Annotated in this window: 57 protein-coding genes and 5 tRNA genes; 4 read left to right on the top strand and 58 right to left on the bottom strand. The window is 44.5% G+C overall.

The window, feature by feature from the left end; translation table 11 throughout:
• Positions 1 to 266: 266 nt before the first annotated feature.
• From AAAT87_RS09495 to AAAT87_RS09210, 58 genes are all read right to left on the bottom strand, one after another.
• Entirely contained in the window at positions 267 to 1,148 is an 882-nt protein-coding gene (locus tag AAAT87_RS09495; RefSeq protein WP_349226252.1) for a YMGG-like glycine zipper-containing protein, read from the bottom strand.
• Positions 1,149 to 1,348: 200 nt separating this feature from the next.
• Positions 1,349 to 1,831 (bottom strand): 50S ribosomal protein L17, encoded by a 483-nt coding sequence (gene rplQ, locus AAAT87_RS09490; protein WP_298530784.1) that lies wholly within the window; start codon positions 1,829 to 1,831, stop codon positions 1,349 to 1,351.
• A gap of 33 nt (positions 1,832 to 1,864) precedes the next feature.
• On the bottom strand, positions 1,865 to 2,860 hold the full coding sequence (locus AAAT87_RS09485; protein WP_089543911.1) for a DNA-directed RNA polymerase subunit alpha: 996 nt from the start codon (positions 2,858 to 2,860) through the stop codon (positions 1,865 to 1,867).
• A 12-nt stretch (positions 2,861 to 2,872) separates the two neighbouring features.
• Positions 2,873 to 3,478: a 30S ribosomal protein S4 gene (gene rpsD / locus AAAT87_RS09480; RefSeq protein ID WP_089543912.1), complete on the bottom strand. Its 606-nt coding sequence runs from the start codon at positions 3,476 to 3,478 to the stop codon at positions 2,873 to 2,875.
• 42 nt (positions 3,479 to 3,520) lie between these two features.
• The gene (gene rpsK, locus AAAT87_RS09475; protein ID WP_089543913.1) at positions 3,521 to 3,910 is read right to left on the bottom strand and encodes a 30S ribosomal protein S11; all 390 of its coding nucleotides are present in this window, start codon (positions 3,908 to 3,910) and stop codon (positions 3,521 to 3,523) included.
• A 20-nt stretch (positions 3,911 to 3,930) separates the two neighbouring features.
• Positions 3,931 to 4,311: a 30S ribosomal protein S13 gene (gene rpsM, locus AAAT87_RS09470; protein WP_022252022.1), complete on the bottom strand. Its 381-nt coding sequence runs from the start codon at positions 4,309 to 4,311 to the stop codon at positions 3,931 to 3,933.
• A 98-nt stretch (positions 4,312 to 4,409) separates the two neighbouring features.
• Positions 4,410 to 4,526 carry a 50S ribosomal protein L36 gene (rpmJ, locus tag AAAT87_RS09465; protein WP_006848814.1) on the bottom strand — a complete coding sequence of 39 codons (117 nt, stop codon included), beginning with the start codon at positions 4,524 to 4,526 and terminating at the stop codon, positions 4,410 to 4,412.
• Positions 4,527 to 4,543: 17 nt separating this feature from the next.
• Positions 4,544 to 4,762 carry a translation initiation factor IF-1 gene (gene infA / locus AAAT87_RS09460; RefSeq protein WP_006848815.1) on the bottom strand — a complete coding sequence of 73 codons (219 nt, stop codon included), beginning with the start codon at positions 4,760 to 4,762 and terminating at the stop codon, positions 4,544 to 4,546.
• Positions 4,763 to 4,764: 2 nt separating this feature from the next.
• Positions 4,765 to 5,565: a type I methionyl aminopeptidase gene (gene map / locus AAAT87_RS09455; protein WP_118311594.1), complete on the bottom strand. Its 801-nt coding sequence runs from the start codon at positions 5,563 to 5,565 to the stop codon at positions 4,765 to 4,767.
• A 15-nt stretch (positions 5,566 to 5,580) separates the two neighbouring features.
• A complete protein-coding gene (gene secY / locus AAAT87_RS09450; protein ID WP_295024523.1) occupies positions 5,581 to 6,918 on the bottom strand; it encodes a preprotein translocase subunit SecY in 1,338 nt (445 codons plus the stop codon).
• A 3-nt stretch (positions 6,919 to 6,921) separates the two neighbouring features.
• Positions 6,922 to 7,368: a 50S ribosomal protein L15 gene (gene rplO, locus AAAT87_RS09445; RefSeq protein WP_089543916.1), complete on the bottom strand. Its 447-nt coding sequence runs from the start codon at positions 7,366 to 7,368 to the stop codon at positions 6,922 to 6,924.
• Positions 7,369 to 7,394: 26 nt separating this feature from the next.
• The gene (gene rpmD / locus AAAT87_RS09440; protein WP_089543917.1) at positions 7,395 to 7,571 is read right to left on the bottom strand and encodes a 50S ribosomal protein L30; all 177 of its coding nucleotides are present in this window, start codon (positions 7,569 to 7,571) and stop codon (positions 7,395 to 7,397) included.
• Positions 7,572 to 7,587: 16 nt separating this feature from the next.
• A complete protein-coding gene (rpsE, locus tag AAAT87_RS09435; RefSeq protein WP_295024526.1) occupies positions 7,588 to 8,100 on the bottom strand; it encodes a 30S ribosomal protein S5 in 513 nt (170 codons plus the stop codon).
• A 6-nt stretch (positions 8,101 to 8,106) separates the two neighbouring features.
• Positions 8,107 to 8,451: a 50S ribosomal protein L18 gene (gene rplR, locus AAAT87_RS09430; protein WP_349226251.1), complete on the bottom strand. Its 345-nt coding sequence runs from the start codon at positions 8,449 to 8,451 to the stop codon at positions 8,107 to 8,109.
• An 18-nt stretch (positions 8,452 to 8,469) separates the two neighbouring features.
• Positions 8,470 to 9,042 (bottom strand): 50S ribosomal protein L6, encoded by a 573-nt coding sequence (gene rplF, locus AAAT87_RS09425; RefSeq protein WP_119249381.1) that lies wholly within the window; start codon positions 9,040 to 9,042, stop codon positions 8,470 to 8,472.
• Positions 9,043 to 9,056: 14 nt separating this feature from the next.
• Positions 9,057 to 9,452, bottom strand: coding sequence for a 30S ribosomal protein S8 (rpsH, locus tag AAAT87_RS09420; RefSeq protein WP_006848822.1), 396 nt, complete (start codon positions 9,450 to 9,452; stop codon positions 9,057 to 9,059).
• A 73-nt stretch (positions 9,453 to 9,525) separates the two neighbouring features.
• A complete protein-coding gene (gene rpsN / locus AAAT87_RS09415) occupies positions 9,526 to 9,828 on the bottom strand; it encodes a 30S ribosomal protein S14 (RefSeq protein ID WP_089543921.1) in 303 nt (100 codons plus the stop codon).
• A gap of 5 nt (positions 9,829 to 9,833) precedes the next feature.
• Complete coding sequence (rplE, locus tag AAAT87_RS09410) at positions 9,834 to 10,388, bottom strand: 50S ribosomal protein L5 (protein WP_022122149.1); 555 nt, start codon at positions 10,386 to 10,388, stop codon at positions 9,834 to 9,836.
• Complete coding sequence (gene rplX / locus AAAT87_RS09405; RefSeq protein WP_089543922.1) at positions 10,388 to 10,705, bottom strand: 50S ribosomal protein L24; 318 nt, start codon at positions 10,703 to 10,705, stop codon at positions 10,388 to 10,390. Before rplX ends, rplE begins: the two co-directional genes overlap by 1 nt.
• Before the next feature lie 20 nt (positions 10,706 to 10,725).
• Positions 10,726 to 11,091: a 50S ribosomal protein L14 gene (gene rplN, locus AAAT87_RS09400; RefSeq protein ID WP_089543923.1), complete on the bottom strand. Its 366-nt coding sequence runs from the start codon at positions 11,089 to 11,091 to the stop codon at positions 10,726 to 10,728.
• Between the two features lie 2 nt (positions 11,092 to 11,093).
• Entirely contained in the window at positions 11,094 to 11,360 is a 267-nt protein-coding gene (rpsQ, locus tag AAAT87_RS09395; protein WP_006848827.1) for a 30S ribosomal protein S17, read from the bottom strand.
• Positions 11,361 to 11,362: 2 nt separating this feature from the next.
• Positions 11,363 to 11,557 (bottom strand): 50S ribosomal protein L29, encoded by a 195-nt coding sequence (rpmC, locus tag AAAT87_RS09390; RefSeq protein ID WP_295024532.1) that lies wholly within the window; start codon positions 11,555 to 11,557, stop codon positions 11,363 to 11,365.
• A gap of 2 nt (positions 11,558 to 11,559) precedes the next feature.
• A complete protein-coding gene (gene rplP / locus AAAT87_RS09385) occupies positions 11,560 to 11,988 on the bottom strand; it encodes a 50S ribosomal protein L16 (protein WP_006848829.1) in 429 nt (142 codons plus the stop codon).
• 16 nt (positions 11,989 to 12,004) lie between these two features.
• Positions 12,005 to 12,736: a 30S ribosomal protein S3 gene (rpsC, locus tag AAAT87_RS09380; protein WP_089543924.1), complete on the bottom strand. Its 732-nt coding sequence runs from the start codon at positions 12,734 to 12,736 to the stop codon at positions 12,005 to 12,007.
• A 9-nt stretch (positions 12,737 to 12,745) separates the two neighbouring features.
• Positions 12,746 to 13,150, bottom strand: coding sequence for a 50S ribosomal protein L22 (rplV, locus tag AAAT87_RS09375; protein ID WP_006848831.1), 405 nt, complete (start codon positions 13,148 to 13,150; stop codon positions 12,746 to 12,748).
• Positions 13,151 to 13,186: 36 nt separating this feature from the next.
• Positions 13,187 to 13,453: a 30S ribosomal protein S19 gene (gene rpsS, locus AAAT87_RS09370; protein WP_006848832.1), complete on the bottom strand. Its 267-nt coding sequence runs from the start codon at positions 13,451 to 13,453 to the stop codon at positions 13,187 to 13,189.
• Positions 13,454 to 13,463: 10 nt separating this feature from the next.
• Positions 13,464 to 14,291 (bottom strand): 50S ribosomal protein L2, encoded by an 828-nt coding sequence (gene rplB / locus AAAT87_RS09365; protein ID WP_089543925.1) that lies wholly within the window; start codon positions 14,289 to 14,291, stop codon positions 13,464 to 13,466.
• Between the two features lie 8 nt (positions 14,292 to 14,299).
• Complete coding sequence (gene rplW, locus AAAT87_RS09360; protein WP_006848834.1) at positions 14,300 to 14,593, bottom strand: 50S ribosomal protein L23; 294 nt, start codon at positions 14,591 to 14,593, stop codon at positions 14,300 to 14,302.
• A 17-nt stretch (positions 14,594 to 14,610) separates the two neighbouring features.
• Entirely contained in the window at positions 14,611 to 15,240 is a 630-nt protein-coding gene (rplD, locus tag AAAT87_RS09355) for a 50S ribosomal protein L4 (RefSeq protein ID WP_089543926.1), read from the bottom strand.
• The gene (gene rplC / locus AAAT87_RS09350) at positions 15,240 to 15,854 is read right to left on the bottom strand and encodes a 50S ribosomal protein L3 (RefSeq protein ID WP_089543927.1); all 615 of its coding nucleotides are present in this window, start codon (positions 15,852 to 15,854) and stop codon (positions 15,240 to 15,242) included. The genes rplD and rplC overlap by 1 nt, the downstream gene beginning before the upstream one ends.
• A 20-nt stretch (positions 15,855 to 15,874) precedes the next feature.
• Positions 15,875 to 16,180 (bottom strand): 30S ribosomal protein S10, encoded by a 306-nt coding sequence (gene rpsJ / locus AAAT87_RS09345; protein ID WP_006283658.1) that lies wholly within the window; start codon positions 16,178 to 16,180, stop codon positions 15,875 to 15,877.
• A gap of 114 nt (positions 16,181 to 16,294) precedes the next feature.
• Positions 16,295 to 18,409 carry an elongation factor G gene (gene fusA, locus AAAT87_RS09340; protein ID WP_349226250.1) on the bottom strand — a complete coding sequence of 705 codons (2,115 nt, stop codon included), beginning with the start codon at positions 18,407 to 18,409 and terminating at the stop codon, positions 16,295 to 16,297.
• A gap of 29 nt (positions 18,410 to 18,438) precedes the next feature.
• Entirely contained in the window at positions 18,439 to 18,915 is a 477-nt protein-coding gene (gene rpsG, locus AAAT87_RS09335) for a 30S ribosomal protein S7 (protein WP_022110377.1), read from the bottom strand.
• 186 nt (positions 18,916 to 19,101) lie between these two features.
• A complete protein-coding gene (rpsL, locus tag AAAT87_RS09330) occupies positions 19,102 to 19,482 on the bottom strand; it encodes a 30S ribosomal protein S12 (RefSeq protein WP_006848839.1) in 381 nt (126 codons plus the stop codon).
• Positions 19,483 to 19,723: 241 nt separating this feature from the next.
• Complete coding sequence (locus AAAT87_RS09325) at positions 19,724 to 20,050, bottom strand: DUF3467 domain-containing protein (protein WP_296972722.1); 327 nt, start codon at positions 20,048 to 20,050, stop codon at positions 19,724 to 19,726.
• A 197-nt stretch (positions 20,051 to 20,247) separates the two neighbouring features.
• Positions 20,248 to 20,475, bottom strand: a complete 228-nt coding sequence (locus AAAT87_RS09320) for a hypothetical protein (RefSeq protein ID WP_487250781.1) — start codon at positions 20,473 to 20,475, stop codon at positions 20,248 to 20,250.
• 43 nt (positions 20,476 to 20,518) lie between these two features.
• Positions 20,519 to 20,908 (bottom strand): TonB-dependent receptor domain-containing protein, encoded by a 390-nt coding sequence (locus tag AAAT87_RS09315; protein ID WP_349226249.1) that lies wholly within the window; start codon positions 20,906 to 20,908, stop codon positions 20,519 to 20,521.
• A gap of 11 nt (positions 20,909 to 20,919) precedes the next feature.
• Positions 20,920 to 21,093 (bottom strand): hypothetical protein, encoded by a 174-nt coding sequence (locus AAAT87_RS09310; protein ID WP_349226248.1) that lies wholly within the window; start codon positions 21,091 to 21,093, stop codon positions 20,920 to 20,922.
• 4 nt (positions 21,094 to 21,097) lie between these two features.
• Positions 21,098 to 21,325, bottom strand: coding sequence for a hypothetical protein (locus tag AAAT87_RS09305; protein WP_349226247.1), 228 nt, complete (start codon positions 21,323 to 21,325; stop codon positions 21,098 to 21,100).
• Positions 21,319 to 21,906 carry a FecR domain-containing protein gene (locus AAAT87_RS09300; protein ID WP_349226246.1) on the bottom strand — a complete coding sequence of 196 codons (588 nt, stop codon included), beginning with the start codon at positions 21,904 to 21,906 and terminating at the stop codon, positions 21,319 to 21,321. Before AAAT87_RS09300 ends, AAAT87_RS09305 begins: the two co-directional genes overlap by 7 nt.
• A gap of 240 nt (positions 21,907 to 22,146) precedes the next feature.
• The gene (gene rpoC / locus AAAT87_RS09295) at positions 22,147 to 26,481 is read right to left on the bottom strand and encodes a DNA-directed RNA polymerase subunit beta' (RefSeq protein ID WP_295024918.1); all 4,335 of its coding nucleotides are present in this window, start codon (positions 26,479 to 26,481) and stop codon (positions 22,147 to 22,149) included.
• Between the two features lie 31 nt (positions 26,482 to 26,512).
• Positions 26,513 to 30,325 carry a DNA-directed RNA polymerase subunit beta gene (gene rpoB, locus AAAT87_RS09290; RefSeq protein WP_295024919.1) on the bottom strand — a complete coding sequence of 1,271 codons (3,813 nt, stop codon included), beginning with the start codon at positions 30,323 to 30,325 and terminating at the stop codon, positions 26,513 to 26,515.
• A gap of 112 nt (positions 30,326 to 30,437) precedes the next feature.
• Positions 30,438 to 30,815, bottom strand: a complete 378-nt coding sequence (rplL, locus tag AAAT87_RS09285) for a 50S ribosomal protein L7/L12 (RefSeq protein WP_089543935.1) — start codon at positions 30,813 to 30,815, stop codon at positions 30,438 to 30,440.
• Positions 30,816 to 30,867: 52 nt separating this feature from the next.
• Entirely contained in the window at positions 30,868 to 31,386 is a 519-nt protein-coding gene (rplJ, locus tag AAAT87_RS09280) for a 50S ribosomal protein L10 (RefSeq protein WP_218419393.1), read from the bottom strand.
• Between the two features lie 18 nt (positions 31,387 to 31,404).
• Positions 31,405 to 32,097, bottom strand: a complete 693-nt coding sequence (gene rplA / locus AAAT87_RS09275) for a 50S ribosomal protein L1 (protein WP_089543937.1) — start codon at positions 32,095 to 32,097, stop codon at positions 31,405 to 31,407.
• A gap of 21 nt (positions 32,098 to 32,118) precedes the next feature.
• Positions 32,119 to 32,559, bottom strand: a complete 441-nt coding sequence (rplK, locus tag AAAT87_RS09270) for a 50S ribosomal protein L11 (RefSeq protein ID WP_089543938.1) — start codon at positions 32,557 to 32,559, stop codon at positions 32,119 to 32,121.
• Positions 32,560 to 32,620: 61 nt separating this feature from the next.
• Positions 32,621 to 33,163: a transcription termination/antitermination protein NusG gene (gene nusG / locus AAAT87_RS09265; protein ID WP_349226245.1), complete on the bottom strand. Its 543-nt coding sequence runs from the start codon at positions 33,161 to 33,163 to the stop codon at positions 32,621 to 32,623.
• 12 nt (positions 33,164 to 33,175) lie between these two features.
• Positions 33,176 to 33,364: a preprotein translocase subunit SecE gene (secE, locus tag AAAT87_RS09260; RefSeq protein WP_089543940.1), complete on the bottom strand. Its 189-nt coding sequence runs from the start codon at positions 33,362 to 33,364 to the stop codon at positions 33,176 to 33,178.
• Positions 33,365 to 33,380: 16 nt separating this feature from the next.
• Positions 33,381 to 33,453: transfer RNA gene (locus AAAT87_RS09255), tRNA-Trp, on the bottom strand.
• Positions 33,454 to 33,514: 61 nt separating this feature from the next.
• Complete coding sequence (gene tuf / locus AAAT87_RS09250) at positions 33,515 to 34,711, bottom strand: elongation factor Tu (RefSeq protein ID WP_295024920.1); 1,197 nt, start codon at positions 34,709 to 34,711, stop codon at positions 33,515 to 33,517.
• Positions 34,712 to 34,800: 89 nt separating this feature from the next.
• Positions 34,801 to 34,872 (bottom strand) — tRNA-Thr (locus AAAT87_RS09245).
• Between the two features lie 12 nt (positions 34,873 to 34,884).
• Positions 34,885 to 34,957 (bottom strand) — tRNA-Gly (locus tag AAAT87_RS09240).
• A 13-nt stretch (positions 34,958 to 34,970) separates the two neighbouring features.
• A tRNA-Tyr gene (locus tag AAAT87_RS09235) sits at positions 34,971 to 35,052 on the bottom strand.
• Positions 35,053 to 35,070: 18 nt separating this feature from the next.
• Positions 35,071 to 35,144, bottom strand: a tRNA-Thr gene (locus tag AAAT87_RS09230).
• A gap of 100 nt (positions 35,145 to 35,244) precedes the next feature.
• Entirely contained in the window at positions 35,245 to 35,544 is a 300-nt protein-coding gene (hpf, locus tag AAAT87_RS09225) for a ribosome hibernation-promoting factor, HPF/YfiA family (protein WP_153092368.1), read from the bottom strand.
• A gap of 23 nt (positions 35,545 to 35,567) precedes the next feature.
• Positions 35,568 to 36,452, bottom strand: a complete 885-nt coding sequence (locus tag AAAT87_RS09220; protein WP_194255109.1) for a tyrosine recombinase XerC — start codon at positions 36,450 to 36,452, stop codon at positions 35,568 to 35,570.
• A gap of 148 nt (positions 36,453 to 36,600) precedes the next feature.
• Positions 36,601 to 36,792: a 30S ribosomal protein S21 gene (gene rpsU / locus AAAT87_RS09215; protein ID WP_006848852.1), complete on the bottom strand. Its 192-nt coding sequence runs from the start codon at positions 36,790 to 36,792 to the stop codon at positions 36,601 to 36,603.
• Positions 36,793 to 36,930: 138 nt separating this feature from the next.
• A complete protein-coding gene (locus tag AAAT87_RS09210) occupies positions 36,931 to 38,718 on the bottom strand; it encodes an aminopeptidase P family protein (RefSeq protein WP_349226244.1) in 1,788 nt (595 codons plus the stop codon).
• A 305-nt stretch (positions 38,719 to 39,023) separates the two neighbouring features.
• Between AAAT87_RS09210 and AAAT87_RS09205 the strand changes: the two genes are divergently transcribed.
• The 4 genes from AAAT87_RS09205 to AAAT87_RS09190 all read left to right on the top strand — a co-directional run bounded on the left by AAAT87_RS09205 (position 39,024) and on the right by AAAT87_RS09190 (position 43,116).
• On the top strand, positions 39,024 to 40,016 hold the full coding sequence (locus AAAT87_RS09205; RefSeq protein WP_270531200.1) for a malate dehydrogenase: 993 nt from the start codon (positions 39,024 to 39,026) through the stop codon (positions 40,014 to 40,016).
• A gap of 222 nt (positions 40,017 to 40,238) precedes the next feature.
• Entirely contained in the window at positions 40,239 to 41,093 is an 855-nt protein-coding gene (locus tag AAAT87_RS09200; protein ID WP_296972717.1) for a DUF3737 family protein, read from the top strand.
• Between the two features lie 219 nt (positions 41,094 to 41,312).
• Positions 41,313 to 42,515 (top strand): MalY/PatB family protein, encoded by a 1,203-nt coding sequence (locus AAAT87_RS09195; protein WP_295023656.1) that lies wholly within the window; start codon positions 41,313 to 41,315, stop codon positions 42,513 to 42,515.
• Positions 42,516 to 42,591: 76 nt separating this feature from the next.
• Positions 42,592 to 43,116 carry a nitroreductase family protein gene (locus tag AAAT87_RS09190; RefSeq protein ID WP_089543947.1) on the top strand — a complete coding sequence of 175 codons (525 nt, stop codon included), beginning with the start codon at positions 42,592 to 42,594 and terminating at the stop codon, positions 43,114 to 43,116.
• Positions 43,117 to 43,425: the final 309 nt, after the last annotated feature.

Below are 43,425 nucleotides of genomic sequence, written 5' to 3'. Positions count from 1 at the left end.
CTGGGTAAACCAACAATGTACAATACGCCCTGAAAGGGCAAAAGCTCCTAGCCCAGGGCAACACCCTGGGTAAACCAACAATGTACAATACGCCCTGAAAGGGCAAAAGCTCCTAGCCCAGGGCAACACCCTGGGTAAACCAACAATGTACAATACGCCCTGAAAGGGCAAAAGCTTTATACTCCCCCAAAAAGAAAAAAGCAAGAATCAGCAATCAAGCTGTTTCTTGCTTTTTTTGATTTTATGTTACAACTACTAGGGGATTATTATCTCTTGGTAGGGATATTGAATTCATTGACCTTCGAAATGGATTTGCCCTCATGAATCACACTCACACAGAACCGTGCCATTCCATCCTTTAACTTTCTATCCGCTTTTACCATTGCGGTGTATCGAACACCCGATCCTGGGGAAATCTTCTCGACATGGATACTCGGCGAAATGAAGATATGTTTGTTGCCGGTTGTTTCAACCACGGTTGGAACAACATCGTAAACCGGCTTATGACCTCGGTTGAGTATCTCGAATATCACCTTGCAGGTTTCATTGCGATTCAAACAGTTATCTTCGTTATCATCAACAAAGCGGGCACTCACAATCTCCAAAGTAGGAGAATAGGAGAATCGGGCACCAAGCTCCTCTACGGTAGCGGTAGGCAAAGAAGTAGTAGGCTGCTGGGCACTGTAATCGCCGGTATAGTCCTTGCCCTTGAAATCATAGAGACGGTCATCTCCACCATTGTTGGAATCAAAGATCTCCGGATTATCAGTTACGGGAGTATTGCCGTAATCATAAACCTCATTCTCTCCATCATTAGAAGAGCGGTTGTTTCGAGGATTCGTAGGATAGCGACGTGTGTTTCCAGGATAACCGGAGCGTCGCTCTGCCCTATCCTGCTGGTAGGCTGCTTCACGGTCAGCCTGCGCCTGATCAGCCTGACTTCCGATAACAGCACCTACAACAGCTCCGCCAGCCATTCCGATGATGGTTCCCATGTCAGAGCCTCTGGGTCCACCGGACAATCCACCGATGGCAGAACCCAGAATGGAACCGATGGAACCTCCTGCGTAGGCTCCACTGCCAGTATATGTATCGCAACTGCCCATCACCAGGGAAGAGCAGAGCATCAAAAGTATCACCTTTTTCATAACCCTATCATTTAATTCTGCTGCAAAAGTACAACTATTTATTGAAAACATCAAGAAAGAATCCCTAAATAACGTTAGGGAATCCCCTAAATCCGGAAAGACATCATCAACTATCCTAGGGAAAAGCAGAGCTAGTCAAACAAAAAAAGCGCATCTGTCTAACGACAGAAGCGCTTATATATAGTGAGATCAGTTGTAACTTATTCAGCTGCAGCCTCTTCAGTTGCAGGAGCCTCAGTTGCAGGAGCCTCCTCAGCCTTTGTAGCCTTGCGACTACGACGAGTCTTCTTAGCAGCCTTAGGAGTCTTAGCCATGTTCTCATCAAAGTCAACGAGCTCGATGAAAGCGATCTCAGCTGCGTCACCCTGACGGGTACCCAACTTGATAACTCGAGTGTAACCACCAGGACGGTTAGCTACCTTCTCAGCTACCTCACCGAAGAGAGCCTTCACAGCGTACTTGTTCTGAAGATAACGGAAAACAACACGACGTGATGTAGTTGTATCATTCTTTGAACGTGTGATCAGTGGCTCAACATACTTCTTAAGAGCCTTTGCCTTTGCGAGGGTCGTAGTGATTCTTTTGTGCTCACTCAAGATAAGTGATGCAGCCATGTTAGCCAACATCGCGTTACGATGAGAAGCAGTACGACCTAAATGGTTGAATTTCTTATTGTGTCTCATTTTAATTTTTGTTCTTTTTGGACAAAGGATGCATTACGCATCCTTGTCTAATTTATACTTTGAAATATCAGTTCCAAAAGACAGATTCAGACTCTCGAGCAAATCATCAAGCTCTGAGAGCGATTTCTTACCGAAGTTGCGGAACTTCAAGAGGTCAGTCTTGTTAAACTGAACCAAATCACCCAAGGTATCTACATCAGCTGCCTTCAAGCAGTTGAGCGCACGAACACTGAGGTTCATATCTACGAGACGAGTCTTGAGCAACTGGCGCATGTGAAGAACCTCCTCATCAAACTCCTGGTTGGTATCCTGATCAGGACTCTCCAGGGTAATCTTCTCATCAGAGAAGAGCATAAAGTGATAGATAAGGATCTTCGCAGCCTCTTTCAGCGCATCCTTAGGACTAATGGAACCATCTGTTGTAACTTCGAGTACGAGCTTGTCATAGTCGGTCTTCTGTTCAACACGATATGGCTCAACAGCATACTTTACGTTACGGATAGGGGTGTAGATGGAATCGATTGGGAGAACGTTAACGTCTGTGCAGAATTGACGATTCTCATCAGCAGGAACATATCCACGTCCCTTATTAATTGTCAGATCAATCTGCATCGAAGCTTTGGAGTCTAAATGACAAATCACCAAATCAGGGTTTAACACTTCAAATCCAGTCAGATACTTGCCTATATCACCAGCCTTGAATTCTGTAGAATTCTCAACGGTGATACTAACTTTCTCATTCTCGAATTCTTCTACTACTTGCTTGAATCGAACTTGCTTGAGATTCAAGATAATGTTGGTAACATCTTCCTTTACACCAGGAACTGAAGAGAACTCGTGCTCAACACCCGCGATGCGGATGGTGTTCACAGCGTAACCCTCCAATGATGAAAGGAGAATGCGGCGCAAGGCGTTACCGATGGTAACACCAAAGCCAGGCTCCAACGGACGGAACTCGAACTTTCCGAACTGGTTGTCAGCCTCCAGCATTACTACTTTATCAGGTTTTTGAAATGCTAATATCGCCATTAATTTAATGATTTATTTAGAGTACAACTCAACGATTAACTGCTCCTTAATATTCTCTGGAATGTCAGCACGCTCTGGCTTGTGCAAGAACTTGCCACTCTTAGAATTGTCGTCCCACTCAATCCATGGGTACTTGCTATGATTGAAACCAGCAAGTGCTGCCTCGATTACCTCGAGAGACTTAGACTTCTCACGAACGGCAACAACCATACCTGGCTTAACTGCAAATGAAGGGATATTAACTACCTTGCCATCAACAGTGATGTGCTTGTGACCCACCAACTGACGTGCAGCAGCACGAGTAGGAGCGATACCAAGACGGAATACCACGTTGTCGAGTCGGCACTCGAGATTCTGGAGAAGAACCTCACCAGTAATACCCTCAGCCTTAGCAGCCTTCTCAAACATATTACGGAACTGACGCTCTAATACACCGTAAGTGTACTTAGCCTTCTGCTTCTCTGCCAACATGACACCATACTCAGACATCTTGCGACGACGGTTGTTGCCATGCTGTCCAGGAGGGAAGTTTCTCTTGGACAAAACTTTGTCTGCGCCGAAGATTGGCTCACCAAAACGACGCGCAATTTTAGATTTCGGACCTATATATCTAGCCATAATATTTATAAAATGCTATATTGTTTGTATCAAAGAATGCTATTATACACGACGACGCTTTGGAGGGCGACATCCGTTGTGTGGTAATGGAGTTACGTCAACGATCTCAGTTACCTCGATACCTGCACCATGTACGGCACGGATAGCAGACTCACGACCGTTACCTGGACCCTTTACGTATGCCTTAACCTTGCGAAGACCAAGGTCGAAAGCTACCTTTGCACAATCCTCTGCAGCCATCTGAGCAGCATAAGGAGTGTTCTTCTTAGAACCACGGAAACCCATCTTACCAGCTGAAGACCAAGAGATAACCTGACCCTCGTTGTTAGCAAGAGATACAATGATGTTGTTGAATGAGCTATGTACGTGAAGCTGACCGATTGCGTCAACGCGTACGTTTCTCTTCTTAGATGTTGCTTTTTGCTTTGCCATAATTAATTTCCTCCTTAGAATTACTTAGTAGCCTTCTTCTTATTAGCAACAGTCTTCTTCTTACCCTTGCGAGTACGAGCATTATTCTTTGTGCTCTGACCGCGAACTGGAAGACCATTACGATGTCTAACTCCACGATAGCAACCAATATCCATCAGTCGCTTAATGTTCATCTGGATCTCAGAACGGAGATCACCTTCAACCTTGAACTCAGCGCCGATAATTTCACGGATCTTGGCTGCCTGATCGTCAGACCACTCGCTGACTTTCAGGTCACGGCTTACACCTGCCTTATCCAATATCTTTGCTGAACTACTTCGACCGATACCATAGATATAGGTCAATGCGATTTCGCCACGCTTATTCTGGGGCAAATCTACTCCAACAATTCTTATTGCCATTGTTTAATAAAAAATTAAAAAATTAATACTTTGCGTTAAAAGCGGTGCAAAAGTACAACTTTTTTTTGAAAGAGCCATACTTTTACAGAACTTTAACATTAGCCCTGACGCAATTTCATCTTAGGGTTCTTCTTGTTGATAACGAAGAGACGACCCTTACGACGTACGATCTTGCAATCAGCTGAACGCTTCTTCAATGATGCTCTTGTCTTCATAACCTTATATGTGATAATTATTTGTATCTAAAAACAATTCTACCCTTAGTCAAGTCGTATGGACTCATTTCCACCTTCACCTTATCACCAGGTAAAATCTTGATGTAATGCATTCTCATCTTACCAGAGATGTGGGCAGTAATGTCAACACCATTCTCCAATTCAACGCGGAACATAGCATTTGATAATGCCTCTACAATTGTTCCATCTTGCTCAATAGCGGCCTGTTTTGCCATAATTAAATTTTTTGTCCTTCTAAATGTTCAACTTCTACGAATGAAGATAAAATTTCAGCTTTACCTTTTCGAACAACGATTGTATGCTCAAAATGAGCAGCTGGTTGACGATCTCTAGTAACTATGCTCCACTTGTCGGGGAGCAAGCCAATTTGACGGTCGCCCATTGTTATCATCGGCTCTATAGCCAAGCACATACCTTCCTTTAACAGAATGCCGGAACCACGACTGCCGTAATTACGAACGGGAGGATCCTCGTGCATAGCCCTGCCAATGCCATGACCTGTTAGCTCTCGTACTACCCCATAACCATATTGCTGGCAATGAGTCTGTACGGCGTAACCAATATCACCCAAATGCTTTCCTGCCACAGCCTGTTCGATACCCAGGTACAAAGATTCTTTAGTTACCTTAAGGAGTTGTTGAACATCGGAAGTTATCTCTCCAACAGCGAAAGTATAGCAACTGTCACCGTTGAAACCTTCTAAAAGGGTGCCGCAGTCGATGGAGATAATATCACCATCCTTCAGCACGTCCTTCTCACTAGGAATACCATGTACTACTACATCATTGATGGAAGTACATATACTAGCGGGAAAAGGCTCTCCATAAGGATTAGGAAAATTCTTGAACGTTGGAATCGCACCGTGATCACGGATGAACTCCTCGGCTACCCTATCCAAATGGAGAGTCGTTACACCTGGTTTTATATGTTTACCTAATTCCGCAAGCGTTGCACCAACGAGTTGGTTAGCCTTGCGCATCAGGTTAATTTCATCCTCTGTCTTCAGAAATATCTGCATTTCAAAAGATAAAGATTAATATGCAGCAACACCACCCTGACGAGTATGGCCTGAATTGAGAAGACCATCATAGTGGCGCATAAGCAAATGACTCTCGATCTGCTGCAATGTGTCAATCACAACACCTACCAAAATCAACAGAGAAGTACCTCCGAAGAATTGTGAGAAGGCCTGCTGCACATCAAGAAGTCCTGCAAGAGCTGGCATAATCGCAATAAATGCAATAAATAATGAACCTGGTAAAGTAATACGAGACATTACGGTATCAATGTACTCAGCGGTATCCTTACCTGGCTTAACACCTGGAATGAAACCATTGTTACGCTTCATATCCTCCGCCATCTGAGTTGGGTTCAATGTAATAGCAGTGTAGAAATATGTAAACGCAATCACGAGGATTACATAAATTACATTATAAAGTAAACTGCGGTTATCCATCAGCTGCTGAACAACGCTACTTGCATTTTCAGACTGGTAGCGAACTAATGCCAATGGAATGAACATCAAAGCCTGTGCAAAGATGATAGGCATTACGTTGGCTGCGAAAAGCTTCAATGGGATATACTGACGTGCACCACCATACTGCTTATTACCAACCAAGCGCTTAGCGTACTGAACCGGGATCTTACGTGTACCCTGTACCAGAAGAATTGAGGCACAAACTACAGCGTAGAGAATAAGAATCTCTACAATGAACATGATCAAACCACCACCAGAGATTGCCTGCAAACGAGAGGTCATCTCCTGTACGAATGCCTGAGGCAAACGAGCGATGATACCAATCATAATGATGAGAGAGATACCATTACCTACTCCCTTATCCGTGATACGCTCACCAAGCCAGAGAATAAACATACTTCCTGCTGCAAGGATGATAGTAGCTGGAATCATAAAGACGGTCCAGCTAATACCCGTTGCCAAAGCGTTAGCAGCCTGCATCTTCAAATTCAGAAGGTAACTAGGAGCCTGAAAGACCAGGATGGCTACAGTCAGGACTCTAGTGTACCATTGTATTTTCTTGCGGCCGCTCTCGCCCTCGCGCTGCATCTTCTGGAAGTAAGGTACAGCGACAGCAAGAAGCTGCATAACAATTGAAGCTGAGATATAAGGCATAATTCCCAATGCGAAGATAGACGCATTAGAAAATGCACCACCAGAGAACATGTCCAAAAGCGACATAAGACCGCCTGAGGTCTGCGACTGCAATTTTTCCAACATGCTCGGATTGATACCCGGAAGTACCACAAACGAGCCAAAACGGTAAATAGCCGTAAACAGAAGAGTAATGAGAAGTCTCTGACGGAGGTCCTCAATCTTCCAACAGTTCTTTAGTGTCTCAATAAACTTTTTCATTACTTAGATTATAGTTGCGTTACCACCTACTGCCTTGATTGCTTCTTCGGCAGTCTTTGAGAAAGCATTAGCTTCAACTTCCAATTTTGCTGTAAGTTCACCGTTACCGAGAACCTTAACGAGCTCCTTACCATTGGTAAGACCAGCTGCCTTGAGTTCCTCAATACCGATCTTTGTAAGGTTCTTTGCTTCTGCAAGAGCCTGAAGAGTTGAAAGGTTTACTGCGAAGTACTCCTTATGGTTGATATTCTTGAAACCAGCCTTTGGAACACGACGCTGCAATGGCATCTGACCACCTTCGAAACCAATCTTTCTCTTATAACCAGAACGAGCCTTGGCACCCTTGTGACCACGTGTAGAAGTACCACCGAGACCAGAACCTGGACCACGACCAATACGACGACGTGAATGGGTAGAACCTGCAGCAGGTTTCAAATTATTTAATTTCATAATCGTTCCTAATTTTTTGAGATTAATTAATCAACTACACTTACGAGGTGATGAACCTTACGGATCATACCACGGTTGCTAGGAGTATCCTCTACCTCAACAACCTGAGAAATCTTGCGGAGACCCAGACAAGCGAGTGTACGCTTCTGATCAACTGGAGCACCAATCTTACTCTTAATCTGCTTGACTTTAATTGTTGCCATATTCGATAAATCCTAATTAACCGTTAAATACTTTATCCATACTGATACCACGCTCACCTGCTACAGTGTAAGCATCACGCATCTCTGCGAGAGCAGCGATAGTAGCCTTTACCAGGTTGTGGGCATTAGATGAACCCTTAGACTTTGCAATAACGTCCTTGATACCTACGCTCTCAAGAACAGCACGCATAGCACCACCGGCCTTCAAACCAGTACCGGCAGCAGCAGGCTTGATGAGAACCTTAGCACCACCGAAAGCTGTCTCAACCTCGTGAGGAACTGTACCCTTGAGTATAGGAACTTTAACCAGGTTCTTCTTAGCAGCCTCAGTGCCCTTAGCAATAGCAGCTGTAACCTCACCTGCCTTACCAAGACCGTAACCGATAACACCGTTACCGTCACCTACAACGACGATAGCAGCGAATGTGAAAGTACGACCACCCTTGGTAACCTTAGTGACACGGTTGATTGCAACCAAGCGATCCTTAAGTACTTCTTCGTTATTTACCTTTACTTTATCCATTGCCATAATCGTTTAAAATTTAAGACCACCATTACGAGCACCGTCAGCCAACTGCTTTACGCGACCGTGGTAGAGATAACCATTACGGTCGAAAACTACTTTCTCAACGCCAACAGCCTTTGCCTTCTCAGCAATGAGCTCGCCAACCTTGGTTGCCTGCTCCTGCTTAGGCATCTTCTCCAAACCGAGTGAAGAAGCTGATGCAAGTGTAGTGCCTGTCAAATCATTAATAACCTGAGCGTAAATCTGCTTGTTAGAGCGGAATACACTGAGACGTGGACGCTCAGCTGTTCCATTAACATTCTTGCGAATGCGGAACTTTATCTTAATTCGTCTTTCTACTTTCTTTGTTGTCATAATCGTAAATAATTAAAATTACTTAGCTGAAGCACTCTTACCAGACTTTCTGCGAATAACTTCACCCTTGAAGAGAATACCCTTACCCTTATAAGGCTCAGGCTTGCGGAAAGAACGAATTTTTGCACAAACGAGTCCCAACAACTGCTTGTCGCATGACTCCAATGTCAAGATTGGGTTCTGGTTTCTTTCAGACTTAGTCTCAACCTTAATCTCCTTAGGCAACTGGATGAAAATAGGGTGAGTGTAACCCAAAGCGAACTCAATCAAGTTGCCCTGGTTAGAAACACGATAACCAACACCTACCAATTCCAAAACCTTTGTATAACCAGCGCTAACGCCAACAACCATGTTGTTAACGAGAGAGCGATACAAACCGTGGAAAGCCTGCTTCTGCTTAACATTTACAGGACTATTTTCATCGATTTCAAAGCTAATCTGACCATCTGCGTTGATAAACTTGATAGATGGATCAATCCACTGAGAAAGTTCACCCTTAGGGCCCTTTACTGTACAAACGTGTGAATCGTTGTCATAGTTTACAGTAACACCTGCAGGGATACTAATTGGCAATTTTCCTATTCTAGACATATAAAAGCCTCCAATTAATAAATATAGCAAAGAACCTCGCCACCGATCTTAAGATCAGAAGCCTCTTTGTCTGTCATTACACCTTTGGATGTAGATAAGATAGCAATACCTAATCCGTTAATTACTCTTGGCATGTCCTTGTAACCAGTGTACTTACGCAAACCTGGAGTTGACACGCGCTTCAAACACTTGATAGCGTTTTGCTTTGTAGTTGGGTTGTACTTCAAGGCAACCTTGATTGAGCCCTGAGGACCATCCTCTACAAACTTGTAGTTGAGGATGTAACCTTTCTCGAAGAGGATCTTTGTAATCTCTTTCTTCAAGTTAGACGCAGGAACTTCTACAACACGGTGATGAGCCATGATTGCGTTTCTGAGTCTTGTCAGATAATCTGCTATTGGATCTGTCATAAAATATAAATGTTTAATTAATCGGGACTACCCCGACAATATTAAATAATAAAAAATTCCTTGCCTGTAAAGATTACCAGCTTGCCTTCTTAACACCTGGAATCAAACCTGCAGAAGCCATCTCACGGAACTGGATACGTGAAAGACCGAACTGGCGGATATAACCCTTTGGACGACCAGTGATCTTGCAACGGTTGTGAAGACGGATAGGGTTTGCATTCTTAGGGATAGCCTGAAGCTTACGAGCTGCCTCGTATGCTTCGGCTGGATCATTAGAAGTTGCAATAATCTTTTTCAGAGCTTCGCGCTTCTCAGCGTAACGAGCTACAAGCTTTGCACGCTTAATCTCGCGAGCTTTCATTGATTCTTTTGCCATATCTCTTAATCTTTATTTGCGTTCTTGAATGGAAGACCGAATGCCTTCAGAAGTGCAAAACCTTCCTCGTCTGTCTTGGCAGTTGTAACGAAGGTGATGTTCATACCCTGAATACGGTCAATCTCATCGATGTTGATCTCTGGGAAGATGATCTGCTCTGTGATACCCAATGTGTAGTTACCACGGCCATCGAACTTGCTCTCAATACCCTTGAAGTCGCGGATACGAGGAAGAGAAACACGAACGAGCTTCTCCAAGAACTCGTACATACGCTCACGACGCAATGTTACCATAACACCGATAGGCATCTTCTTACGAAGCTTGAAGTTTGCGATATCCTTCTTAGAATATGTAGCAACAGCCTTCTGACCGGTGATAGCAGTAATCTCGTTGATAGCTACGTCAACAATCTTCTTGTCCTGTGTAGCGTCACCGAGACCCTGGTTGATGACAATCTTCTTCAAAACTGGAATCTCCATTGCTGAAGAATAGTTGAACTGCTTCTGAAGAGCAGGAGCGATTGTCTCCTTATATACTTTCTTTAACTGTGCTGTATCCATTACTTGATTTCCTCCCCTGACTTTTTAGCGATGCGAACAACGTTTTTACCCTCATGCTTGATAGCAACGCGAGTAGCCTTGCCACTCTTAGGATCGATCAAACTCAAATTTGAGATATGAATAGGAGCCTCCTGCTTTACGATGCCTCCCTGAGGATTCTGAGCAGATGGCTTTGTGCTCTTAGATACCATGTGCACACCCTCTACGATGGCACGATTCTCGTCAACGAGGACCTTGAGCACCTTACCTGTCTTGCCCTTATCAGCACCGGCAATAACGATAACGGTATCGTCTTTCTTAATATGTAACTTACTCATTACTTTATACTTTTAATATATTAAAGAACCTCAGGTGCCAAAGAAACGACTTTCATATTAACTGCACGAAGCTCACGAGCAACAGGGCCGAAGATACGGCTACCACGAAGCTCACCTGCATTGTTGAGCAATACACAAGCGTTATCGTCGAAACGGATATATGAACCGTCTGCACGACGAATCTCCTTCTTTGTGCGAACAATCAAAGCCTTTGATACTGCACCCTTCTTCAAATCACTTGATGGGATAACGTTCTTGACAGCAACGACAATCACGTCACCAACGCTAGCGTAACGACGGCCTGTACCACCGAGAACTCGAATGCAAAGAGCCTCGCGAGCACCGCTGTTATCACATACTGTAAGTCTTGATTCTGCCTGTATCATAATTACTTAGCTTTTTCTACAATTTGTACTAATCTCCATCTCTTTGTCTTAGACAGAGGACGAGTCTCCATGATCATAACTGTATCACCTACGTTAGCCTCATTGTTCTCGTCATGTGCATGGTACTTCTTTGTCTTCTGGACAAACTTACCATAAATAGGGTGCATCTCCTTGAACTTAGCTGCAATAACAATGGTTTTATCCATCTTGTTGCTGATAACAACACCCTGTCTTACTTTTCTTAAATTTCTTGTTTCCATCTGGACCATTATTATTTGTTAAGTTCTCTCTGACGAAGTTCAGTTTTCATACGTGCGATATCACGACGAGCAATCTTAATCTCTGATGGATTCTCAAGTGGAGTTACGTTGTGGTTGATCTTCTTCTTGTTCAAAGCGTCAACTGCTGCCTCCAGCTTCTCAACCAATTCCTTGGTCTCGATATTTTTAATTTCTGCAATCTTCATAATTAAGCGTTTTTATCGTAATCACGTCTAACAATAAACTTAGTCTTCACAGGAAGCTTCTGAGCGCAAAGACGGAGTCCCTCCTTTGCAATGTCGAAGCTTACACCCTCTACTTCGAAGAGAATCCGACCTGGTGTAACAGGTGCAACCCATCCTGCTGGATCACCCTTACCTTTACCCATTCGGACATCGGCTGGCTTACGAGTGATTGGCTTATCAGGGAAAATGCGAATCCAGACCTGGCCCTGACGGTTCATGTAGCGGTTCAATGCCACACGAGCTGCCTCAATCTGACGGCTATCGATCCACTTTGACTCAAGAGTCTTGATGCCGAAAGAACCGAATGCCAATTGTGTACCTCTGTGAGCGTTGCCCTTATTGCCACGACCATCTTGAGGTCTTCTATATTTTACTCTTTTTGGCTGTAACATGATAGCTTTCTAAAATTTAACGGTTATTGTTTCTTTTACGATTACCACCACGGTTGTTAGAGCGGCCGTTACCACGGTTGTTGCTCTTGTTGTCCTGTGAGAAGTTTGGAGTAAGATCAGCCTTACCATAAACCTCACCACGGCAAATCCATACCTTGATGCCAAGCAAACCTACCTTGGTAAGTGCCTCGCACTGGCAGTAGTCGATGTCTGCACGGAATGTATGGAGAGGTGTACGACCCTCCTTGTACATTTCCTTACGTGCCATTTCAGCACCGTTCAGACGACCTGTAATCTGAATCTTGATACCCTCAGCACCAGCACGCATAGTGTTAGCAACTGCCATCTTGATAGCGCGACGATAAGCAATCATGTGCTCAATCTGGCTCGCGATGTTCTTACCTACGATGGTAGCATCAAGCTCAGGCTTCTTAACCTCGAAGATGTTGATCTGAATATCTTTCTTATAAAGCTTCTTCAACTCTTCCTTCAACTTATCTACATCCTGACCACCTTTACCAATGACAATACCTGGACGGGCTGTGCAAATAGTAATGGTAACAAGCTTCAATGTACGTTCGATAACGATACGAGAAACACTTGCCTTAGCAAGACGCTCGTTAAGATACTTACGGATTTTCTGATCCTCTACGAGGTTGTCACCGAAGTTCTTACCACCGAACCAATTTGAATCCCAACCACGGATAACACCAAGTCGGTTACTAATCGGATTAACTTTCTGTCCCATTCTACTTAATTATTTTTCGTCATTAGTTTTTGCATCAACAAAGAGAGTAACATGGTTAGAACGCTTACGGATTCTATAACCACGACCCTGTGGTGCAGGTCTCATACGTTTCATTGTAACGCCTTCGTCAACGAAGACCTTACTGATATAAAGCTCACCGTCTTCAGCCTTGCGATTATTCTTTGCCTCCCAGTTAGCGATAGCTGAACGAAGTAATTTCTCAACGTCAGCAGATGCCTGCTTCTTAGAGAAGCGAAGTACTCCGAGTGCACGGTTAACCTCCATACCACGAATCATGTCTACTACATAGCGCATCTTACGTGGAGAAGAAGGAACGCCTACCAACTTAGCGAAGTACAAGTTTTTACGGGCTTCTTTCAATTTTTCAGCCGCAATATGTTTTCTTGCTCCCATTATTTACTTAAATTTTTAAATGGTTTAACCCTTAGCTTACTTTCTGTTACCAGAGTGACCGCCAAAGCGACGTGTTGGAGCGAACTCTCCAAGCTTGTGGCCAACCATATTCTCTGTAACATAAACAGGGATAAATTTATTACCGTTATGAACTGCAACAGTATGTCCTACGAAATCAGGAGATATCATTGAAGCTCTAGCCCATGTCTTAACAACATTCTTCTTGCCACTCTCGTTCATAGCGAGAATCTTCTTCTCGAGAGAAACGTTGATGTATGGACCCTTTTTAAGTGAACGACTCATAATTTACTCTTTATTTTTTGTTAGCTCTTTCGATAATATACTTGTTAGAAAGCTTCTTAGGTGCGCGAGTCTTAAGACCCTTAGCGTACAAGCCCTTACGTGAACGTGGGTGACCACCACTCTGGCGACCTTCACCACCACCCATTGGGTGATCAACAGGGTTCATAACAACACCACGGTTGTGTGGACGACGACCCAACCAGCGAGAGCGACCAGCCTTACCAGACTGCTCAAGTGCGTGGTCTGAGTTACCAACACTACCAACTGTAGCCTTACAAGCACTCAAAATCTGGCGTGTTTCACCAGAAGGGAGCTTAATTACACAATAACTGCCCTCACGAGAAGTCAACTGAGCAAAATTACCAGCCGAACGAACCAACAAAGCACCCTGACCAGGACGCAACTCGATGTTGTGGATCACTGTACCTACAGGGATGTTTGCCAAAGGAAGACAGTTACCAATCTCAGGAGCAGCTTCTGCACCTGACATCAAAGTAGCGCCTACCTGAAGTCCGTTAGGAGCAATAATGTAACGTTTTTCACCATCAGCGTAGTAAAGCAACGCGATACGAGCCGAACGGTTTGGATCGTACTCGATTGTCTTAACAACTGCTGGAACACCATCTTTCTCACGTTTGAAGTCGATTAAACGATACTTCTGCTTGTGACCACCGCCAATGTAGCGAACGGTCATCTTACCGGTGTTGTTTCGACCGCCGGTAGAACGCTTACCGTAAACGAGAGACTTCTCTGGCACGGATGCAGTAATATCCTCGAACGTGCCAATAACCTTGTGTCTTTGACCCGGAGTAACCGGTTTTAATTTACGTACTGCCATTTTTTATTTTAAATATTGCTGTAAAAATCAATTGTATCGCCCTCCTTCAGAGTAACGATTGCCTTCTTGAACGCATTCTTCTGACCCTTAACAAGACCTGCCTTAGTGTAACGAGCAGAGCGCTTGCCAGCGTAGCGAATTGTGTTCACGTCAACTACTGTAACATTATACAGACTCTCAACTTCCTTCTTAATCTCGAGCTTATTAGCCTCAGGACGAACAACGAAGCCATAGCGGTTAGGCTGCTTGTCTGTAATCTTGGTCATCTTCTCAGTAACCAATGGTTTGATAATAAATGCCATATTCTAATATCTCCTTTTTACTTTGTTAAGATCTGGTCGATAGTCTCAAGCGACTTCTCAGTAATCACTACGACATCAGCGTTCAAAACTTTGTACGAATTGACGTTAGATGCGAGGATAACCTCAGCGCGCTGTAAGTTACGTGCAGACAAATATACGTTTTTATTTGATTCTGGCAAAACGAAGAGTACCTTTTTGCCCTCGATTTTAAGATTCTTAAGAACACTTAAGAATTCTTTAGTCTTTGGAGCCTCAAAAGTGAAATCTTCCAACATCACGATTGCGCTCTCCTGTGCCTTATAAGACAATGCAGACTTACGAGCAAGAATCTTTACCTTCTTGTTGAGCTTGAAGCGGTAATCACGTGGCTTAGGACCAAATACGCGAGCACCACCTACGAGTACAGGTGAGTTAATATCACCACGGCGAGCACCGCCGCCGCCCTTCTGACGACCAAGCTTACGAGTAGAACCGCTCATCTCGCTTCTCTCCTTAGACTTAGCTGTACCCTGACGCTGGTTAGCGAGATACTGCTTTACGTCGAGGTAGAGAACGTGATCGTTAGGCTCTATGCCGAAGACTGCATCATTAAGAGCTACCTTGCGGCCGGTCTCCTGACCTTTGATATCTAATACGCTAACTTCCATTATTTCTCAATTAAAACAGTTGAACCTTTGCATCCAGCGAAAGAACCCTTAACGATAAGGAGATTCTGCTCTGGAATTACCTTTAACACCTGAAGGTTCTGAGTTGTTACTCTATCACCTCCCATTTGGCCACCCATGCGCATACCCTTGAATACCTTTGCAGGGTAAGAACATGCACCAATAGATCCCGGCTTGCGAGCGCGGTCATCCTGACCATGAGTAGACTGACCTACACCACCGAATCCGTGACGCTTAACAACGCCCTGGAAGCCTTTACCCTTTGATGTACCAATTACGTCAACGAACTTGCAGCCGTTGAAGATATCAACTGTAATGGTGTCACCGAGGTTGTACTCCTCATCAAACTTGAACTCGGCCAAGTGCTTCTTAGGTGTTGTGCCTGCCTTCTTGAAGATTCCCATCATAGGCTGAGAAGTGCGATTCTCCTTAGCCTCGCCGAAACCTAACTGATAAGCCTTGTAACCATCCTTCTCTACGGTCTTAACCTGGGTTACAACACAAGGACCTACTTCGATAACAGTGCACGGAATATTCTTACCGTCGGCACTGAAAACGGATGTCATTCCGATTTTTCTTCCAATTAATCCTGGCATTTCAATTTAATTTTAAATAATTAGACTTTGATTTCTACTTCTACACCACTTGGCAATTCAAGCTTCATCAAGGCATCAACGGTCTTAGCTGTTGAGCTGTAGATGTCGATGAGACGCTTGAAATCTGAGAGCTGGAACTGCTCGCGAGACTTCTTGTTAACGAAAGTACTGCGGTTTACAGTAAAAATACGCTTGTGTGTTGGCAATGGAATAGGACCGCTAACGATAGCGCCTGTTGCCTTAACAGCCTTCACAATCTTCTCAGCTGACTTGTCAACCAACTGGTGGTCGTAAGACTTCAGCTTAATTCTGATTTTCTGACTCATTTTTAAAATTAAGTTATTATTAATATGAATTATTTTAGTCTAATGGAAGAAGAGGTACGCTGCTTAAGAGTCATTCGCTAAGCAGCGCCTCATCTTACCGTTATTTCTTTTTTATTAAAGGAGTTCTGCGTGACCCTTAACCTCCTCCAACACTGCCTTAGCGATTGCTGAAGAGAGAGGTGCGTGGTGATCATACTCCATAGAGCTTGTTGCACGACCTGAAGTGATAGTACGCAAAGCTGTTACATAACCGAACATCTCGGCCAATGGAACCATAGCCTTTACGATGCGAGCACCGCTACGGCCTTCCTCCATACCCTGAACGAGACCACGGCGCTTGTTCAAGTCACCGATTACATCACCCATATTCTCTTCTGGAGTAACAACCTCTACCTTCATGATAGGCTCCATCAAAACAGGACCTGCCTTAGGGCAAAGCACCTTGAATGCCTGATGTGCTACCAACTCGAATGACAACTGGTCAGAGTCAACTGGGTGGAAGCTACCATCGGTCAAAGTTACCTTCAAACCTGTCATTGGGAAGCCACCGAGTACACCATTTGACAAACAGTCAGCGAAGCCCTTCTGTACTGATGGGATGAATTCCTTAGGAACGTTACCACCCTTAACCTCGTTGATGAACTGCAAGTCGCCCTCCTTGTAATCCTCGTCCTTAGGACCGATGGTTACATCGATACAAGCGAACTTACCACGACCACCAGACTGCTTCTTGTAAGTCTCACGGCTCTGAGCTGTCTTAGTGATAGCCTCCTTGTAGTTAACCTGAGGTTTACCCTGGTTACACTCAACCTTGAACTCACGCTTCAAACGGTCGATGATGATATCCAAGTGGAGCTCACCCATACCAGAGATGATTGTCTGACCGCTCTGCTCATCAGTACGTACTGTAAAGGTTGGATCCTCCTCAGCCAACTTAGCGAGACCGTTATCCAACTTAGCGATGTCAGCCTGGCTCTTAGGCTCAACTGCGATAGAGATTACAGTATCAGGGAATGTCATAGACTCCAATACAATTGGGTGATCCTCATCACAGAGTGTATCACCAGTACGGATATCCTTGAAACCTACACCTGCACCGATATCACCTGCGTCGATTGACTCCATTGGAATTTCCTGCTTAGAGTTCATCTGGAACAGACGGCTGATACGCTCGCGCTTGCCAGAACGTGGGTTGTAAACATAAGAACCAGCAACAACCTTACCAGAGTAAACGCGGAAGAATACCAAGCGGCCCATGAATGGGTCAGTAGCAATCTTAAATGCGAGAGCAGAAGTTGGCTCATCCTCAGATGGCTTACGATCCTCTTCCTCTTCTGTATCAGGGTTAGTACCGATGATATTTGGAGTATCCATTGGTGATGGCAAGAATGCACATACATAGTCGAGCAATGGCTGAACACCCTTGTTCTTGTATGAAGAACCGAGCAACATTGGGCAGCATTCCATAGCGCAGCAACCCTTACGGATAGCAGCAAGGAGTTTCTCCTCTGGAATATCCTGACCATCGAGATAGAGCTCCATAACCTCGTCATCGAAGTTAGCAGCACCCTCAAGAAGCTTATCACGCCACTCTGCAGCCTCGTCAGCCAAATCAGCAGGAATTTCCTCTACGTCATACTCAGCACCCATAGTCTCATCGTGCCAGAGAATAGCCTTCATCTTGATCAGGTCAACTACACCCTTGAAGTTCTCCTCTGCACCAATAGGAATCTGAATAGCAATAGGATTAGCACCCAAGATATCCTTCATCTGCTGAACTGTCTCAAAGAAGTTAGCACCTGAACGGTCCATCTTGTTTACATAACCGATACGAGGTACATTGTACTTGTCAGCCTGGCGCCATACTGTCTCTGACTGTGGCTGTACACCGTCAGCTGCAGAATATGTAGCAACAGCACCATCGAGTACACGGAGTGAACGCTCAACCTCAGCAGTGAAGTCAACGTGTCCCGGAGTATCGATCAAGTTAATCTTATAAGACTTACCGAGATAGTTCCAGTTACAAGTTGTAGCTGCAGAAGTGATAGTAATACCACGCTCCTGCTCCTGGACCATCCAGTCCATTGTAGCAGCACCATCGTGTACCTCACCGATCTTATGAGTCTTACCTGTATAGAACAAGATACGCTCAGATGTTGTTGTCTTTCCGGCATCGATGTGCGCCATGATACCGATGTTACGTGTCAAATGTAAATCGCGATTTGCCATTTTCTTTTAAACCTATTTTATATGTTAAATTAGAATCTGAAGTGAGCAAATGCACGGTTAGCCTCAGCCATACGATGCATATCCTCCTTACGCTTGAAAGCGCCACCCTGATTGTTATAAGCATCCATAATCTCTGCAGCGAGCTTATCTGCCATAGTCTTACCACCACGCTTGCGAGCGAAGATAATAAGATTCTTCATAGAGATACTCTCCTTGCGATCAGGACGAATTTCTGTAGGAACCTGGAAGGTTGCACCACCAATACGGCGGCTCTTAACCTCAACCTGTGGAGTAATATTGTCGAGAGCCTGCTTCCAAATCTCAAGTGCAGACTTCTCCTCGTTAGCCATCTTAGCCTTTACGGTATCGAGTGCATTGTAGAAAATCTCATAAGATGTATTCTTCTTACCATCATACATCAAATGATTTACGAATTTAGAGACCTTCTGGTCATTGAAGACTGGATCTGGGAGGATCACTCTCTTCTTTGGTTTTGCTTTTCTCATTTTTTAATCGAAAAAATTTAAATTCTGCATGGGGCTGTATATCGTTCTTCAACACTCGCACCCGAGTATTTACTCAACCTGTTACTTCTCCAGCAAAACGTTTAATAAAATAATCTTTTTACCTAAACTCTCGACCTTCTCCGACCGTGAGTTTTCGGATTTCTTTTAATTTTGTCCGGATTAGAATTACTTCTTTGCCTTTGGACGCTTAGCACCGTACTTAGAACGACGCTGTGTGCGGTTTGCAACACCTGCGGTATCAAGAGTACCACGAACGATGTGATAACGTACACCTGGGAGGTCCTTAACACGACCACCGCGAACCAACACGATTGAGTGCTCCTGCAAGTTGTGACCCTCTCCTGGGATGTAAGAGTTAACCTCCTTAGAGTTTGTCAAACGAACACGGGCAACCTTACGCATTGCCGAATTAGGCTTCTTTGGAGTTGTTGTGTAAACACGAACACAAACACCACGACGCTGAGGACATGAATCCAAAGCTGGTGACTTGCTCTTGTCTACCAATACTCGTCTGCCTTTTCTTACTAACTGTGAAATAGTAGGCATAATTTTACTTTTTAATTTATTATTTTATTTTTATTATTGTCTTATTTCCGTATAAGCCACCACCTTATGGGGCTTTTCGGGGTGCAAAGTTACGACTTTTTCGGCAAACTACCTAAATATTAAGGAGACTTTTAAAAAACGAGGGTCAGTTTTAACTTTATATAACTATTAAAAACAAATATTATAAAGAAAAAGCGGCTTTTAGCAGGAAATTTAGTCTTAGTATGTATGTGGTTATGCATTAAGCCTCACCTTTTGGTGTGCCAAATGGAGCAATAGTACGCTCTGGCTCGTCTGCCAACTTAATCTTACCGAAAGCCTGCTCGTAGTTATAAACATTGCTCTGCAATGCCTGGAGCAAACGCTTGGCATGCTCAGGTGCCATGATGACACGGCTCTTGATCTGAGGTGCCGGCATTCCTGGAAGTGCACATGCAAAATCCAAGATGAAATCTGAATTAGAATGAGTAATCAGTGCCAAGTTAGAGTATATACCCTCTGCTACTTCTGGGCTGATGCCCATCTGGAACTGATTCTGCTGCTGTTGATTATTCTTATTTTCTTCCATAATTTTATTAAGTTAATAGGATTAAACTTTAAATGATAGTGCAAATTTACACATAATATCTGAAAAAGAAGAATAATTTGCCAATTATTTTGTGTTAAAAGTCCTTTCACACTAAAATGCTTCCAATACAAAGACATATGCTTAGCGTGAAAGGACTTTTGAAATACAATTTCTTTTTTATCTGAAGAACCGGTCTATCAGAAACGGCTCTTTTCTGCATTACCAGCACCAGAACCCTTATACTTTCTATGACCAGAATTGAATTTATAGACCACCCTGACACCAATTTCACGGGCACTATGATAACTATCCTTCGTCAAGGTTGAATGGTCGCCATACATGGTCCATTGGTCTTTCTGACTTCTGAAGATATCATCAGCATAGAAATTAACAGTCAAGGCTTCATCGAAGAATGTCTTAACCATTCGCATAGAGGCAAAATAACCAGAGCGATACCGGCGGAAGGCATTATATATTCCTCAAGAAGGCTATATCCTGATGTTTATAAAGGGTAGCATACCAGATGATGGGATTATCCTCATAAAGATATTCCACACCAAACGAAATCCAGTTGCACATCACATCCAATGATACATCATGAGCAATGGTAGGACGAAGATAAGGATCGCCACCTTCATACATATAGCGATTATCATACTGCACCTCATTGCGCAAGGAACTATAAGAAGGACGCTTTGTCTTGCAGGTATATGCCAGAGATGCAGCCCATGTTTCCTTATTCCATGACAGGGTCAGGTTGGGAAACCAATTGCTATAATTCCTGCTAGGCTCTTCTTCATACTTTCCAAAAGAATAATACTTGGCAGACACATACTCGTATCTCAATCCTGCATCCATTGAAAACGAGCCTAAAGGATATGAAAAGGCAAGAAACCACTCATACCTTCACCTTGCTTCTTGACGGTCCGGATGCGAATCACCGAGCTAACCGTGGCATCATATCTTGCACCAGGCGAAGTAATGATTTCCACATTCTTGATGGCATCAGACTTCAGGCGCTGCAATTCCCTGGAATCTCTCACCTGTTTATTGTTGATATATATAAATAGGTGTACCCTTGCCATAAACGCTGATGACATCGGTACTACTTACATTGATGCGAGGTAATTGTCGGAATACATCAACGGCATCTCCTACTTTTGACAAATCAGAATGCTGTATGTCTATGAGCATTCCTTCACGTCCCATCTTGAAAGAGGGCAACTTCGCCTTCACCGTAACACCATTGATATGCATGGTACTCTCCTTCAACACAACATTTCCGACTTTTCCCACATTATATAATATATATTATATAAGGTGTGATAACCCACGCAACTTACTTTGGCGAGAACCTTCTTCATGCCACAAGGTAGCACGAAATTGCCGCTGGCATTGGTCACACCACCTGTGAGAAAGGAAGAATCCCTGGGATTGAGCAAAGCCACATTGGCAAACTCCACTGGTCGATGACGTTCATCAATCACCCGTCCCATCAATTTGGTAGGTTCCTTTTGGGTACATTCCACGAATATCAAGCTATCCTCTATCGTAGCCTTCATCGGATAAAATCCAAAGACCCGCCCCAAAGCTTCCTGCAAATCGAGATTACGGAAAGAGGTAGTGACGGTGAAATCTTCCAGTTCATTATAGATAAAACTGATTTTATATCGACGGGTAGCCTTGTCTAAATCCTTCAGTTGCTCATTGTCCAAAGAGAGAATTATCTGTTGTGAATGATTCAATTCATCCACTACACTCTGCAGACTGTTCTCGCTGTTCCATTCATAATAGAAACGAAGCTGCTTGGCTTCCTGGTTCTGGAACACAATCTTCACTCCATAATACTCTGCCATTTCTCCGAGCATCGTTTCTCAGGAAACATTGTCGAAAGTCTTAAGCACAATTTCCTTCTTGACATCAGTTGACGTAGCTTTATCACTGACAACAGCAGTATTTGGACAGGATGCTATTTTTACTTGAGACAGTTGATTTGATATCATCAACAGGCAGGCAATATCAAGAAAAGAGCCATAGATGATGACTCACCTATGGCTCTTATACCTTATTATATATATGTTACTCTAACCTTCAGATTAGTCCACGATTGGAGAATCTGCATAGTCGAGTACATTCTTTCTGTTAGCCTGCATGCGCTCGTACTCTTCCTTAGAACCAACAACAAGCTTCTCCCACTGGCGGAGACCAGTACCTGCTGGAATCAAGTGACCGCAGATAACATTCTCCTTCATTCCCTCAAGGTAATCTACCTTACCACGAATAGCAGCCTCGTTCAAGACCTTAGTGGTCTCCTGGAAAGAAGCGGCACTCATGAAGCTCTTGGTACCAAGAGCGGCACGGGTAATACCCTGGAGGATCTGAGTAGATGTTGCAGCAACGGCATCACGAACCTGAACAAGCTTCATATCGCGACGCTTCAATGCTGAGTTCTCATCACGCAACTTACGTGCTGTAATGATCTGACCAGGCTTGAGCTCGGTGCTGTCACCAGCATTGGTAACAACCTTCTTACCCCAGATACGGTCATTCTCCTCAGCGAAGTCGAGCTTATCAACCAACTCCTGCTCCAAGAATGTAGTATCTCCTGGATCGTCGATACGAACCTTACGCATCATCTGACGAACAACCACCTCGAAGTGCTTATCGTTGATAGCCACACCCTGGAGACGGTAAACGTCCTGGATCTGGTTAACGATGTACTCCTGAACAGCGGTAGGACCCATGATAGCGAGGATATCGCCTGGAGTTACACTACCATCAGAAAGAGGAGTACCAGCACGTACGGCGTCATGCTCCTGTACCAGGATCTGCTTAGAGAGTGATACGAGATACTTCTTCTGGTCGCCAGTCTTAGAGGTTACGATGATCTCACGGTTACCACGCTTTACCTTACCCATAGTTACCTCACCATCGATTTCAGATACGACAGCTGGGTTAGATGGGTTACGAGCCTCGAGAAGCTCGGTTACACGTGGAAGACCACCGGTGATATCACCAGCACCACCTACGGCGCGAGGAATCTTAACCAAGACCTCACCAGTCTTAATAGTCTGACCATCCTCTACAACGAGGTGACCACCTACAGGGAAGTTATATGTACCTACAATCTCACCGTTTGCATCAATAACATCACAAGAAGGAACCATCGCCTTATTCTTAGAATCGGTGATGATCTTCTCCTCCAAACCAGTAGTCTCATCGACCTCGGCACGGTAGGTCTGATCCTTCTGAACGTCGTTGAACTTCAAGGTACCAGCGTACTGGCTGACGATAACGGCGTTGAATGGGTCCCAACGAGCAATCACAGTATCCTTCTCAACAATCTCACCCTCCTTGTGATACAAAGAAGAACCATAAGGTACATTCAATGTAGCAAGAACGATGTTTGTATTTGGATCAACGAAACGGATTTCAGCCAAGTGGCTTACTACCTTCTCGCACTTGATATCGTTGCCTTCCTCATCTTCCTCTACGAATGGAACTGTGCTCAACTCATCAAACTCGATGCGAGACTTGTTCTTCGCAGCAATCTTAGCGTTGGCAGCAGCGTTAGACGCGATACCACCGGCGTGGAAGGTACGGAGAGTAAGCTGAGTACCAGGCTCACCGATAGCCTGTGCAGCGATGACACCCACAGCCTCACCGAGCTGAACCATACGAGCTGTAGCCAAGTTACGGCCGTAACACTTCATGCAGACACCCTTCTTGCTCTCACAAGTGAGTACTGAACGGATCTCAACGCTCTCGATTGGAGACTCATCGATGATCTTAGCCTTAGCCTCTGTGATTTCCTCACCAGACTTAACGATCAACTCACCTGTTGTAGGGTGGATGATATCGTGTACAGATACACGACCCAAGATACGCTCATAGAGAGAAGAGATAATCTCATCACCATTCTTCAAAGCGGTGCAAACCAAGCCACGCAAGGTACCGCAATCCTCCTGAGTAATGATGACATCATGAGATACGTCAACAAGACGACGAGTCAAGTAACCAGCATCGGCAGTCTTCATCGCGGTATCAGCAAGACCCTTACGAGCACCGTGAGAAGCGATAAAGTACTCCAACACAGACATACCCTCCTTAAAGTTAGAAAGGATAGGGTTCTCAATAATCTGCGCACCTTCTGCACCAGCCTTCTGAGGCTTAGCCATCAAACCACGCATACCAGACAACTGCTTAATCTGATCCTTAGAACCACGGGCTCCAGAGTCAAGCATCATGTAAACGGCATTGAATCCCTGATCTGCCTCTGTCATCTCCTTCATCAGGATATTACCCAAATCGGTATTTACGTGAGTCCACGCATCGATTACCTGGTTGTAACGCTCCTTGTTGGTGATGAAACCCATATTATAGTTGTTGGTGATTTCCTCAACCTCCTTGCGACCACGCTCAACAATCTCCTCCTTCTCAGGTGGGATGATGATATCACCAAGGTTGAATGACAAACCAGCAACGTATGCCATACGATAACCCAGATTCTTGATACCATCAAGGAAGGCACAAGCCTCTGCCATACCAACAGCCTTGATTACATTAGAAATCAAGCCGCGGAGTGTCTTCTTAGAGATAACGTCGTTGAAGAAGCCTACCTCATCAGGGATGATACCATTCACGATAACACGACCTACAGAGGTCTCAATCATACGCTTCTGGATCTTACCGTCAACCAAGTCGTCAACGATCACCTTTACCAAGGCATGGAGATCACAACGTCCCTCGTTACGAGCAATCAAAGCCTCCTCAGGACCATAGAATGTCAAGCCCTCGCCCTTAGCACCTGGGCGAATCTTTGTAATATAGTAGAGACCAAGCACCATATCCTGAGAAGGAACGGTGATAGGTGCACCATTAGCAGGGTTCAAAATGTTGTGGCTCTGGAGCATCAGGATCTGAGTCTCCAAGATAGCCTCGTTGCTCAATGGAAGGTGAACAGCCATCTGGTCTCCATCGAAGTCGGCATTGAACGCTGTACATGCCAATGGGTGCAACTGGATAGCCTTACCCTCGATCATCTTAGGCTGGAATGCCTGGATACCGAGACGGTGAAGTGTAGGGGCACGGTTCAACATAACCGGATGACCCTTCATCACATTCTCCAGAATATCCCAGATAACTGGCTCACGACGATCAACAATCTTCTTGGCACTCTTGACAGTCTTTACGATACCACGCTCAATCAACTTACGGATGATGAATGGTTTGTAAAGCTCTGCAGCCATCAACTTAGGAAGACCGCACTCACCCATCTTCAACTCAGGACCTACAACGATAACGGAACGAGCAGAGTAGTCAACACGCTTACCCAACAAGTTCTGACGGAAACGTCCCTGCTTACCCTTCAAAGAATCTGAGAGAGACTTCAACGGACGATTGCTCTCGCTCTTTACAGCAGAGCTCTTGCGTGAGTTGTCGAACAAGCTGTCAACAGCCTCCTGCAACATACGCTTCTCGTTACGGAGAATCACCTCAGGAGCCTTAATCTCTACCAATCGTTTCAAACGGTTGTTACGGATGATTACACGACGATAGAGATCATTCAAGTCTGATGTTGCAAAACGACCACCATCCAGTGGTACCAAAGGACGAAGCTCTGGAGGAGTAACAGGAATGATCTTCATGACCATCCACTCAGGCTTGTTGATTCCCTTGCTGGCACGGAACCCCTCTACTACGTTCAAGCGCTTCAATGCCTCAGTCTTGCGCTGCTGGCTAGAGTCATTGTTGGCATGGTCGCGGAGTTCGTATGACAAAGAGTCGAGATCCACATTCTGCAACAACTGATAGATAGCCTCGGCACCCATCTTAGCAACGAACTTATTAGGATCTGTATCTTCCAGACGCTCGTTATCACCATTTGGGTCGTACTGATCAAGAATAGCCATATACTCGTCCTCTGACAAGAGGTCGAGCTTATGAGAACCATTCAACTCAATGCCGTCAGCATCAGTCTTACCCTCAAGAATACCAGGCTGGATCACTACATACTTCTCGTAGTAGATAACAGCATCAAGCTTCTTGGTTGGCATACCGAGAAGGTAACCAATCTTGTTAGGGAGAGAACGGAAGTACCAGATGTGAGCCACTGGTACAACAAGCTCGATGTGACCAGAACGCTCACGACGAACCTTCTTCTCTGTAACCTCTACACCGCATCGGTCGCAGACGATTCCCTTATAACGGATACGCTTGTACTTGCCGCAGGCGCACTCATAGTCCTTGGTAGGACCAAAAATGCGCTCGCAGAAGAGACCATCACGCTCCGGCTTATATGTTCGATAATTAATGGTTTCAGGCTTAGTAACCTCACCATACGAATTTTCCAGGATCTCCTCTGGTGAAGCGAGACCGATGGTAATCTTCGTAAAATTATTCTTTACCTTTGTATCTTTTTTGAAAGCCATGTTTCTATATCTTAATTAGGGGTTCTCAAAATTAATCAAGTTTGATGCTCAAGCCAAGGCCGCGAAGCTCGTGGAGCAATACGTTGAGTGACTCAGGAATACCTGGTGTAGGCATTGGATCACCCTTCACGATTGCCTCGTATGCCTTGCTACGTCCTATAACATCATCTGACTTGATGGTCAGAATCTCCTGCAATACGTGGCTAGCACCGAATGCCTCGATGGCCCAAACCTCCATCTCTCCGAATCGCTGACCACCAAACTGTGCCTTACCACCAAGTGGCTGCTGAGTAATCAGAGAGTAAGGACCGATAGAACGTGCGTGCATCTTATCCTCTACCATGTGACCCAACTTCAAGAAGTAAGTCATACCGACGGTAGCTGGCTGGTCGAACTGCTCACCAGTCTCACCATCATAGAGGTAAGTAGAGCAGAAACGTGGAAGACCTGCCTTGTCTGTCCATACAGAGAGGTCCTCAAGATGAGCACCATCGAAGATAGGAGTAGCAAACTTAACACCCAACTTCTTACCTGCAGCACCCAGGATACACTCGAAGATCTGACCGAGGTTCATTCGAGAAGGCACACCCAATGGGTTCAATACCATATCTACAGGACGACCGTCTGCCATGAATGGCATATCCTCAAGACGTACTACCTTAGAAACGATACCCTTGTTACCATGACGACCAGCAAGTTTATCACCAACCTGGATCTTACGCTTCTTAGCGATATAAACCTTAGCCATCTGGAGAATTCCTGATGGAAGTTCATCACCGATAGTGATAGCAAACTTGCGACGCTTCAACTCTGCATCGAGCTGCTTATACTTGCGGATATAGTTCATGATCAGGCGCTGAATCAAAGTATTGGTATGATCATCCTCTGTCCAACCATTAGACTGTACGCCATCATACTCCAGGTTCTTCAAAGCTGTTGTTGTGAACTTGCTACCCTTGGTGATGATCTCAGCACCAGAGTAATCCTTCACGCCCTGAGAAGTCTTGCCTTCAGTCAAGGTGAGCAACTTATCAACCAAAATATCCTTCAAGTCATCGCCCTTTGCCTCGTACTCCTCATCAATCTTGGCAAGGATAATCTTATCCTGTTTCTTAGACTCACGAGTCTTTACGGCACGAGAGAACAACTTCTTGTCGATAACAACACCACTCAATGATGGGTTAGCCTTCAATGAAGAATCCTTCACATCACCAGCCTTATCACCGAAGATGGCACGGAGCAACTTCTCTTCTGGAGAAGGATCGCTCTCACCCTTAGGAGAAATCTTACCAATCATGATATCGCCTGGCTCGATACGAGCACCAACGCGAACAATACCGTTATCATCAAGATCCTTGGTAGCTTCCTCGCTGACATTAGGAATATCAGAAGTGAACTCCTCAACACCACGCTTGGTCTCACGTACATCGAGTGAATACTCATCTATGTGAACAGATGTCAAAATATCATCGCGAACCATACGCTCTGAGATAACGACTGCATCCTCATAGTTGTAACCCTTCCAAGGAATGTAAGCTACGAGCAAGTTACGACCCAAAGCCAACTCACCATTCTCGGTAGCATAGCCCTCCGTCAGGATATCACCCTTCTTGACGCGCTGACCCTTGTTACAGATAGGACGCAAGTCGATGGTCATATTCTGGTTGGTACGACGGAATTTAGGAATGCGGTACTCCTTCAAGGCAGGCTCGAAGCTTACGAACTCATCATCCTCTGTACGATCGTAGAGGATACGAATGGTTGTAGCATCTACATACTCGATAACACCCTCGCCCTCTGCAGTAATCATGGTACGAGAATCCTCGCACACCTGCTTCTCAAGACCAGTACCTACGATAGGTGCATCATTGTGAAGCAATGGAACTGCCTGGCGCATCATGTTACATCCCATCAATGCACGGTGACCATCATCATGCTCCAAGAATGGAATCAAACCTGCTGAAACAGATGCAATCTGCTGTGGAGAAACATCCACATAGTCAACCTCTGAAGGTGGAACAACTGGATAATCAGCATCCTGACGGCACTTAACTACGTCGCGGATAAATGCACCATCTTCTGTCAAAGGAGCATTACCCTGACCGATGATCTTAGCCTCCTCATCCTCAGCTGTCAAGTAAACAACATCATCGTTGTTCATATCAACCTTGCTATCGTTCACCTTACGGTAAGGAGTTACGATAAAGCCGAGGTCATTGATCTTTGCATACATACAGAGTGAAGAAATCAAACCGATGTTTGGACCTTCAGGACTCTCAATAGGACAAAGACGACCATAGTGAGTATAGTGTACGTCTCGAACCTCGAAACCAGCACGCTCACGAGACAAACCACCAGGACCAAGGGCAGAAAGACGACGCTTGTGGGTTACCTCAGCCAATGGGTTAGTCTGGTCCATGAACTGTGACAATGGGTTGGTACCAAAGAATGAGTTGATAACGCTAGAGATGGTCTTGGCATTGATCAAATCTGTTGGAGTGAACACCTCATTGTCGCGTACATTCATACGCTCACGGATAGTGCGGCTCATACGTGCCAAACCGATAGAGAACTGGTTAGCCAGCTGCTCGCCTACGGTACGAACACGACGGTTAGACAAGTGGTCGATATCATCGACAGTAGCACTTGAGTTGATGAGCTGAATCAAATATTTGATAATCTCGATGATGTCATCCTTAGTCAAAACGCGGACATCAACATCGGTATCGAGACCTAATTTCTTATTAATTCGGTAACGACCAACCTCACCCAAATCATAACGCTTGTCAGAGAAGAACAAGTTCTGGAAAACTTCACGTGCACTTGCATCATCAGCAGGATCTGCATTACGCAACTGGCGATAGATGTAGTTCACAGCCTCCTTCTCAGAGTTACTTGGGTCCTTGGCCAAAGTATTGAAGATGATTGTGTACTTGCTGGCAGCATCTACATCCTTATGCAAAAGCACAGAAGCAGCACCACTCTCTACAATCTCCTCAATGTTGTCGGCAGTAAGCTCTGTCTCACGCTCCATGATCACCTCGTTACGCTCGATAGATACAACTTCACCAGTATCCTCATCTACGAAGTCCTCATTCCAGCTCTTCAAGACACGAGCAGCCAACTTGCGACCGATAGCAGCCTTCATATTCTTCTTGTTCACCTTCACCTCTTCAGCGAGATCGAAGATCTGGAGAATATCCTTATCCTGCTCATAACCGATGGCACGGAGCAAGGTAGTAACAGGCAACTTCTTCTTACGGTCAATGTAAGCATACATCACATTGTTGATGTCAGTAGCAAACTCAATCCAGCTACCCTTGAATGGGATGATACGTGCAGAATAAAGCACAGTACCATTGGCATGAACACCCTGTCCGAAGAACACACCAGGTGAACGGTGCAACTGAGAAACAACAACGCGCTCAGCACCGTTGATGACGAATGTACCATTATCAGTCATGTAAGGGATTGTACCCAAGAATACATCCTGGATAAAAGTACCGAAGTCCTCATGATCAGGATCAGTACAATACAGTTTCATCTTAGCCTTCAAAGGTACGCTATATGTAAGACCACGCTCCAAGCACTCATCAATGGTGTAGCGAGGAGGGTCAATATAGTAATCCAAGAACTCAAGAACGAAATTATTACGAGTATCGGTGATAGGGAAGTTCTCAGAGAACACCTTATACAAACCGTCATTCTTGCGTTCCTCAGGCGGAGTATCCAACTGTAAGAAGTCCTTAAAAGACTTTAACTGCACATCGAGAAAATCCGGATATGGATACGGATTATGCACGCTGGCAAAATTTACTCTGTTATCAACAATTTTTGTAGCCATTAGAAGTTATTAAATGGGGGTTTTATTAACATGATAATAAAAGACACAAAAAGGTTAGGACTCGCCTAATAGGAGAATCCTAACCATTATGTAAGAGATGTAATTAATCTAATTACTTGAGCTCTACCTTAGCACCAGCCTCTTCGATAGCCTTCTTAAGGTTCTCAGCCTCGTCCTTAGATACACCCTCCTTGATAGTAGAAGGAGCACCGTCTACGAGATCCTTAGCCTCTTTCAAACCGAGACCACAAGCCTCCTTAACAGCCTTAACAACCTGGAGCTTAGCGCCACCAACCTCAGCGAGGACTACGTCGAAAGAAGACTTCTCCTCAGCTGCAGCTGCACCACCAGCAGCAGGACCAGCAGCTACAGCTACAGCTGCAGCAGCAGGCTCGATGCCATACTCGTCCTTGAGGACTGTTGCCAACTCATTAACTTCCTTAACAGTAAGATTTACTAACTCTTCTGCAATAGCTTTGATATCTGCCATTTTATTCTAAAAATTTTATTTGTTTATACTATTAATATATGAAATGTTGTATTTACTCAGGACGCTCACCCAAAGTCTTAAGCACACCATGAATAGTGTTGCCTCCTGACTGAAGAGCAGAAAGAACGTTCTTTGCTGGAGACTGCAGCAAAGCAACAATCTCTGCGATAACCTCGTTCTTGCTCTTGAGAGATGCGAGTTCAGCGAGCTTGTCAGCGCCTACATAGAAGCTTTCCTCAGCGTATGCTGCCTTCAATGATGGAACGCCTTCCTTCTCGTATTCCTTCAACAACTTAGCTGGTACGTTAGCTGTATTTGTGAACAATACTGCAGTAGTACCCTTCAAGCTGCCATAAAGCTCAGAGAAATCGATGTCTGAAGCCTCGAATGCCTTGTGGAGCAAGGTGTTCTTAACAACAACCATCTTAATCTCACTCTTAAAGCACTTGCGACGGAGATTGCTAGTCTTCTCAGCGTCCAATCCTGTAACATCTACAAGATAGAAGTGAGGGAATTCCTGAATCTTCTGACCAAGTTCGGTGATGATAGTATCTTTAACTTCTTTCTTCATTTTACAAAACTTTTAGAGTTATTCAACTGATTTAGGATCAATCTTGATACCCTTACTCATAGTGCTTGAAATAAAGATACTCTTAATATATGTACCTTTAGCAGCAGCAGGCTTCAACTTGATAACTGTATTGATGAATTCCTTAGCATTTCCGTAAATCTGCTCAGGTGTCATGCTGACCTTACCGATTGATGTGTGGATAATACCAGCCTTATCAACCTTGAAGTCAATCTTACCTTGTTTAACTTCCTTAACTGCCTTAGCAACATCCATAGTTACAGTACCACTCTTAGGGTTAGGCATCAATCCACGAGGACCGAGAACACGACCCAAAGGACCAATCTTACCCATGCAAGATGGCATTGTGATGATGACATCAATATCTGTCCAACCACCCTTAATCTTCTCAACATACTCGTCGAGACCTACGTAGTCAGCGCCTGCTTCCTTAGCAGCAGCTTCCTGATCAGGAGTACAGAGTGCGAGCACACGAGTAACCTTACCGGTACCGTTTGGCAATGAAACAACGCCACGAACCATCTGGTTAGCCTTACGTGGGTCAACACCTAAACGTACATCGACATCGAGAGATGCGTCAAACTTGGTAGTAGTAATCTCCTTTACCAACTCTGCAGCCTCTTTCAAAGTGTACATCTTCCCTGCTTCAACCTTATCAGCTACTGATTTTTGATTTTTTGTCAGTTTACTCATTTTTCTAATTGAAGTTTTAAATTATTTACCAGGGAAGTCTCCCTTTACAGTAATACCCATACTTCTTGCAGTACCAGCGATGAGCTTCATAGCTGACTCTACAGTGAAGCAGTTCAAGTCCTTCATCTTATCCTCAGCGATTACCTTTACCTGATCCCAAGTAAGAGAAGCAACCTTCTGACGATTAGGCTGAGCAGAACCACTCTTGATCTTAGCAGCCTCTTTCAACTGTACTGCAGCAGGAGGAGTCTTGATTACGAAATCGAACGACTTGTCAGTGTAATATGTAATAACAACTGGCAATACCTTACCTGCCTTGTCCTGGGTACGGGCGTTGAACTCCTTGCAGAATCCCATGATATTAATACCTTTAGAACCCAATGCAGGTCCTACTGGAGGTGAAGGATTTGCAGCGCCACCTTTAATCTGTAATTTGATTAATCCAGCAACTTCTTTAGCCATTTTTTTGTTAATATTTAAAATTGAAACTTATAAAAGGACTTCAAGTTCTCGTAACAGAGCCTTATTCCTTTTCTACTTGCATAAAACCTAATTCCAATGGAGTTTTACGTCCAAAGATCTTAACCGTAACTTTCAGCTTGCGCTTCTCCAAGTTAACCTCTTCAATAACGCCGCTAAAGCCACTAAATGGACCTTCCATTACCTTAACAGTATCATTAACCAAGTAAGGACAATCGAGATTCTCCTCAAACTCAGTCTCTTCTACAGTACCCAGCATACGATTGATATCTCGCTGAGGTACAGGAGTTGGTTCATCCAAACCACCAAGGAAACCTAAAACATTAGGCATGAAACGCAGAGTATGCGCAACATCGCCCTTCAGTCTAGCTTCTACAAAAACATAACCAGGAAGAGAAACCTTTTCTTTAACGACTCTCTTACCGTTACGTACAGATGCATGCTTCTCGAGTGGTATTAACACCTGAGAAACATTTGCTGCAAGTAAATTATTGTGCTTCATCTCAGCTTCGATGTATTCCTTCACCTTAGCCTCCTTGCCGCTTACGGCCTTCAGCACATACCATTTATTTCCTGTGTCTGCCATTTCCTCTAAAAATTAACCTGGATAAACTACACCCATAAAGGCTTTGAATACAGAATCCATCGCGAACACTACCAATGCAATGACTAGGGAAGCAGATAATACAACCATTGCACTATGAGTTAGTTCGGCACGTGATGGCCAAGTAGTCTTATGCGCAAGTTCATCGTAACATGCCTTGCAATAACTTACTATCTTATTCATATTATCTTCTATTTAGCACGGGTTGAAGGGCTCGAACCCTCGACACCTGGTTTTGGAGACCAGTGCTCTACCAACTGAGCTAAACCCGTAAGTTGACTTCCGCCTCCGCAGAAGCGGAAGTCATATATAGTAAATCTAGAAAATTCTAAATTACTTGATATCGTCGAGAATTGATGTAATCTGACCAGAACCTACTGTACGACCACCCTCACGGATAGCAAAACGGAGACCCTCGTTCAAAGCAACCTTGTAGATCAACTCTACCTCAATCTCTACGTTATCACCAGGCATTACCATCTCAACTCCCTCTGGAAGCTTGATTTCACCTGTACAGTCCATAGTACGGAGATAGAACTGAGGACGATACTTGTTTCCGAATGGAGTATGACGACCACCCTCTTCCTTCTTCAATACATAGATAGAAGCCTTGAAGTGATCGTGAGGAGTAATAGCACCTGGGTGTACAACTACCATACCACGCTTAACCTCTGCCTTATCAATACCACGGAGAAGCAAACCTACGTTATCACCTGCCTCACCCTCAGCGAGAACCTTACGGAACATCTCAACACCAGTGATGACAGACTTCTTATCCTCACCAAGACCGAGCAACTGAACCTCGTCACCTACCTTGCAACGACCAGTCTCGATACGACCTGTAGCAACAGTACCACGACCTGTGATTGAGAATACGTCCTCGATAGGCATCAAGAATGGCTTGTCAACCTCACGCTCAGGCTCCTGAATCCACTCATCAACTACGTCCATCAAGTGCTCAACAGACTTAACCCACTTCTCTACACCGTTCAAAGCGCCGAGAGCAGAACCGCGTACGATTGGAGTATCCTCCTCATAACCGTACTGCTCGAGGATCTCATGAAGCTCCATTTCAACGAGCTCAAGCATCTCCTCATCGTCAACCATATCACACTTGTTCAAGAAAACAACCAAACGAGGAACGTTTACCTGACGTGCAAGAAGTACGTGCTCACGTGTCTGTGGCATAGGACCATCAGTAGCAGCACAAACCAAGATAGCACCATCCATCTGAGCAGCACCAGTAACCATGTTCTTTACATAGTCAGCGTGTCCAGGACAGTCAACGTGTGCATAGTGACGCTTTACTGTCTCATACTCGATGTGAGCAGAGTTGATAGTGATACCACGCTCTTTCTCCTCAGGAGCATTATCAATCTGATCGAATGACTTAACTTCCTCAGATGTACCGAGCTTCTCATTCAATACCTTAGAGATAGCTGCAGTAAGAGTAGTCTTACCATGGTCAACATGACCAATTGTACCAATGTTTACATGCGGTTTGGTACGCACGAATTCTTCTTTAGCCATAGCTTTTTCTTTTTATTTATATAAATGAATAATCAATTAATTAACATATTGTCTCCACATTTTCTACTTCTCACTTCCGCTTGAAGTAGAGCTGTAACTGAGAGTTGAACTCAGGACCTCTTCCTTACCAAGGAAGTGCTCTACCACTGAGCTATTACAGCATTTCAACATTGAGCGGAAAACGGGGCTCAAACCCGCGACCCCCAGCTTGGAAGGCTAGTGCTCTATCAACTGAGCTATTTCCGCTTATCAAAGAAAGTGGGTAGTGATGGATTCGAACCACCGAAGGCATAGCCAGCAGATTTACAGTCTGCCCCATTTGGCCACTCTGGTAACTACCCATAGTCTTTCTTTTTCTGAGCCTCTTGTCGGATTCGAACCAACGACCCCGAGATTACAAATCACGTGCTCTGGCCAACTGAGCTAAAGAGGCAATCTTTACAGCCGTAATGCGACTAAGTTTTCGACCTATCGGAAAACGGCTGCAAAGATACAACTATTTTTTCATTCCACCAAATTTTTCGGAATATTTTTTATCGATTTCTTGTTTTTTCTTTAAATTTGGTCAATTGAACCTTCATTGAGTCCACTGCTTGGTCAATTCCTTCCTCAAAAGTATCACATGTCTTCTCAACGAACAATGTCGTTCCAGGGACAGCAACTTCAAGGTGAACTTCCTTATTAAGAGCGGTAGCAGGCTTGATGACCTTTAATTGCACCTCTACTTTCTGTATATCTTCATAAGTTTTCTCCAACTTGGCGACCTTCTTTTCGATAAACGCCTGTAACTTCTCGGTAGCGTCGAAATGAATCGACTGAATCTTAATTTCCATAGTGACCTCCAATTTTAAAAAGGTTACGCCCTAGGATGGGCAATATTATAAACTCGTTTTAATTGCTCGAACGTAGTATGCGTATAAATCTCGGTTGTCGAGAGATTCGCATGTCCAAGCAGCTTTTTCAAACTTTCAATTCCTACGTGATGATTCAGCATTGCCGTAGCAAATGAATGCCTCAACACATGAGGACTCTTTTTCTTCAACGAGCAAACCCTTGCGAGGTTCGTTCTCACGATATCCCTGACCTTTGCAGGCTGCATCCTTTCACCTTTATCAGAAAGAAAGAATGCCGGAGAAGAAGCTTCAACGCTTGCATCCCTCAACTTAAGATATTCGCGGAGCGTATTTTTAAGCTCGTCACCGAATGGCACTATTCTCTGTTTGTTTCCCTTACCCGTTATCTTGATCTCCGAATTCACGAAGCTGACATCACAGTCATCTAGATTCACGAGTTCCGACAGTCGCATCCCGGTTTCATAGAACGTTATAATTATGGTACGCGCACGTACATTATTATAATCATCGCCCCACACCTGCCTATCCAGGAGTTCATCCATCTCACTTTCCTTAACGAATTGTGGAAGAGGTTTCTCTTTTTTAGGCCCCTTGATGCTATATACGGGATCAGACTCAACATAATGTCTTGTCAAAGCAAACCGGTAGAAGGTTTTCAGAGCACTGAGCCGACGTTCGACCGTTGCAGCTGAGTTTCCCTTATCCATCATGCTTTCCATCCAATTCCGAACCATGTCAGAATCGACGGTCTCCCAAGAGAACGAATCAGACAAGCCATTAGCAAACTTCTCGAAGTATGTCAGATCATCCCGATAGCTTTCTACTGTCCGCGGCGACCTGTTCAGCTCACTACATAAGTATTCCAAGAACTTGTCTATATTCAACATAACAGTTGTAGTTTTTGTTATTCGGCAACGAAATTACGAAAATATTTCGAAACCACCAAATATTTTGAGGATTTTTTACTTTTTATGCTCTCTTCTTGGATTTTTGCTTCCAATAAGAGAGCATTTTCATCCTCTGCCGAGGACAATATTATTCCTCGTTAGCGCGCAACTGCTGTACGTAGATGGCGTGTTCCATCTTGAGACGCTTCAAAACAGATGGCTTGTCGTACTGCTGACGAGCACGCAACTCCTTAACAACACCTGTCTTTTCAAACTTTCTCTTAAACTTCTTGAGAGCTCTCTCGATGTTCTCACCGTCCTTAACTGGTACAATAATCATTTTTTTGCTTTTTAATTTATTATGTTAAACTTATGTTATTTCTAGCGAAATGGGCGTAATGCCACAAATTGCGGGTGCAAAATTACATCTTATTTTTCAGAAAACCAAGATTTTAGGCATTTTTTTGCTCTAAAACCTTTATTTTATGGCTTTTGTGGCATTTTTCAGCCATTTTTTCTCTTCTTCATCGAGATGAGGAGCCAATCTTGCATACACTTCAGCATGATAATCATTGAGCCATGCAATCTCTTCCGGCAAGAGCATCTCTACATCTATCGGAGTGGTGTCGATCGGACAGAGGGTAAGGGATTCAATCTGCAGGAACTTACCGAATTCTGTCTCCTTATAATCTTGAATCAGTACAGTATTCTCGATTCTCACGCCGAACTTTCCAGCAAGATAGAGTCCTGGCTCATCTGTCAGCGTCATTCCTGCACGGAGAGGTGCCGGCATATATTCCATACGAACCTGATGAGGACCCTCATGCACATTCAGATAAGAACCTACACCATGTCCGGTACCGTGCAGGAAGTTCAAGCCTTCTCTCCACATGCATTCTCTGGCAAGCGCATCCAACTGAGTACCAGAAGCTCCATCCGGGAATTTTGCCAACTCCAGCTGGATGTGTCCCTTGAGGACCAAGGTGTAGATATGCTTCATCTCGTCTGTTACTGGACCAAGAGCGATGGTACGGGTGAGGTCTGTAGTTGCATCCTGATACTGGGCTCCGGAATCCAGCAGAAGAAGTCCTTCCGGCTTGAGCGGCATATCGGTCTCAGGAGATGCCTCGTAATGCACGATAGCTCCATGCTCCTGATAACCTGCTATTGTATCAAACGAGATGTCGCGGAACAAATCCTGCTCAGCACGCAATGCTGTCAACTTCTTATCGATGGAAATCTCGGTCTCACCTCCAGCTTCCACAGCAGGGAGCAGCCATTTCAGGAACTTGACCATTGCCACACCATCACGTACCATCGCTCGGCGATAGCCAGCAATTTCAGCTTCACTCTTCACAGCCTTCATAGCTGGGATTGGAGAGTTCTGGGAAATGATCTCCTGACATTTCACGGTTTTCCAAAGATGATAACTGGTTTCATTGCCATCCAGGAGAATATTATATTCTGCATACTGCTTCAATCCCTCTTCCACCTTATTATAATTATATACAGAGATACCAGCTTCCTGAAGGTAAGCACGAATCTCACCTGTAAGCTTAGCCTCATCTACAAAAAGCGACACCTTATCAGATGCAATCAGGAGATAACTAACGAATACCGGATTGCAATGCACATCCGTACCACGCAAGTTCAAGGTCCAGGCGATATCATCGAGTGCAGACACCAGCATACCATCAGCATGAACACCTCGCAAAGCCTTTCTGACCCGAACTATCTTAGAAACGGCTGTCTCACCGGCAAAATCCATAGGCTGAATTTCCACAGGATTTTCCGGAATCGCAGGACGATTTTTCCATATCTCCTTCAATGGATCAAAATTAGTGCGCAAGGTAATACCACCCTCCTTACGCAAATCAGAGATAAGTGCCGAGGTCATTGAGTATGAGTTGACCATACCATCCAGTCCGACCTCTGGAGATGCAACATCTGCCAATTCCTTTCCCAGCCATTCTGCAATAGTAGGAGTTCCAGGAATCTTGAGCTTCATTAACTGGAATTCTGTTCCACTCAACTGTTCTTCTGCCGCAAGGAAGTAGCGAGAGTCTGTCCACAATGCAGCAGAGTTCATGGTTACTACAGCGGTTCCAGCCGATCCGTTGAATCCGGAGATCCAAGCTCTGCCGAGCCAATGGTCTGCCACATACTCACTCTGATGAGCATCCGTACTAGGGAAGATAAAGGCAGCCAGATGCTCACGCTTCATCACTTCCCTCAAGCTAGCTAATCTTAGATTGATTTCATTCATAATTGCCAAGTATTGATAATAACATATTCGATTTTCATGCCATTTACCGCCTCCAGAGCAGAGGAAATAACGGCATTTTGCTAATTAGAGATTACAAAGGTACTAATTTTAAGAATTAATCACAAATTTAAGCGAAAAATAATGCACGATTTACATTACTTTTTATTAATTTTGCGGTCGGAAAGCTAAAAGTGCGAGATTTACGGTCTTTTAAACCGATAGCAATCCCAAAAAGCAAGGGGTGCGACCAGGTGCCGCCTACCCAAACAAGAAATTTATAAACACTTATATAAAAAATTGTAGTTATGGAATTTTTAACAAATGACAAGCTCGTTATCGTCGGTGCAGGCGGTATGATTGGTTCTAACATGGTTCAGAGCGCTTTGATGCTCGGTCTTACTCCTAATATTTGTCTCTACGACATCTTCGAGCCAGGTGTTCACGGTGTATTCGATGAGATTCAGCAGTGCGCATTCCCTGGTGTTAACGTTACTTATACTGTAAATCCAGAGGAAGCTTTCACTGGCGCTAAGTACATCATCTCTTCTGGTGGTGCTCCTCGTAAGGAGGGTATGACTCGTGAGGACCTTCTCAAGGGTAACTGCAAGATCGCTGCTGAGTTCGGTGATAATATCAAGAAGTACTGCCCAGAGGTTGAGCACGTAGTTGTTATCTTCAACCCAGCTGACGTTACAGCTTTGACAGCTCTTATCCACTCTGGTTTGAAGCCAAATCAGTTGACTTCACTCGCAGCTCTCGACTCTACTCGTTTGCAGCAGGCTTTGGCTCTCGAGTTCGGTGTACAGCAGGATAAGGTTACTGGCGCTCACACTTATGGTGGTCACGGCGAGCAGATGGCAGTATTTGCTTCTCAGGTTAAGGTTGACGGCAAGCCATTGGCAGAGATGGGTCTTTCTGACGAGCGTTGGGAGGAGATCAAGCACCACACAGTACAGGGTGGTTCTAACATCATCAAGCTCCGTGGCCGTTCTTCATTCCAGAGCCCAGCTTACAACGCAGTTAAGATGATCGAGGCTGCTATGGGTGGTGAGAAGTTCACATTGCCAGCAGGTTGCTATGTAAACTGCGACAAGTGCGGTTTCAAGAACGTAATGATGGCTATGCCTACTACTATCGACAAGACTGGTGTTCACTTCACAGAGCCTACAGGTACTGAGGAAGAGCTCGCTAGCCTCCAGAAGTCTTACGAGCACCTTTGCAAGATGCGCGATGAGATCGTAGAGCTTGGCATCGTACCTCCAGTAGCTGAGTGGAAAGAGATGAACCCTAACTTGTAATTCTCCACTTCGGATTTTTAGAAGTTAACTCGATAAGGGCTGAATCGTGAAAATGCTTCATGATTCAGCCTTTTTTGATTTCCATTTTTCCTGCCTTCAGCAACTTTATCCGCAAATACGCCATAAAGTTACACTTTTCAGTAAATCAGGTTATACGACTTTGGCATTATTTTTGTAATTTTGCAAACAGAAATAACAAATAAGAAAGGATAATAGAAAATTATGGAACAGATAAAGAACAAATCATTCGGAGGCGAGCGCCCTCTCTTTGGTGCTCACGACGTACGCCTGGAGGACATCACGATTACAGATGGCGAGTCGGGCATCAAGTGCTGCAAGAACATAGAATGCCACCATTCCAAGTTTTATGGCAAATATCCTTGGTGGCATGTGGACGGCTCCCTCATCACAGATTGCTACTTCGCCCCAGAGAGCCGTTCCGCCATCTGGTATAGTGATAATATGGTGATGAAAGACTGCACCATCGATGGTCCTAAGTTCTTCCGCGAAATGAAGAACCTGGAATTGGAGAACGTCAACATCACGGATGCAGACGAGACTTTCTGGAAGGTAGATGGACTGAAACTGAAGAACGTAAAGCTCCACGACGGCACCTATCCATTCATGTTTTCCAAGAACATCTATGTAGATGGACTGGAGAGCGATTCCAAGTATGTATTCCAATACTGCAGGAATGTGGAGATTCACCATGCCAAGATTACGACCAAGGACAGTTTCTGGGAGTGCGAGAACGTGACGGTTTATGATTCTGAACTGAATGGCGAATATCTCGCCTGGCACAGCAAGAACATCAAGCTGGTGCGTTGCCACATCAGCGGTGAACAGCCTCTCTGCTATATGGACCATGTCACACTCGAAGACTGCACCTTCGATAAGGAATGCGACCGCGCCTTTGAGGATTGCATGAACATCAATGCACTCATCAAGGGAAGCATCACCAATATCAAGAATCCTATTTCCGGAAGAATCGAGGCAGATGAAGTGGGAAGCGTAACCTACACTGAGTTTGCCAAGGCGCCAAAGGGAGCATGTGAGATCATCGACCATTCGAAATAGCAGAAGCATTCATTGCGATTCTGTATTCCCTTAAACAAAAAAGGCATTGCACCTAGGGATAATTGTTCTTAGTATTAAGAGAAATCTCCGTTCAACGACGCTGAACGCAAGTTCACAAGTGTTGAACATACGTTCAACACTTGTGAACGGAGATTTTGATAAAGGAAAAAGAGATTTATCTTACGAGCAATGAAGAAATAACATAGATAGAAAACAAATATGAAATATAATTTTGATGAAATCATCGAACGTCGCGGTACCAATTCCTATAAATGGGATCTGGTAAAGGAAGACGGCGTTATTCCGATGTGGGTAGCAGACATGGATTTCCAGACAGCTCCCTGCATCATCGAAGCTCTGCAGAAGCGTGTAGCTCACGGCATCTTCGGCTACACCCTCGTACCTGATTCTTATTACGAGGCTATCATCAGCTGGTTCGCACGCCGCCACCAGTGGAACATCGAGAAAGACTGGATTCTCTATACATCGGGCGTAGTACCAGCCATCTCCAGCTGTCTGAAGGCTATCTGCATGCCAGGCGAAAAGGTTTTGGTGCAGACTCCTGTGTATAACTGCTTCTTCTCCTGTATCAAGAACAGTGGCTGCGAAGTGGAAGAAAATGAATTGAAGCGTGTGGGTAACTGTACCTACGAGATAGATTTTGAGGATTTCGAGCGCAAGTGCGCCGACGAGAAGACTACCGCCTTCATTCTCTGCAACCCTCACAACCCAGCCGGAAGAGTATGGAAGAAAGAGGAACTGGAGCGAATGAACGACATCTGTCTCAAACATGGGGTAAAAGTCATCGCAGATGAAATTCATTGCGAACTCATCATGCCTGGCAATCAATACACTCCGTTTGCCAGCATCAGCGAAGCTTGCCGTGACAACTGCGTGGTATTGAACTCTCCATCAAAGTCGTTCAATATTGCCGGACTCCAGATTGCCAACATCATCTGTCCGGATGCAGCATTGCGCCGCCGCATCAACCGCGCCATCAATATCAACGAGGTTTGCGATGTCAATCCATTCGGTGTCATCGCTCTCCAGGCTGCCTACAACGAGGGTGAGGAATGGCTCGACGACCTGAACCAATATCTCTACGAGAACTATCAGGCAGTAAAGGAATTCTTCAATTCTGAGTTGCCGCAGGTTCGCGTTACCCGGCTTGAGGGCACTTATCTGATTTGGCTCGATATCCTGCCATTCGAGTTATCAAGCGACGAGGCTTACGAAAAGCTGATGAATGACGGCAAGGTGTTCGTCAACAGCGGTACGATGTATGGCAGGAAGGCAGGTCAAGGCTACCTGCGCCTCAACATCGCCTGTCCTCGCAAGACCCTGATGCAGGGTTTGATTCGCATCGCACGAGTTCTCAGCCAGTATATGGATGAAGAGGATTTGAGCGGATGCCCTGCATAAAAAAGAGCGGATGCCCTGCATAATGAAGCGAATAAAGAGAAAAGAATACTAAATACAATGTTTAAAACAAGATAATATGGAAAATGAAGTTTTAAAAGCCATCAAGGAGAGAAGAAGCATTCGTCGCTTCAAGGCTGACCAGATTACCGACGAGGAATTGAAGACTGTTTTGGAAGCTGGCACTTGGGCAGCTACCGGTCATGGCACTCAGGAGCCATTCATCATAGCAGTTCAGAATCCTGAGATTTGCGCACAGCTTCGCAAGATGAACGCAGACATCATGGGTGTAGAGAGTGATCCATACTACGGAGCGCCAACCATCGTCATCGTCCTGGCTCCAGAAAGTAATGTGAACGGAGTAAAAGACGGCAGCCTCATCTTGGGCAATATGATGCTTGCAGCCCACTCCATCGGTCTTTCTTCCTGCTGGATCAACCGTGAAGACGGTATGTTCGCATCAGAAGAAGGCAAGAAGTTGATGAAGGATTGGAATCTTCCTGAAGGTTTGATGGGAGTAGGAGCTCTGGCTTTAGGTTACGCATCTGCTCATCCTCATACCGTAAAGCCTCGCAAGGAGGATTACTACCGCATCATCAAATAAAAAAAGCAAAAAGAACAATGCAAGCATGGAATGAAACAAATAGAATTCTATGCCAAACATCAAAAAAAAGGTCTCATGATTTCAAAAACCATGAGACCTTTTATTTATATATAAGATTCTATATATTATATAATGTAACTAAAGTTTCCCACCCCAAAATAATGGGGTAAAAATAACTGTTTCTCAATAAAAAGTTGTATCTTTGTAATCGCTAAAGAACAAAAAACAACGATTTAACCCACATTGCAGCAGTCTTTGATGAAAAACTTAAAGATTCCTAACGAAATCCTAGATTTTGGCAGTTTTCAG

Source organism: Segatella sinensis (genome assembly GCF_040095255.1).
Classification (GTDB): Bacteria; Bacteroidota; Bacteroidia; order Bacteroidales; family Bacteroidaceae; genus Prevotella; species Prevotella sinensis.
Note: the sequence above shows the minus strand (reverse complement) of the source record. Positions and strands in the feature narration are given on the sequence as shown.

Bases quoted from the DNA above. Each gene is read 5' to 3' on its own strand.
- AAAT87_RS09495 (WP_349226252.1), bottom strand. From the start codon at position 1,148: ATGAAAAAGGTGATACTTTTGATGCTCTGCTCTTCCCTGGTGATGGGC.
- rplQ (WP_298530784.1), bottom strand. From the start codon at position 1,831: ATGAGACACAATAAGAAATTCAACCATTTAGGTCGTACTGCTTCTCAT.
- AAAT87_RS09485 (WP_089543911.1), bottom strand. From the start codon at position 2,860: ATGGCGATATTAGCATTTCAAAAACCTGATAAAGTAGTAATGCTGGAG.
- rpsD (WP_089543912.1), bottom strand. From the start codon at position 3,478: ATGGCTAGATATATAGGTCCGAAATCTAAAATTGCGCGTCGTTTTGGT.
- rpsK (WP_089543913.1), bottom strand. From the start codon at position 3,910: ATGGCAAAGCAAAAAGCAACATCTAAGAAGAGAAACGTACGCGTTGAC.
- rpsM (WP_022252022.1), bottom strand. From the start codon at position 4,311: ATGGCAATAAGAATTGTTGGAGTAGATTTGCCCCAGAATAAGCGTGGC.
- rpmJ (WP_006848814.1), bottom strand. From the start codon at position 4,526: ATGAAGACAAGAGCATCATTGAAGAAGCGTTCAGCTGATTGCAAGATC.
- infA (WP_006848815.1), bottom strand. From the start codon at position 4,762: ATGGCAAAACAGGCCGCTATTGAGCAAGATGGAACAATTGTAGAGGCA.
- map (WP_118311594.1), bottom strand. From the start codon at position 5,565: ATGCAGATATTTCTGAAGACAGAGGATGAAATTAACCTGATGCGCAAG.
- secY (WP_295024523.1), bottom strand. From the start codon at position 6,918: ATGAAAAAGTTTATTGAGACACTAAAGAACTGTTGGAAGATTGAGGAC.
- rplO (WP_089543916.1), bottom strand. From the start codon at position 7,368: ATGAAATTAAATAATTTGAAACCTGCTGCAGGTTCTACCCATTCACGT.
- rpmD (WP_089543917.1), bottom strand. From the start codon at position 7,571: ATGGCAACAATTAAAGTCAAGCAGATTAAGAGTAAGATTGGTGCTCCA.
- rpsE (WP_295024526.1), bottom strand. From the start codon at position 8,100: ATGGCAATGGATAAAGTAAAGGTAAATAACGAAGAAGTACTTAAGGAT.
- rplR (WP_349226251.1), bottom strand. From the start codon at position 8,451: ATGACAACAAAGAAAGTAGAAAGACGAATTAAGATAAAGTTCCGCATT.
- rplF (WP_119249381.1), bottom strand. From the start codon at position 9,042: ATGTCTAGAATAGGAAAATTGCCAATTAGTATCCCTGCAGGTGTTACT.
- rpsH (WP_006848822.1), bottom strand. From the start codon at position 9,452: ATGACAGATCCAATAGCAGATTATCTGACAAGACTCAGAAACGCAATC.
- rpsN (WP_089543921.1), bottom strand. From the start codon at position 9,828: ATGGCAAAAGAATCAATGAAAGCTCGCGAGATTAAGCGTGCAAAGCTT.
- rplE (WP_022122149.1), bottom strand. From the start codon at position 10,388: ATGGATACAGCACAGTTAAAGAAAGTATATAAGGAGACAATCGCTCCT.
- rplX (WP_089543922.1), bottom strand. From the start codon at position 10,705: ATGAGTAAGTTACATATTAAGAAAGACGATACCGTTATCGTTATTGCC.
- rplN (WP_089543923.1), bottom strand. From the start codon at position 11,091: ATGATACAGGCAGAATCAAGACTTACAGTATGTGATAACAGCGGTGCT.
- rpsQ (WP_006848827.1), bottom strand. From the start codon at position 11,360: ATGGTCCAGATGGAAACAAGAAATTTAAGAAAAGTAAGACAGGGTGTT.
- rpmC (WP_295024532.1), bottom strand. From the start codon at position 11,557: ATGAAGATTGCAGAAATTAAAAATATCGAGACCAAGGAATTGGTTGAG.
- rplP (WP_006848829.1), bottom strand. From the start codon at position 11,988: ATGTTACAGCCAAAAAGAGTAAAATATAGAAGACCTCAAGATGGTCGT.
- rpsC (WP_089543924.1), bottom strand. From the start codon at position 12,736: ATGGGACAGAAAGTTAATCCGATTAGTAACCGACTTGGTGTTATCCGT.
- rplV (WP_006848831.1), bottom strand. From the start codon at position 13,150: ATGGGAGCAAGAAAACATATTGCGGCTGAAAAATTGAAAGAAGCCCGT.
- rpsS (WP_006848832.1), bottom strand. From the start codon at position 13,453: ATGAGTCGTTCACTTAAAAAGGGTCCATACATCAACGTTTCTCTCGAG.
- rplB (WP_089543925.1), bottom strand. From the start codon at position 14,291: ATGGCAGTACGTAAATTAAAACCGGTTACTCCGGGTCAAAGACACAAG.
- rplW (WP_006848834.1), bottom strand. From the start codon at position 14,593: ATGGCATTTATTATCAAACCATTGGTTACTGAGAAGATGACCAAGATT.
- rplD (WP_089543926.1), bottom strand. From the start codon at position 15,240: ATGGAAGTTAGCGTATTAGATATCAAAGGTCAGGAGACCGGCCGCAAG.
- rplC (WP_089543927.1), bottom strand. From the start codon at position 15,854: ATGCCAGGATTAATTGGAAGAAAAATCGGAATGACATCCGTTTTCAGT.
- rpsJ (WP_006283658.1), bottom strand. From the start codon at position 16,180: ATGAGTCAGAAAATCAGAATTAAGCTGAAGTCTTACGACCACCAGTTG.
- fusA (WP_349226250.1), bottom strand. From the start codon at position 18,409: ATGGCAAATCGCGATTTACATTTGACACGTAACATCGGTATCATGGCG.
- rpsG (WP_022110377.1), bottom strand. From the start codon at position 18,915: ATGAGAAAAGCAAAACCAAAGAAGAGAGTGATCCTCCCAGATCCAGTC.
- rpsL (WP_006848839.1), bottom strand. From the start codon at position 19,482: ATGCCTACTATTTCACAGTTAGTAAGAAAAGGCAGACGAGTATTGGTA.
- AAAT87_RS09325 (WP_296972722.1), bottom strand. From the start codon at position 20,050: ATGGAAGAAAATAAGAATAATCAACAGCAGCAGAATCAGTTCCAGATG.
- AAAT87_RS09320 (WP_487250781.1), bottom strand. From the start codon at position 20,475: ATGGTTAAGACATTCTTCGATGAAGCCTTGACTGTTAATTTCTATGCT.
- AAAT87_RS09315 (WP_349226249.1), bottom strand. From the start codon at position 20,908: ATGGATGCAGGATTGAGATACGAGTATGTGTCTGCCAAGTATTATTCT.
- AAAT87_RS09300 (WP_349226246.1), bottom strand. From the start codon at position 21,906: ATGGCAGAGTATTATGGAGTGAAGATTGTGTTCCAGAACCAGGAAGCC.
- rpoC (WP_295024918.1), bottom strand. From the start codon at position 26,481: ATGGCTTTCAAAAAAGATACAAAGGTAAAGAATAATTTTACGAAGATT.
- rpoB (WP_295024919.1), bottom strand. From the start codon at position 30,325: ATGGCTACAAAAATTGTTGATAACAGAGTAAATTTTGCCAGCGTGCAT.
- rplL (WP_089543935.1), bottom strand. From the start codon at position 30,815: ATGGCAGATATCAAAGCTATTGCAGAAGAGTTAGTAAATCTTACTGTT.
- rplJ (WP_218419393.1), bottom strand. From the start codon at position 31,386: ATGAAGAAAGAAGTTAAAGATACTATCATCACCGAACTTGGTCAGAAG.
- rplA (WP_089543937.1), bottom strand. From the start codon at position 32,097: ATGAGTAAACTGACAAAAAATCAAAAATCAGTAGCTGATAAGGTTGAA.
- rplK (WP_089543938.1), bottom strand. From the start codon at position 32,559: ATGGCTAAAGAAGTTGCTGGATTAATCAAATTACAGATTAAAGGTGGC.
- nusG (WP_349226245.1), bottom strand. From the start codon at position 33,163: ATGGCAGACACAGGAAATAAATGGTATGTGCTGAAGGCCGTAAGCGGC.
- secE (WP_089543940.1), bottom strand. From the start codon at position 33,364: ATGAATAAGATAGTAAGTTATTGCAAGGCATGTTACGATGAACTTGCG.
- tuf (WP_295024920.1), bottom strand. From the start codon at position 34,711: ATGGCTAAAGAAGAATTCGTGCGTACCAAACCGCATGTAAACATTGGT.
- hpf (WP_153092368.1), bottom strand. From the start codon at position 35,544: ATGGAAATTAAGATTCAGTCGATTCATTTCGACGCTACCGAGAAGTTA.
- AAAT87_RS09220 (WP_194255109.1), bottom strand. From the start codon at position 36,452: ATGTTGAATATAGACAAGTTCTTGGAATACTTATGTAGTGAGCTGAAC.
- rpsU (WP_006848852.1), bottom strand. From the start codon at position 36,792: ATGATTATTGTACCAGTTAAGGACGGTGAGAACATCGAGAGAGCTCTC.
- AAAT87_RS09210 (WP_349226244.1), bottom strand. From the start codon at position 38,718: ATGAATGAAATCAATCTAAGATTAGCTAGCTTGAGGGAAGTGATGAAG.
- AAAT87_RS09205 (WP_270531200.1), top strand. From the start codon at position 39,024: ATGGAATTTTTAACAAATGACAAGCTCGTTATCGTCGGTGCAGGCGGT.
- AAAT87_RS09200 (WP_296972717.1), top strand. From the start codon at position 40,239: ATGGAACAGATAAAGAACAAATCATTCGGAGGCGAGCGCCCTCTCTTT.
- AAAT87_RS09195 (WP_295023656.1), top strand. From the start codon at position 41,313: ATGAAATATAATTTTGATGAAATCATCGAACGTCGCGGTACCAATTCC.
- AAAT87_RS09190 (WP_089543947.1), top strand. From the start codon at position 42,592: ATGGAAAATGAAGTTTTAAAAGCCATCAAGGAGAGAAGAAGCATTCGT.